Source organism: Roseovarius sp. D0-M9, from assembly GCF_037083805.1.
Classification (GTDB): Bacteria; Pseudomonadota; Alphaproteobacteria; order Rhodobacterales; family Rhodobacteraceae; genus Roseovarius.
In genome coordinates, this window is sequence record NZ_JBAPKZ010000011.1 from 1 (window position 1) to 55,458 (window position 55,458).

Sequence of the window (55,458 nt, forward strand, 5' to 3'; positions counted from 1 at the left end):
ACGCGCCATTTGCGCATCTGTCAGCCAGAAAAGATCAGACATATCACCGCTCCATTTTCGGACGGTGAATCACGCCGCTAGAATGAAATCAATGGGTCCAGAGCCTAGCCGAACGCTCCTTATACTCTTTGACGATTAACTCTTTTTTGCTTGCTGATATGTGAGGTGCGCCGTTTTGCTCACGCCTCCAGTATCCTGTGACAAGCTCTGCAATCAGGTCCAATTCGTTTTGGTCAAGGTCGCCTTTACGAATGTAATCGGCCAACTCCGCCCCAGCTTCTGTTGGGTCTTTCCCCTCAGCAGCAACAAAAGCATGTCCTGCCCTTACAAGCATGTTGCTAAAAAGGTGGCTTGTTGGCTTTGACGAAAAGACTGATTTCACTGCCCAGCCCCCGCCATCCGCACCACGTTGTCAGCAGGTTCTGCACCGGCCAGAAAGTCGCCCCAAGCGGCCATCATGTGCCGCCGTTTTTCGACTTGATCGGCGCGGTTGTAGGCTTGCGCTACCTTGCTGCCCACTCTGTGAAACAAGGCGACCTCGGCCAAGTCGCCATCAAACGTTGTGCGCTCGGCAACCCAAGTGCGGAAAGATGATCGAAGTCCATGCGGCACGGCTTGATCGCCCGTCTTGGCGTCTGTGAAGCCCTTCCCGCCTGATTTCAGATTGGCTTCATGTATCACGCGCATTGTCTTTCCCATTGTCGCGTCAGAAAGTGCACCGCCGCGCGGTGCCCAGAACACTAGGTCGCAACCTTCCAACCTTGGCAGGCTTTCCAGCAACGCCACCATGCCATCGGTCAACGGAATACGCTTTGCGGTATCGCTTGCCGTAATCTTTGAGGATTGCCGCCCCGGCTGGATTGTCCAAAGCCGGGTGGCAAGGTCTATCTCGGACCACGTGGCAAAGCGGATTGCGCCGGATCGTGTCGCGGTCATCGCTTGGAACGCTAGCGCCTTCGCCCCCATGCCATCGCGCGCCTGTAGCGCCTGCCACCAGCGCCCTACATCATCAAGTTGCAATGCGGGGTAGTTCTCAGCCCCGGCAACCTTGGACGGTGCAGGCAACACCATGTCGAGATTGCCACGCCAGCGCGCTGGGTTGTCGCCCTTGCGGTAGCCCTGCACCGTGGCCCATGCCAGAACCTTTTCGACGCGCTCTCGCACCTTCACCGCCGTTACCGTCTTGCCATCCCAGATAGGCCGCAGAACGCGCAGCACGTCCTGCAAGTCGATGTCCTGCACCGCCATCTTGCCAAGTTCGGGCAAAGCGTAGGCTTCCACCGTGGCCCGCCATTGTTTTCGATAGCGTTCGGTCGAGAATTCCTTGACCTTCTCAGCTGCGAATTTCTCCCAAGCCTCTTTGAAGGTCATACCGCGTCGTGCAGCCGCTATGAGCGCCGCCTGTGTGGCCTTGCGCTCCGCTATGGGGTCAACGCCTCGCAACAGCATGTCCTTGGCTTCTCTTGCCCTGTCACGCGCTGCACCGGGCAGAACATCAGGATAAGCCCCCAGCCCAATTTCGCGTTTCTTACGCCCGCGCTGTATCGTGCCATCCTTCAATAGGGTTTCTTGCCAATCGCCGTAGCGCGTTCGCAGAACCCACGACTTCGCACCGCTCGGCCATATCTGGACATAAAGCCCAGAAACGCCGCCCACTGCCACCTTGACGGGCTTTTCCCCGCCCGGATGCTTCAAGCCCTTGATCTGTGTCGGTGTTAGTTCTTTCGCACGTGGTGGCATAATGATACCGCCCTTCAATCTGCCCTTATCTATGTTCTGCAACGTAAGGTTTTGAAAGGTCGTGAACAAGAAAAACATGCAATATATTGATAAAAAAGGCTTGCTATTAAGGCGACTTACGGCGATGAAAGCAGTGGGTGGCTCCCGTTACCCGCTCCAGATTTGAGATGATGCGCAGGCGCGACCCATGCAGCGATCGTTATGACCCGGCGCGCACGCCTTTCCACGACGATTGCAATCTTGGCCTTTGGCGCTATCGCGGCCTTTGCCGCGCGCGCGGTGTCGATCCCCCTGCCCTTCATGCTTGGCCCGTTGATCGCCGTGGGGTTGCTTGTCAGCACGCCAGCGCGAATGGTGCTTTCCGACGCATACACATTTCCGCAGCCGCTCCGGCAGGGATTCATCGCCATCATTGGCTTGATGATCGGCGCGCAGGTGGGGCCGGGACTTTTTGATAGCGCGCCGCGCCTGATGCTGAGCGTCGGAGCGTTGACGGCCTTCGTGGTGATCGCGCTGGCCGGAAACTACCTGCTGTTTCGCCGCATCGGGGGTTTTGACCGCCCCACGGCATTTTTCGCGGCCGCGCCCGGCGGCGTCTACGAAAGCATGGCGCTTGGCGAGGCGGCGGGCGCGGATCTGCAGCGCCTCATGACTCAGCAATTCCTGCGCATCATCGTCGTGATCACCGTGCTGCCTATCGGCATGTCGCTATATCTGGGCGCGCCCGTCGGCAGCGCGGCGGGCGCCTCAATGGCGCATGGCCCCGTCCCGTGGAGCGCGCTGCCCTGGCTGGCGCTGGCCGGATTTGCAGGCTGGTTCCTCGGCCGGGCGGTGCGCCTGCCCGCCGCGCAGCTGACCGGGCCGCTGATGGTGGCGGCGGCGCTGAACCTCGCGGGACTGGTGCATCTCGACGTGCCGCCCTGGCTGGTGAACCTCGCGCAGGTGGTCATCGGCTGCGCGCTCGGCACGCGCTTTGCCGGGATCGGTCCCGGCCTGATCTTGCGCGGCGCGGCGCTGTCGCTGGTCTCCGTCGGCGGGATGTTGGCGCTCGCGTCCCTCATCGCGCTTATGCTGCGGCCCATGCTGGGCCAGGCATTCGATACGCTTTTGCTCAGCTTTGCGCCCGGCGGCGTGACGGAAATGGGGCTGATCGCGCTCAGCATGTCGGCCAACCCGGCCTTCGTGACGATGCACCACATCCTGCGCATCCTGATCACGGTTGCCGCGCTCACGGCGTTCGGCGCGCGGCTTCGGTCCAGCTAACGCGCGACAAGGCGCGTCAGCCCGCTTTTTCCTCCAGCGCCAGCCATTCTTCTTCGGCCGCAGCAAGTGCCTGCTGCCGGGCGGTCAGCGCCTCGGTCGCCTTGCGAAACTTGACCGGCTCGCGCGTGAAAAGCTCGGGGTCGGCCATGAGTCCCTCCAGCTTGCCGATCTCGGCCTCAAGGCGGGCGATCACATCGGGAAGCTCCGAAAGACGGTGTTTCTCGGTAAAGCTCAGCTTGGAGGCGTCGTCTTTTGGCGCCGGTGCGCTTGGCTTGGATTTCGATGACGGCTTGGTGCTCGGGGCGGCAGCCTCTCCTTCGCGCGACTGGCGCTGCGAGCGGTAGTCCGTCCATCCGCCGGCATAGGCCGTAGCGCGCCCATCGCCTTCCATCGCGATGGTGGTGGTCGCGATGCGGTCCAGAAAATCGCGGTCGTGGCTGACCAGGATGATCGTGCCGTCGTAATCGTCCAGCAACTCCTGAAGCAGGTCCAGCGTCTCGATATCCAGATCGTTCGTCGGCTCGTCGAGCACCAGAAGGTTGGATTCGCGCGCCATCAGCTTGGCCAGCAAAAGCCGCGCCTTTTCCCCGCCCGAAAGCGAGCGGACGGGCGCGCGGGCCTGCGATTCGTCAAAGAGGAACTCCTTGAGGTATCCGATGACGTGGCGCGGCGACCCCCGCACCAGAATCTGATCGGCCTTGCCTGAAACGCGCATGTCCGGATCGCCTGTCAGCGAATCCCAAAGGCTCATGTCCGGGTCGAGCTGCGCGCGCGCCTGATCGAAGACGGCGGGCATCAGGTTTGTCCCCAGACTGACGGTGCCGCTATCGGGCGCCTCTGTCCCCAAAAGCATGTTCAGCAGCGTTGTCTTGCCGACGCCATTGGGGCCCACCAATGCGATCCGGTCGCCGCGCAGAACCCGAAGGGAAAAGTCGCTCAGGATGACCTTGCCGTCGTAGGCCTTTGAAATGCCCTCGGCCTCGATCACCTTCTTGCCCGATTTCGGACCAGCCTCCAGCGCCATTGCCGCAGCGCCCTGACGCTTGATCTGGCTTGACCGCTCGGCGCGCAGATCCTGAAGGGCGCGCACGCGGCCCTGATTGCGCTTGCGCCGCGCGCTGATGCCCTCGACGGCCCAGCGGGCCTCGGCCTTGATCTTGCGATTCAGCTTGTGACGGGACTGGTCTTCGTCCTCCCAGACCTTGTCGCGCCATTCCTCGAAATGGGTAAAGCCCTTTTCCTGCCGCCGCACCATTCCCCGGTCAATCCAGAGGGTTGCGCGGGTAAGCTCCCGCAGGAATGCGCGGTCGTGGCTGATCAGCACGAAACCGGTTCGCGTCTCTTTCAAAGTATTTTCCAGCCAGGCAATCGCCTCGATGTCGAGGTGGTTGGTCGGCTCGTCCAGCAGCATCAGCTCGGGCGCCTCGGCCATCAGCTTGGCCAGCGCGGCGCGTCGCCGCTCGCCGCCCGAGGCGGTCTCGACGGGACGGGCGGGATCGAACTTGAGGCCCTCGCCCGCCATCTCGACACGGTAGGTTTCGGCCGGGTCAAGCTGACTGGCCGCAAAATCGCCCAAGGTGGCGAATCCGGCCATGTCGGGATCCTGCTCCATGTAGCCGACCGAGGCTGCGGGCGCGATAACGCGCGTGCCTGCATCGGCCTCGACAAGGCCCGCCATCACCTTCATCAGCGTGGATTTGCCGGACCCGTTGCGCCCGACCAGCGCGACCCGGTCGCCCGGTTGCACCACGAGGGACAGATCGTCAAAGACCGGATCCCCCCCGAAAGTGAGAGAGATGTCGCTGAGTTGCAAAAGGGGGGGACGTGCTGCCATGGCGCCCGCTACCGTGCCGCGCGGCTGCCGTCAAGCGCCCGCTTGCGCGGCGCGCAGACGCGCCTTGCGGGCCTCGGGAATTTTGGCGATCTCGAGCGCGGTAAAAACGTGGATCGTGTTCATCGCAGGGTCGATCACTGCGTGGTCACTGACCCAGCCGCCCATCCCCAGATAACTGCGCAGCAGCGGCGGCAATAGCGCAGGGCACGCATCCGCCTTGGGCGCATCGGCAAGCATAACAGCGTCCGGCCCGCGCTGGCGCGGTGCCCATTCGGGCGGCGCCAGATGCCGCTCGGCAAGCGCCGCGAAGGCGGGCGCATAAGGCGCGGGATCCGCGCCGCGAAAGGATGCGCAGCCAAAGAGGAGTTGCACGTCGCAGGCGTCTACATGCGCGGCGATCGCGCCCCACGCGGCGCGCAGAATATCAGGGTCGCGGGACGAAGGGTGGATGCAGAACCGCCCCAGCTCGGTCACGGGGCCGGGATATGTGCTGAGCGCGCCAAGGTCATAGACCTGCGCCGAATAGCTGGTGCCGATGCTCTCCCCGTCTGCCAGCGGCATCAGGCGAAAGCATCCGGCCAGCCGCCTCTCGCGGCGGTCCTCGATCACGATATGAGTGCAGATGGCATCGAAGCTGTCGACGTCCGGCTGCGTCAGCCCGAAGGCAGCAGCGCGCAAGGCCTGCGCCGCCGCAATGTCCACCTGCCCCGCAGCTTCGCGCGCCACGAAGCGCCGATGCTGCGGATTTGGTGTCATGCGCGTATCCCTAAAAGAAATCGGCCGGGTTGATATTGCCGATATTGCCCAGCATCTGTTGCAAGAAACCTTGTCCCTGAACGGTCGAATCCGTGACCCGGCGCGAGAGCGGCACGACGTTGCCATCGCTCAGATCGAAGCGCTCGATGTTCGCGACGACATCTTGCTGGTCAAAGCTGATTGCGAGAACCTGACGCTCGATCACTTCGGGGCGGAACATGCCATAATGCTTCACCCGGCTGCGTACGTAATAGTAATCGCCCCCCGACAGAACGCCCGACGCGGAGGGCGCACCGATCACATCATCGACGGTCGAACGGGTGTCGACACCCGGTGCGACTTGCATCAGATCCTCATCGGGTGGCACATAGCCGTGATTTTGGTAAGTTGCGCTGCATCCCGCCACGGCCATGAATGAGGCCAGCCCCAATACCCGTATGCCGGCTTTCAGCGAAAAATGGGTCCCGAACATGACTGCCCTCTTGCATCCCGGCCCGCCGGGCCTTTTATCCCGCTTACAACACTACATACCGAAGATTCAAGAAAGGAAGCGTTTCGCGTCATGGCAAAGCTGCTGACAGACCCCGCCGCGCTGCGCGTGGCCGAACTGCCCAAGGGCACGACGCTGAATTTCGATATCGTGCCCGATGCGCAAATGCGTGGTCAGATGGCTGAGGAACTTGGCGTTCTGGGGCTGCGCAAGGTGGCCTTTCGCGGCACGCTGGCGCCGTCAGGGCGCCGTGACTGGCAGCTGAGCGCGCAACTGGGGGCGACCGCCAGTCAGGAGTGCGTCGTCACTCTGGAGCCGGTGACGACCCGAATCGACAACGCGGTTCAGCGCCGGTTTCTCGCCGACATGCCCCGCGCCGCCGAATTGGAGCCTACCCCGGAAGACGGCGTCGAGATGCCCGAGGACGATACCAAGGAGCCTCTTGGCGAAGTGATCGACCTTGCCCGCATCCTGATCGAGGCGCTGGCACTGGCGCTGCCCGATTACCCGCGAAAGGATGGCAGCGGGCCTGCGGGGGCCATCGCCGCACCGCCCGGCCAAGCGCCGCTGGACGACGACGCGATCAAGCCCTTTGCGGGCCTTGCCGCCTTGCGCGACCAGATGAAGGACGACGAATAGACCCGCATCGCCCGCGATGACGCGAGAAATCGCTTGCGGGCGCTGCAATTCGCTGTATTTTCGCGATCTCACAGGATTTGGGGGTTGAACCGGCGCCCCAAGGCGGACTATGTGCCGCACAACCTCATGGAAACAGGGCCAATGCGGCCCATAGGAATCGGGATCGCGACATGGCCGTCCAGCAGAACAAAGTATCGAAATCGCGCCGCAACAATCGTCGCGCGCACGACGCCCTCAGCGGTGCAAACCCCAATGAATGCCCCAACTGCGGCGAGCTGAAGCGCCCGCATCACGTCTGCTCGGCGTGCGGCCACTATGCAGATCGCGAGATCGTCGCCATGGCGGACGAAATCGATCTGGACGAAGACGCGGCCTGAAACGCTTTGGCTCCGGGATCTGGGCCCAAGTGAATTGGGCCCATTCTACTTGGGGCCAGAGCCGCGCGGCGCCAGGTTGCACGTCGACGCCCTGCCTGCCGCGAATGCCAATTATTGAGGACGGACCGCCCGCATGACCGTGCGTCCAGACACATCACCGGCGCAGGCCGGCACGGCTGGCCCGTCACAAGATCCATCGCAAGTCGCGACGGGCGATAGCCAGGTTGAGCCGGGCGATCATCCGAAGCGCCGCGTGGCCAGCTTGCCGGGCAGCTTCAAAGATAAAATCGTCATCTCGGTCGACGCCATGGGCGGCGATCTGGGCCCTGCGACAGTCGTTGCTGGCATTGCCGCCAGCGCGCGCAAGAACTCCGACATAGCCTTCATCCTGCACGGCCCCGCCGCCGAGCTTGAACCGCTGCTAGCAAAGCACGCGGGGCTGGCGGAGTGCTGCGCGCTGCGTGACGCACAGGCGGTGGTCACGATGAATGACAAGCCCGGTCACGTTGCGCGCCACGGCAAGGACACCTCGATGTGGTCGGCGCTGGAATCGGTGCGCGCGGGCGAGGCAACCGTTTGCGTCAGCTGCGGCAACACCGGCGCGCTGATGCTGATGTCGGTCCTGCGCCTGCGCCGCCTGCCCGGCATCTATCGCCCTGCCATCGCCGTGATGTGGCCCTCGCGCAATCCGCAGGGCTTCAACCTCTTGATGGATGGCGGCGCGGATATCAGCGCCGATGCCAAGGATCTGATGCAATATGCGCTCATGGGCGCTTCTTATGCGCACAGCGGCCTTGGCGTGGCACGCCCGCGCATCGGCCTGCTGAACGTCGGCACCGAAGAGCACAAGGGCCGTGCGGAGCTACGCGAGGCCCATGATCTAATCACGGCCCATGCGCGCGGCGCAGATTTCGATTTCGTCGGCTTTGTCGAGGGTCGCGACCTGCCCGGAAATACCTGCGACGTGATCGTGACCGATGGCTTCACCGGCAACGTCGCGTTGAAAACTGGCGAAGGGACGGCAACGTTGATCGCTGACGAGTTGCGCGAGGCGTTCAAATATTCGATCTTCTCGCGTATCGCCTCGGTTCTGGCCTATCCGTCTTTGCGACGGCTGAAAAAGCGGGTCGATCCGCGACGCGTCAATGGAGGCGTGTTCCTCGGGCTGAATGGCACCGTGGTGAAATCTCATGGCGCAGCTGATGCCACGGGCGTATCCGCTGCGGTCAAGCTGGCCTTTGAGTTGGCGCAGACCGGGTTTTCCGAAAAATTGGCTGTGCGCGTTGCATCGGCCACCCTGCCCGCGCAGGATGACGGCCCCGACAGCACGACCGACACCAGCGAGCCAAACAAATGATCCGCCGCGCCATCCCAGTTGGTATCGGGCATTACTTGCCTGATCGCATCGTTCCAAACAGCCATTTCGAGGCTTTGGTCGACACGACGGACGAATGGATCCGCACCCGGTCGGGGATCGAGCGGCGCCACTTTGCCGCCGACGGCCAGACCACATCCGACTTGGCCGTGCGCGCCGCGCGCGCCGCGCTTGAAAATGCCGGGATCTCGGTCGACGACCTGGACGGCATCATCGTTGCCACCTCGACGCCCGACCTCACGTTTCCTTCGGTCGGCACGATGGTGCAGGCCGAGCTTGGCATGACACGCGGGTTTGCCTTTGATGTCCAAGCGGTCTGCGCGGGCTTCATCTATGCGCTGTGCAATGCCAATGCGATGATCGTCTCGGGCCATGCCGAGCGCCTGATGATCATCGGTGCCGAAACGTTCAGCCGCATCATGGACTGGACCGACCGCAGCACATGTGTCCTCTTCGGCGACGGCGCAGGCGCGATGATTCTCGAGGCGGGTGATGGCGCAGGCACGTCGCAAGATCGGGGCATCCTGTCGACCGACCTCAATTCCGACGGGCGTTATCGTGACATGCTCTATGTCGATGGCGGCGTCTCGACCACGGGCACCGCGGGCAAGCTGCGGATGCAAGGAAATCCGCTCTTTCGACAGGCGGTGGACAAGCTGACCTCGACAGCCGAGGCGGCGCTGAGCAAGACGGGCATCGCGCCGGGCGATGTGGACTGGATCGTGCCTCATCAGGCGAACATCCGCATCATTCAGGGCACCGCGAAAAAAATGGGTGTCCCGATGGAGCGCGTGATTCAGACCGTTCAGGATCATGGCAATACATCGGCCGCCTCGATTCCCCTCGCGCTTTCGGTGGGCGCCGCGGATGGCCGGATCAAGCAGGGCGATCTGATTCTCAGCGAGGCGATTGGCGGTGGTTTGGCTTGGGGTGCCGTGGTTCTGCGCTGGTAACGCGCCTTGGCGTGCCCAAATTCCGCTTAAACAGCCCGTGCCAAGCCATTGTAATTGACTCGCAAATTCCGAAGCCACTATTGTCATCCCAAAGCAATCGGGGGATGGCAATGAGTGACAAGACTTTGACGCGTATGGATTTAAGCGAAGCGATTTTTCGCGAAGTGGGTCTGTCACGCAATGATTCATCCCAATTGGTCGAAGCTGTGCTCGAGCATATGTCTGATGCATTGGTCCGCGGCGAGCAGGTCAAGATCTCCTCGTTCGGCACATTTTCGGTGCGCGAGAAATCGGCGCGAGTGGGCCGCAACCCCAAGACCGGCGAAGAGGTGCCCATCAATCCCCGCCGCGTCCTCAGCTTTCGTCCCTCGCATCTGATGAAGGATCGTGTTGCGGCCGGTAACAAGCGCTGACCATGCCCAAATCCGCGGACGCCTTTCGCACCATCAGCGAAGTCGCAGACTGGCTGGGCATCCCTGCCCACGTCCTGCGCTTCTGGGAGAGCAAGTTCACCCAGGTAAAGCCGGTCAAGCGCGCGGGCGGGCGGCGCTATTACCGCCCTGCCGACATGCAACTCTTGGGTGGGATCCGCAAACTGCTGCATGATGAGGGCATGACGATCAAGGGCGTGCAAAAAGTGATGCGCGAACAGGGTGTGCGCCATGTCGCCGCCATGTCGCCTCCCCTCGACGCCGATCTGGAGGCTGCTGTCGCAGATATTGCGCTGAATGTGCCCGAGGCCGAGGAAGAGCCGCGCGGTCAGGTGGTCAGCTTTGACCGGAGCGCTGCGCCTGAACGCTCAGGCAAGGACGAAGACACCGCCGCCTCAGAGACTGCCGCACCAGACCCTGCCACGCCGCCTGCCCCCGCATCCGACAGCGTCGCGCGCGAGGCCGAGACGACCGAGCAAACGCCGAACATCCCGAAAGTGGCCAAGGACGGCGCGGAGGGCCCCCCGCCGGTCGAGGCGGCACCTGTCGAGGCCGTGCAATCCGAGCCGGGCGGCAACCAGGCCCCGGCAGAGGCGAAGAAATCGGACACAGAGTCCCCAATCGTGCAGGCGCCTGCCGATGATGAGGCAAAAGCCCAAGACGCGTCGCCCGAGGATGCGGCCCCGGAGGATGGCGCACCGCGGGAAATCGCCGCAAAAGACGCCGCACCAAAGGACGTCAAGGCCGAGGAGGTTGCACCTGAAGACGTGACGCCCGAAGACGAGGCGCCGCGCTCGGATCCGGCAGCCCCAGCGCCCTCCCTTGAGCGCTTGGAAAGTGCCGAGACGGGCGGGACCGAAGCCGGCAAACCCATCGTGATCGATACGCCGGACGATCCGCCGGACACGGCGCCAGCGCCACCCTCTGTCCTGAAGGCCCTGGCCCGGATTGACCAGCCCAGCCCGCAGGACGCGGCAAAATATGCCGAAATCGCCGCGCGCCTTGCCGATCTGCGGCAGCGTATGGGCGAGCCGCGCAAATCATCCTGACCTCAGGTGCGAAAAGTCGGAATTACCCCTTGTCGCCGCCGTCAAAACAAGTATGAAAGCCGCATAGTCGGGCTATGGCGCAGCCTGGTAGCGCGTCCGTCTGGGGGACGGAAGGTCGCAGGTTCGAGTCCTGCTAGCCCGACCATTACCACCCCTCCCAGCATCCTTTGGACAGCCTGCCAGATCCTCTTTTCCAAACAGTTGAACCCGGCCACCAAGGCGGGTAAACCAGTGCAAGTTTGATAGGGGCGCAGCAATGACCGGGGTTCTCTCCAGCCAGCAACTCGAAGGTCTGATCGCAGAGGGCGCCATCGCGGCCGATCCGCCCGTGCGCGCCGAGCAGATCCAGCCCGCCAGTCTCGATCTTCGCCTCGACCATGTGGCCTACCGGGTGCGCGCCTCGTTCCTCGCAGGTCAGGGGCGCCGCGTCGTGGACCGGCTGGCCGAATTCGAAATGCACCGCATTGACCTGAGCGACGGCGCCGTGCTGGAAAAGGGGTGCGTCTATGTCGTGCCCCTCATGGAATCGCTTGCCCTTCCAGAGGGTGTTCAAGCCACTGCAAACGCCAAATCCTCAACCGGGCGCCTCGATCTGCTGACCCGCGCGATCACCGATGGCGGCGCCGAATTTGACCGCGTTCCGCCGGGCTATCACGGGCCGCTCTATGCCGAGATCTGCCCCCGCTCCTTTTCCGTATTGGTGCGGCCCGGTATGCGGCTGAACCAGATCAGGTTCAGTGGCGGCGGCGCGGCGCTTTGCGATGCGGAGTTGGCCGCGCTCCACGCCTCTGACACGCTGGTGGACTGCGCCCCCGTGATCGACGATGGCCTCGGATTTTCGGTGGATCTGCGTCCAGCCAGCGGCACGCTGGTTGGCTACCGGGCCAAGCCGCATACAGGCGTGATCGACCTTGATAACATCGGCCATTACGCCCCGGCGGAGTTCTGGGAAGAGGTGCATACCGATCGCGGCCAGATCATCCTTGATCCCGGCGCGTTCTATATCCTCGTCAGCCGCGAAGCGGTGCACATCCCGCCCGGCTACGCCGCTGAAATGGCCCCCTATCTTGCCATGGTAGGCGAATTCAGGGTGCATTACGCAGGTTTTTTCGACCCCGGTTTTGGCCACGGCGCGGCGGGTGGCACCGGCTCTCGCGGTGTGCTCGAAGTGCGCTGCCACGAGGCGCCATTCGTGCTGGAACATGGTCAGATCGTTGGACGGCTGATCTACGAGCGCATGAGCGAAGAACCCACCACGCTCTATGGCGCCGGGCTCAGCTCGAACTATCAGGGTCAGGGCCTCAAGTTATCCAAGCACTTCAAGGCAGTATAAGCCAAAGCTAACGCGTGGAGTGGGTTACATCCGCCCCATGCGGCGCGCGATCTTCATAGTGCTGCGCGCGCGCTTTTGTGTCTGCTTGGTGTCAGGCGCGGTCCCCGGCTCCTTGCCCTTGGACATATGTTTGCCCACGGCACCCATGCCGGCATTCATGCCAGAGCGCATGAGGCGGCGCATGATCATGCGCATCGCCATGTTAATCAGATGATTGGCGTTCATTGCGCCCTCCTGCTGGCCTGCTCAATGTCTGTGTAACAGGAAAACATGGAGATTTCAGGGCAAATTATGCCTACTCCTCGAAAAGTTCGCTTTGGTCGCCATTCTCAAGCGGCAATTCGTCCTCATCGTCCTCCGATGATGCGCCCGGCATCGACGTAGGCGGCAGGCGGCTGTCGAGCAACCCTGCCGCACGCAACTCTTTCAAACCCGGCAAATCGCGGGCGCTTTCCAGCCCGAAATGGCCCAGAAACACGTCCGTCACAACGAATGTCACGGGCCTGCCCGGTGTCATGCGGCGGCGGCCAAAGCGGATCCACTCCAGCTCCAGCAATTGATCCACCGTGCCCCGGCTGACGGCAACACCGCGAATTTCCTCAATTTCGGCCCGGGTGACGGGCTGATGATAGGCGATGATCGCAAGCGTTTCGATCGCGGCCCGGCTCAGCTTGCGGGTTTCGACCGTCTCGCGCTGCATCAAGAATCCAAGATCGCCTGCGGTGCGCATGACATAGCCATCACCAACGCGGCACAGCTCGACACCGCGCCCCTCATAGCGCTTGCGCAGGTGGACCAATGCCTCGGCGGGGTCGCACCCATGCGGCAGACGCGCCTCCAGATCGCGCACCCCGATGGGGTCGGTCGCGGCAAAGAGGACCGCCTCGACCATGCGCTCCTGCTCGGCCATGGGCGGCGCGGAAAAAAGGCTTTCGGATGTATTTTCAATATCTTCAGCCACGGTCTTCACCCCTCTTGCGCAGCTCTATCGGCCCGAATATCTCGCCCTGTCGCAGCTCGAGCCGCCCCTCCTTGGCCAACTCGAGAGAGGCGGCAAATGTAGACGCCATGGCCGAGCGGCGGCGCGCCGGATCGGTGCCGAACCCCTCCGGCAGATAGGTCGAAATATCCGTCCAATCCCCACCAAAGCCGATCAGCCCGCGCATCCGGTCAAGCGCTTGTTCAAGCGAGAAGATCGCCTCGCGGTCCATTGCATAGGGGCGAAATTCGTCGCGCGTGCGCGTGCGCGCATAGCCCTGCATCAGATCCAGCAGCGTTGCGGTATAGGTAACGCGCCGCTTTCGCGTGACGGTCTCGGGCGCGCCGCGCGCAAAGAAATCACGCCCCAACTGGCCACGCGCCATAAGGCGGGCGGCCACATCGCGCATGGCCTGAAGCCGCTCAAGCTGAAACGCCAGATGCGCGGCCAGATCCTCGCCCGAGGGGCCCTCTTCTTCGGGGTCGGGCGGCAGAAGGAGGCGCGATTTCAGAAAGGCGAGCCAGGCTGCCATGACAAGGTAATCAGCCGCCAACTCAAGCCGAAGTTGCCGCGCCTTTTCAACGAACTCAAGGTATTGCCGGGCAAGCTGAAGCACGGAGATACGCCGCAGATCGACCTTTTGCGTGCGGCTGAGCGTCAAGAGCAGGTCAAGCGGCCCTTCAAAGCCGTCGACATCGACGATCAGCGCCTCGGCGGCCTGCCGCTCGGCCGCATCCGCGCGCCGATCGTCCCAATCATCATCCGCCATATGCAATGCCGCCGCTCATGGCGGATAGCTTTGCCTCCAGCGCGGAAATGTCAACCTCCGTGGGCGTCCGGCGCGCGGCCAAGGCCGCCTCGGCGCGGGCCTGACCCGCCGCGTCCAGCTGTCCGGCCACCTCGGCCACGGCCCGGCGATCCTCCAATGAGGCATTGCAGAGCAGCGCGATATCGCAGCCTGCCTCAAGCGACGCCCGCGTGATGTCCGTCAGGCTGCCGCTGAGCGCCTTCATCGAAATGTCGTCGGTCATGATGAGGCCGCCAAAGCCGATATCCTCTCGAATGATCTGCATCATCCGCGGCGAGATCGTCGCAGGCAGATCGTCGATGGCCGCATAGACCAGATGTGCCGTCATCCCCATCGGCAAATCGTTGAGCGCCTTGAACGGCGCAAAATCGGACTGGGTGAGCGTCCGCAGGTCCTCTTGCACCACCGGCGAGTCAAGATGGCTGTCAGCCTGCGCGCGCCCGTGGCCGGGGATATGCTTTAGCACCGGCAGAACGCCGCCATCCAGCAGCCCCTCGGCCACGGCGCGGCCCAGATCGGCCACTTGGGCGGGGTCCGTGCCATAGCAGCGATCGCGCAGGAATTCGTGCGTCTGAGGCCCCGCAACGTCAACGAGGGGCGCGCAATTGCTGTCGATGCCAAGCGCGTGAAGCTCATGCGCGATGAGGCGGTAGCGCAGATACATGGCCTCGCCCGCCTGCGCGCCTGCGGCCTCGACATGAGGGAGCGGCGCGGGCCAGTCGCGCCAGAGGGGCGCGCGCAGACGCTGCACGCGCCCGCCCTCCTGATCTATGGTGATCGGGGCATTGCGGCCCACGGCGTCGCGCATATCATCGCAAAGCGCGCGGATCTGATCGGGCGTGTCGATATTGCGCTTGAACAGGATGAAGCCAAACGGGTTCGCCTCGGCAAACAGTCGTTTTTCGTCCCGGCTCAGCCGCGTGCCGGTGGCATCGAGGATGGTCGCACCAAAATGGGTCATACCCTGCTCCGCTAGATGAGGATTACCGCGTAACGACGGGAATACATTCCGCTTTTTCGGCTACAAGCGCCGAACAGAAGCGCCGCGCATCCGCCAGATCCTCAAACCCCAGCGCCCGCAGGCGGTAAAAGGTGCGCCCGCCACTGGTCGCGCGCTGGATGACGCGATCCTTGCCGGCCAGATACTCCTCAAAGCGGGCGCCAAGCTTGCTCCACTCCTCGCGGGCGATCTCTTCGCTGGAAAACGCGCCCAGTTGCGCAAGGCGCGTGCCGACGGCAATGCTGTCGGGGTCGACATCGCGCGCGCCCGCGTCGGGTGCGGTCGCCGCCGTCTGGCGGATGTTGCTCAGCCCTGCCGGACGCGCCTTGGGGCGCAGCGAGGCGTTGGCAGTGCTTGACGCCTCTTGGACGCTCTCCTGAGCGGTCGTTCCCTCGGCGGGCGCAGTGTCATCGTCCAGCGGCTCCAAGGGTTTGATTCCAGCGCTGATGGCCTCGGCAAGGGCGAGCATCGTATCGTTGCCGTTGCTCTCCGGCGCAGGTGCCTCGGCAGTCTGCGTGGTCTCTGGGGCGGTCGCCCCGGCGGTTTCAGGGGCGTCATCATCGGTATTCTCGGGCGCATCCTCCGGCGCAGTGGTCTCGGGGGCGGGCTTCGGCGGCGCCTTCTGAGCCTGCTGCGTAGGGGCATCATCCTCGCTGAGGTCCAGCGCCGCAGGCGCAAGGATCAGCTCGTCCGGGGCGGCGCCTGCGCTGCCGACGGCGGCAATCGCGTTGACCGAAAGGCCCTGGTTCTGCGCCTGTCGCCCGCCCGGATCCTCGGGTTGGACCCGCATGGGGCCCGTCGCGGCGCGCACGACCGGCACGCCGCTGACATCGCGCACAAGAAGTTGATAGCCCCAGACGCCCAAACCGATGACCAGCCCCACCGACACAAGCGACCCCAGCGCATAGGTGACGCGGCTCAGCGGGCTGGCCGGGCGCGTCTCCTCCCATCGGGGGGCGGTCTGCGCATCCGAGTAGGCGCTGCTGGCCTGCTCGCTCGCGTGGCCCCGAGGGGCCTCTGGTGCATGATGATCTGCCATGTCTCGCCTCTTGCACTCCGGCGGGCCATGGCCTGCCGGGGGTGTGAAATCTGCCTCATTGCCCCCGGCGACGCGCGGTTGTTACCGCATCTCTTCAGCCGGAGTGACCCCCAAGATACCCAAACCCGCAGAAATAACAACGCTTGCGGCCTTTGCGAGTGCAATTTTAGCGCGGGACGTGTCCGGATCGCCCTCCTGGATGAATCGCAACTCGGGCACGTCATGGCCGCGATTCCACAAGGCGTGCAATTCGGAGGCCAGATCGTAGAGATAAAAGGCGACGCGGTGCGGCTCGCCGGTGCGGCCCGCGATCTCAATGAGGCGCGGCCATTCGGCGATCTTGCGCGCCAACGCCAGTTCGGCCTCATGCGCGATCAGGTCCAGATCCGCACCGTTCAATGCGGCGTCCGACACGTCGATCCCGGCTGCATCCGCCTTGCGCAGGACCGATCGGACGCGCGCGTGGGCGTATTGCACGTAAAAGACCGGATTGTCCTTGGATTGCTCCAGCACCTTGTCGAAGTCGAAATCGAGCGGCGCATCGTTCTTGCGCGTCAGCATGACAAAGCGGGTCACATCCGCGCCCACCAGATCGACCACATCGCGCAGGGTGACAAAGGTGCCGGCCCGCTTTGACATCTTGAAGGGCTCGCCGTTCTTGTAAAGCTTGACCAGCTGCGTCAGCTTGATGTCCAGAGGCACCTTGCCATCCGAAAGAGCCGAAACCGCCGCCTTCATCCGTTTGACGTAGCCGCCATGGTCGGCGCCAAAGACGTCGATCAGCATGTCGAAGCCGCGTGTGACCTTGTCATAGTGATAGGCGATGTCGGGGGCAAAATACGTCCAGGCGCCGTCCGACTTCCTGACAGGGCGGTCCACGTCGTCGCCATGCGCGGTCGAGCGGAAAAGCGTCTGCTCGCGCGGCTCCCAATCCTCGGGCATCTTGCCCTTGGGCGGCTCGAGCACACCCTCGTAGATGAGGCCCTTGTCGTCCAGCGACGCAATCGCCTTTTCAATCAGCCCCGTGCCGTAGAAGGATTTTTCGGAGGAGAACTTGTCCATCTCGACGCCGAGCGACTTCAAATCGGCGCGGATCAGCTCCAGCATGGCATCCGTCGCAAACGAGCGCAGATCGGTCAGCCAGACTTCTTCGGGTTGATCGACCCAGGCATCACCAACCTTCGCTTTGAGCGCCTCGCCCGTCTCGATCAGGTAGTCGCCGGGATAGGTGCCATCGGGGAAATCGACGGCGCGCCCATGCGCCTCCAGATAGCGCAGGTAGACGGACCGCGCCAGCGTATCGACCTGACCGCCGCCATCGTTGATGTAGTACTCGCGCGTGACCTCATAGCCGTTGAAATCAAGAAGGCTCGCCAGTGCGTCGCCGAAAACCGCGCCGCGCGTGTGGCCGACGTGCAAGGGGCCCGTGGGATTGGCGCTGACATATTCGACGTTCACCCGCACGCCCTGCCCCATGACCGAGCGCCCGAAATCGTCACCTGTCTTCAATACGGCGCGCAGCACACCGCGCCAGCAGTCGGGCGCAAGGCGCAGGTTGATGAAGCCCGGCCCCGCAACCTCGGCGCTTTCGATCCGCGCGTCGCGGGCCAGCTCTGTGGCCAGCACATCGGCGATGTCGCGCGGCTTCAGCCCGGCAGGTTTCGCCAGCACCATCGCGGCATTGGTGGCCATATCGCCATGCAGCGGGTCGCGCGGTGGCTCGACAGTGACGTTCGACAGATCAAGGTCGGCCGGCAGCGTGCCAGCGGTTTCGAGCGCGCCAAGCGCGTCCAGAACGGCGGCGCGGATATCGGTGAAGAGGTTCATTGCATCATTCCTTGAATTCCGCACCGTCTTAGCACCGATGAGGCGCGCGTCAATCGCCGGACGCACCCGGGCCTTTGCCTGTGCTCTTGCCTTCGCCGCTGTCCCTACTCTCGCCTTTGGCTGCCGACTTGGCTTCAGCCTCATCCACATCGCCCTCCTCGGCGCGCTCGCGGGGTGGCGACAGGGCCATCAGACGCATGCCCGGTCCGGCCTTCATCTCGGCATCCACGTCCACGATGCGCAGCGCGCGGCCCGGCGTCACCTCGGCCAGCGGAATGGACGTGGGATTATCCTCGCGCCAAGCCTCCAGCCCGTATTCCTTGGTGAGATTGGTGGCGCGGACTTCCCATCCCTCCTGCATGCACCTGGCCAGTTCGAGATAACGCAGCCCATCGGCTATGCCGCGCCCGCCCAGCGTCGCCGGAAGGGCGTGGCGCGTATATTCCTGCTTGGCACGTTTGAGTTGAAACACGTTTTCGCGGCCGAATTCAGGCGCAAGGTCGGTCGCGACCAGCGTGTTGTAGGCGTCGTTGTCCGATGTGGTGATCACACGGCCAAAGCTGATGAACTCGACACGGTGCTCGGCCCCGTCCGAAAGGATGTCGCCCATGTAGATAGGCAACCCGGCCTCGCGTGCGCTGCGCAGGCGGGCACGGTTGGCGTCGGCGATCAGCACCGGGATCTCTTCTTTTTGAAGCGCGGCGGCGAAGGCCGTGGAAAACTGCGACCCGCCCACGAAGATCACGCCCGGCACATGCGCACTGGCCAGCCCCAGAATGCGCCCCAGCGGTTGCATCGTGAAGCCATGCAGAACCACCGTCGCTGCGACCAGCGCAAAGGCAAGAGGCGTCAGAATTTCGGCATCCTCGATACCTGCGCTGACCAACCGCTCGGAAAAGAGGCCCGCCACGGCAACCAGCACCACGCCGCGCGGCCCTGTGAGGGCGACAAGCACGCGCTCGCGCATCGGCACATTGCTGAAGGCAAGCGAGGCCATGACAGTCACAGGCCGCACGACAAGGATCACGACCAGCACAAAGACGACCGCAGGCCACCCCAAGAGGCTGAGCCGCTCGATGTTCATCGACGCAGCAAGAAGAACGAAAACACCCGAAACCAGAAGGACAGTCGCATGTTCCTTGAAACGGCGCAGCTCGGCATAGCTGGGAAGGCCCGCATTGGCGATGTAAAAGCCCATGATCGTGACCGCCAGAAGTCCGCTTTCATGCAACAGGCCGTCCGACAGGGCAAAGACCAGCAGAAGCGAGGCAAAAAGGACTGGCACCTTCATGAATTCCGGCACCCGGCCTCGGCGAAACGCCTCGGACAGGAACCAGCCCGCGGCGATGCCCAGCACCGTCGCCACCGCGATGCCGATGCCCATGTCCCACATCGCGGCACCGAAGGTCTCGGTGGCATAGACGACCAGCACGACCTCGAAGGCAAAAACCGCCGCCAGAGCGCCGATGGGGTCGTTGACAATCGCCTCCCACTGAAGGAGTTGCGCAGGCCGCTTGCTGAGCCGGGCCGTGCGCAGCAAAGGCGCGATCACGGTGGGGCCGGTGACAATCATGATGCCGCCGAAAACGGCTGCACTGGCCCAGCTGAGCCCTGCAACGTAATGCAGTGCGAGCGCCGATCCTGCCCAACCTACCGGCGCACCGATCAAGATCAGGCGCCGCACACCTACCGCCGCCTCGCGCAGTGAGTGCATGTTGAGCGTCATGCCTCCCTCGAAGAGGATGATGGCAACCGCAATCGAGATCATTGGCCCCATCAGCGGGCCAATATCGCGTTCGGGGTTAAAGAGGCCGAGGCCCGGCCCGATGGCAAGACCGGCCACCAGCATGAGGACAATGGCCGGAAGGCGCAGCTTCCACGCGAGCCACTGCGACCCGACGCCGATGGCCCCCACCAATGCAAAGGCCATGACCGGGCTCATCGCGCCCGCACTTTCAACTGCCATGCGTCTTCTCTCCTGACTGTGGATCCGGCGCATGACTGGGCCAGGAGCCCGCGCCACCAGGACCGCCGAGGTGCTTGGCGTGTTGTGCCAGCGCGTATCGGTCTGTCATCCCCGCTATGTAATCACTGACCAACCGGGCCAGCGCGGTGGTCGTATCGGCCGCCTCGACATCGGCCTGCCAACGGCGCGGCAAATGTTCCGGGGCAGACATGTAGAATGGGAACAATCCGTCCACGACATTGGTTGCCTGCGCTCTTTGAACCATCACCATCGGGGCGCGGTACATGCGCGTGAATAGGAACTTGCGCACCCCTTGCAGATCACGCCACAGCGTCTGCGAGAACTGGATCACGGGGCGGCCCAAGTGGCGCACGTCGGCGCTGCTTCCTAGGCCTGCTTCGGCGATGATGGTGCGCGAAGTATCAATAACATCGCCTACCATCACGCCAAAGACCCGGCGCAGCGCCTCGTGGCGGCGTCTGTAAGGGTCGAGACCCGGATAAAGCCGGTCGACCTCGCCGTAGCATTCGCTCAGAATCGGCAGCTCGGCCACTTCTTCTTCGGTGAAAAGGCCCGCGCGCAGGCCGTCGTGCAGATCGTGATTGTTATAGGCGATATCGTCAGCAAGCGCCGCCACCTGCGCCTCGGCGCTGGCGTGGGTATGCAGCTCAAGATCATGGCAGGCATCGTACTCGGCCAGCGCATAGGGCAGATCGTCGCCGCTTGCTGCTGTGCGCACTGGCCCGTTATGTTTGGCCAGCCCCTCCAGCGTCTCCCACGTCAGGTTCAGCCCGTCGAATTCGGCATAATGTCGCTCCATCCGCGTGACGATGCGGATCGCCTGCGCGTTGTGGTCAAATCCGCCATAGGGCGCCATCAGCCTATGGAGCGCGTCCTCGCCGGTGTGCCCGAAGGGCGTGTGGCCCAGATCATGCGCCAATGCCACCGCCTCGGTCAGTTCGCCGTTGAGGCCAAGCGCGCCGGCGATGGTGCGGGCCACCTGCGCGACCTCGATGGAATGGGACAGCCGGGTGCGAAAATAATCCCCCTCATGCGCGACAAAGACCTGGGTCTTGTGCTTGAGTCTGCGAAAGGCGCTGGAATGGATGATCCTGTCACGATCACGCTGAAAGCAGGAGCGATGTGCGCTTTCCTCCTCGGGGGCGAGACGCCCGCGGGATTGGCCCGGATGGGCGGCGATGCGCGCTGTCATATGGACGGCCTCCTTGCCGGGTCGTGCCGGACCCCATATATTGCAAACAAGAGGGCAGTAAAACTGCTCAAAATCCGCCGCACCCCATAAGATATTGGAGGCCCCATGAATCTGCCCCCCAAAGTGACCCCGCGCGCATTCGAGCGCCTGAATGAAATCGGCGCGGGCAATCAGGGCCAGGCCCTGCGCATCGCTGTCGAGGGCGGCGGATGCTCGGGCTTTCAGTATGAGATCAAGCTGGACACGCCCACCGACGATGATCTGGTGCTGGAAGGACAGGGCCAGAAAGTGGTCGTCGATGCGGTCTCATTGCCATTCCTGACGGGCGCGGTCATCGACTTCAGCGAAGAGCTGATTGGCGCGCGTTTTGTCATCGACAACCCGAACGCCAGCAGCAGTTGCGGATGCGGAACCTCTTTTGCAATGTAAAAACAGTGCATTAGGCGGCGCGGCTTATGCGTCACATCAGCTGTCTCGGCATCACTCTGCCGGGACAACCTTGCGCGCTACCCCGCCCGGATAGGCTTGATCGTAGATCAGCCACGCGCCCGCTGTGATCACAAGCGCCGCGCCGAGGTAGAGCGCCGCGCCCGGCACCTCACCAAAGACTGCCGCACCGATCACGACCATCCAGAGGAACTGAAGGTTCATGAGGGGTGTGATCACATAGCAGGGCAGCATCCTGAACGCGGCGACGAGCACCCAGCGCGCGCCGAAGAGCAACCCCGCATAGATTGCAGCCCAGCCCAGATCCACCAGCGCCATCGGCGCCCAAACGAAGGGAAGCGCGCAGGCGCTGACGAGCGCGAGCGCGAGATTTGGCCAGAAAACCTGCGCCAAGAGGTTGCCATCACGCAACCCGATATAGCGCGAGGCCATCATCGAAACCGTCCCCAGAAGGACGGCGGCCAGCGCCACAGCATGACCCGCGCCAAAGCCATGAAACCCGTTCGGCGCAAGGCAAAGGAGCCCGATCATGCCCAGCACCACCGCGCCCCAGGCCTGAGGGCGAACCGCCTCGCCCAGAATTGGACCCGACAGCAGTGCGGTAAAGAGCGGGATCATCGCGATGAAGAGAAATACCTCGGCAAAGGGCAAGAGGCGAAACGCATAGAAAAACGCACCCGCCCCCAGAACTGTCGCGGCAGATCGCACCGCCATCGCGCGCGGACATGCCGTGCCGACACCGCGCCGGGCGGGGCCCGCGCGGTTCACCACGACGGCCAAGAGCGCGACGATGCCGCCCGACAGCACAAAGAGCTGCGGCGCGGCATAATTGGCGGCGAACATCTTGGTAATGGCATCCGCGCTTGAGATCAGGGCGGTGTAGAGCACTGTCAGACCGACCCCTGCAGCAATGACCGCGCCAGCGGTGCGCGCGGCGCTCACAGCACGGCCCCCAGCGCGGGGCCACCGCGCAGACCGACACGCGCAAACCCCTCGAAGAACGCGCCGAACTGATCGGTCGACGCCTCTGCCGCGATCAGCGCCGCCTGCGCCTCATGCGAGACCTGCGCCGCGACTTCGCCGCGCATGACCTCCCAATCGGACGACCGGCCGCGCCCCATCATGTAAATGCACTGCGACAGCTCGCGCAGCGGCGCCGAGCCGGGCCGTTGACGTGCAAAGGTCACCCGCCCTTCGGGCACATGATCGCCAAAGCCGCCCTGCCCTGCGCGGGTCATGAACCAGTTGAGCATCAGGTATTCGTGATAGTCGTCCTGCAACCCCTCGCCGCATTCGAGCGCAAAAGTGCGGATCTGCTGCGTCAGCCAGATTTCCCACACTTCGGGCGCATCCATTCCCGCAAAGCGCAGGGCAAGGCAGATTTCGGCCAGCAGATCGGCGTTGAAATCGAGAAACGCCAGCGTGCCCGCAAACATCAGGCTGCGGCGCGCGCCCTCGTCCAGATGTGGATCGACGCGACCATATTCCGAAAGGTAAAAGACGATGTGCGTCAGCTCATACGCTGCCTTCTTGTTGGGCATGGCGAATGTCTGCGAGCGGGCGGCAAAACCGCGCAGCCGGTGGTGCAATTCGGCATCGCGGGGCAGCGGATCGACGCCGCGCCGTGCGCAAAGACGCCGTGCCTCGGCGCGCTGCAAATCGGACAGTTCGGCATCGGCGAGTCCCTGGTGGGCGACCCAGCGTGACAGGGCTGCGCCCTTGTCACCTTCCATGCCCAGATCCTCCAGATCGAGGCAGAGCGACAGCAAGAAGCGATAATACTGCGGAAAAAACTCCATCCGCTCTTCTATGCCATCATAAAAGTCTTGGAAAGGCGCCAGCGCGCCCGGTGCGATCTCGGCCCCGGTGCATTCGAGAATGTTCAACATCTCGGCGTTTTCCTTGAGCCAGAAGACATCCTCTTGGGTGCGGCGGGTCTGCGCAAAGGTCTTGAGCAAGGCCGCCTGGCGGGCAGCCTTGCTATGCTGCCGGAACGGGACGTCGAGTTGGACGATGGTGGTCATATCGTGATCTCCATTTCGCAAAAGTCCGGGCCGATCGCCCCGTTCGGGTGGTGGCTTACATGCTCGAGGTGAACATCTCGACTGCATCACCCTCGCGTGCGGCGCGCACGGGTGCCATTGACGAGGTGAAGGCGCCGGTGGCTTCGCCTGCCGCGACGGGTGCCATGGATGAGGTGAACATCTGCACATTGTCGCCGGCGGTCGCATCTGCGGTCACGCTGGGCGCCATGGAGGACGTGAACATCTCGGTCGCATCGCCAGCGGCGGCGTCACTGCGGGCTGCGGGGGACATGGACGAGGTGAACATCTCGGTGGCCGCGCCATCATGCAGGCTGTGTGTGCGAGTGGTCAGAGCGGCGAAGGCGGTTTCAACTTTGCGTTGTGCAGTCATTTTCGTAATCCCCAGATTGTTGTTGCAGACCCCCAAAGGCTTGCAGCTTGATCCGATCCTGCCAAGCAAAAATTCAACCTAAAGGCGAGTTGATCACTGCCCAGCGAAATCAAGAACATCGACTAAGACGCGCGGAATCTTGAAAGAATCCAGAGGTGCAAAAAACTTATCCACAGGGAATTTTTTGGGGTGTTTTGAGGTCTTTCCAGCGCCTGTTTTGATCACTTTCGCGCGCAACCTATGGGTGTGGCGCCTCGGATTGGCGGCAAACTTGGGGCCATCCACCCCATCGGCACGCTAGTGATTCGCCATCGCGCCGGCGCCCTTGGACGTCACTGCATCCGCTGCGGGCAGCGCTTGCGCACCCGCCTTGCGACCCTGCCGCCCTACGCTGCCGCACCGGCCTTGGCACCCCCGTCCCTTGCCCCCGGCGCGCGGCTGCGCGATAGGTGGGGCCTGCACCCTGCCCGCCCTCCGCGAAGGACCGCCCCATGAAGATCGCCACATTCAACATCAACGGCATCAAGGCCCGCATCAACGCCCTGCCCGACTGGCTGGACGAGGCGGAGGCCGACGTCGTCCTGCTGCAAGAGATCAAGTCGGTCGACGAGGCATTCCCGCGCGCGATTTTCGAGGATCGTGGCTATAGCGTCGAAACACATGGTCAAAAGGGCTTCAACGGGGTGGCCATCTTGTCAAAACTGCCGCTGGAGGACGTGATATGCGGCCTGCCCGGCGACGACGGCGACGAACAGGCACGCTGGATCGAGGCCACCGTGATCGGTGAAACCGCCATCCGGGTCTGCGGTCTCTACCTGCCCAACGGCAACCCCGCGCCGGGGCTGAAATACGACTACAAACTCGCCTGGATGGAACGGATGCAGGCCCGCGCCCAGGAGCTGCTGGCACTGGAAGAGCCATTTCTGATGGCCGGAGATTATAACGTCATCCCCCAGGACGAGGATGCCAAGCGCCCGGAAGCATGGCAAAAGGATGCACTGGCCCTCCCTGAGACACGCGCCGCTTTTCGCCGCCTGATGAACCTTGGCTTTACCGAAGCTTTTCGCGCGCGCACGTCCGGCCCCGGTCATTACAGCTTTTGGGATTATCAGGCAGGGGCTTGGAACCGCGATGACGGGATTCGCATCGACCACTTCCTGCTGAGCCCCGCCTGCGCCGACCTGCTTGAGGACTGCCAGATCGACCGCGAAATCCGCGCGCGCGAAAAGCCGTCGGATCACGTTCCCGTCTGGGTGCGCCTGCGCGCCTGACACGCCCTTTGAAAGGACACGACAATGGATAATCTGCGCGGCAGTCTCCTGATGGTGCTGGCGATGGCCGGCTTTGCCGCCGAAGATCTCTTTGTCAAACTTCTGTCGCAGGATCTGCCCGTCGGCCAGATCCTGATGATGCTGGGGGCTGCGGGCTGCGCGGTCTTTGCCGTGGCGACCCGCGCGCAAGGCACACGCTTGATCAGCCCCGTCCTGCTGACGCGCTCGGTCATGCTGCGCAATCTGGGCGAGATCATCGCGGCGGTCAGCTATGTCACAGCACTGGCCCTCGCGGACCTGTCGACAGTATCGGCGATCTTGCAGGCGACGCCGCTGGCTGTCACGCTGGGCGCTGCGCTCTTCATGGGGGCGCAGGTGGGCTGGCGGCGCTGGTCGGCCATTCTGGTGGGTCTCTTGGGCGTTCTGATGATCGTGCGGCCCGGCTTTGAGGCCTTCGACATGTCCTCGATCTTTGCGGTGGTGGCCGTTGGCGGCCTTGCGATCCGCGATCTGGCGACCCGCGCCATACCGACATCGGTCTCGTCGATGCAGCTGTCGTGCTATGCGTTCGGCACGATGGTGCCCACCGGCGCGGTCCTGCTGATGTTCCATGGCCAGGCCGCGATGCCCGAGCCGATTGCATGGGCTTATCTCTTCGGCGCGATGGTCTTTGGCGTCATGGGCTATTACTTCATCGTTGGTGCGATGCGCGTTGGCGAAATTGCCGCCGTGACGCCCTTTCGCTATGCACGCCTGCTCTTTGCGCTGATCCTTGGCATGACCCTGCTGGGCGAGCGGCCCGACCTCTGGACGCTCATAGGGGCCGCGATCATCATCGCCTCGGGCCTTTACACCCTCATCCGTGAGCAGCGTATCGCGCGCCGCACCTACCGCCAGGCCAAGCCAAAGGGGCCCCTCTAGCGCTACCACAATTCCCTTTGCCACGCGCCTTTGCTAAGGGCTGTCGCAAGATCATTTTCATGAGATCAGGACAGCCCAATGAGCAGCATTATCGACATTCACGCCCGCGAAATCCTCGACAGCCGGGGCAACCCCACGATCGAGGTCGACGTCACCCTGGAGGACGGCACGATGGGCCGCGCCGCCGTCCCTTCGGGCGCGTCCACCGGCGCACATGAGGCGGTCGAACGGCGCGACGGCGATAAGGGGCGCTACCTCGGCAAGGGCGTGCTGGATGCTGTCGATGCGGTGAATGGCGAGATCGCCGATGCGCTCGACGGGTTCGACGCGACCGAGCAGGTGGCCGTCGACATGGCGATGATCGAGATGGACGGCACCGACAACAAATCGCGCCTCGGCGCCAATGCGATCCTTGGCGTCTCGCTGGCCGTGGCCAAGGCTGCAGCCGATTACACTGGCCAGCCGCTCTATCGCTATGTCGGGGGCACCTCGGCGCGTGTCCTGCCCGTGCCGATGATGAACATCATCAACGGCGGCGAGCATGCGGACAATCCCATCGACATTCAGGAATTCATGATCATGCCGGTGGCCGCAGAGAATATCCGCGAGGCCGTGCGCATGGGTGCAGAGGTGTTTCACACCCTCAAGAAAGAGCTGTCTGCGGCGGGCCTGTCGACCGGTATCGGCGACGAGGGCGGCTTTGCCCCCAATATCGCCAGCGCGCGCGAGGCGCTCGATTTCATCCTCAAGAGCATCGAGAAAGCGGGCTACAAGCCCGGTGAGGATATTTTTCTCGCGCTCGATTGCGCCGCGACGGAATACTACAAGGACGGCAAATACGAGATGTCGGGCGAGGGCAAATCGCTCAGCTCGGCAGAAAATGCCGACTATCTGGCCGCATTGGTCGCGGACTATCCCATCATCTCCATCGAAGACGGCATGGCGGAGGATGACTGGGACGGCTGGAAGGCCCTGACCGAAACCTTGGGCGACAAGGTGCAACTGGTGGGGGACGACCTCTTCGTGACCAATCCTGAGCGGCTGGCGGATGGCATCGCGCGCGGCTGCGCCAATTCGATGCTGGTCAAGGTCAATCAGATCGGCACGCTGACCGAGACGCTGCGCGCTGTCGATATGGCCCATCGCGCGCGCTACACCAATGTGATGTCCCACCGCTCGGGCGAGACCGAGGATGCGACCATCGCGGACCTCGCCGTTGCCACCAATTGCGGACAGATCAAGACCGGCTCACTCGCGCGATCCGACCGGCTTGCCAAGTATAACCAGCTGATCCGCATCGAGGAGCTGCTGGGTGAGACGGCCGAATACGCCGGACGCAGCATCCTGCGTGGCTGAGGCAGCAGCGACCATCCGAACACGAAAAAAGGCGCGGCAGAAATGCCGCGCCTTTCAGCTTTTTGTAATATCACATTTACGGGCAAGGCGCCTCATAATAGGTGCCATCGCCGCGCGCATAGGCGCAAACCCGATTGTTCTGGTTCTGCGCCACAACCGTACCGGCCGCCGCGCCGCCAAGCGCCGAGATCAGGCGCCAGTCGTCATCGGCTCCAAGGGCTTCGGCGGTCAGCAGACCAGCGGCCGCGCCGCCTGCGACACCAGCGACCGTGCGCTGATTTTCCGTCAGGTTTTCGCAGGCGCCCAAGGTCAGCATCGCCGTGCCGGCAATCGCGGAAATCCAGGTTTTCATGAAACTCTCCTATTTGTATCTTTCGTGTTCCTCGCCAGATGCCTTGCCTTCCGGCAGTGCCCGGCGCTGGTTGGACAACACCCAGACTGCCCCGAAGGTTCCATCGGTGCACGATGATTAACAGCGATCAGCAAAAAGATGCCACTTTCCCGAAACCTTTTGTCAAAGCATTGCGTGTATCGACATGTCCGGTGGCTTGGCGAGCCTTCTCCCCAGATGCAAGCGCCACGCCGCTTCCGGATCACGCCGAACCTGTCGCGGCGTCGAAAGGACGTCGCACGCCGCCCCTCATCTGAAGGGCGGCGTGCGGCCAGAGGGCGGATCAACCCTTTTTCGAGTGAATGTACTTTATCAGTTGCCGGGTTGATCCGTCCTTGCCCACGCCAAATTCATCTTCGCCCCCTTCGGGGCCTTCAAGAACCTGCGCCAATGCGCTGGCAAGCTCCTTTCCCAGTTCGACCCCCCATTGATCAAAGGAATTGAGCCCAAGGATCACCCCCTCGGCAAAGACGCGATGCTCGTAGAGGGCGATGATCTGGCCCAGACGTCGCGGGCTGAGCCGATCATAGAGCAGCGTCGTCGACGGGCGATCGCCGGTAAAGACACGGTGCCGTGCCTGCCGGTCCAGCTCGGCCCCGGTAAAGCCGCGTGCCTTCATCTGGGCACGCGCAGCATCAAGGCTGCGGCCCAGCATCAGCGCCTCGGACTGGGCAAGGCAATTGGCGACCAGCAGGCGGTGCTGATGGGCCAGCTCAGGCTCGTGGCCCTCGGCGGCCAAGAGGAACTCGCACGGCACTGTCTGGGTGCCCTGATGGATCAGCTGGTAGAACGCGTGCTGGCCGTTCGTGCCCGGCTCGCCCCAGACGATGGGGCCGCCGCCGTGAACCAGAAGGCGCCCGTCGATGGCAACGCCCTTGCCGTTCGATTCCATTTCAAGCTGTTGCAGATAGGCCGGCAGGCGCCCAAGGCGCTGGTCATAGGGCAGCACCGCGCGCGTCGGATACCCGCAAGCCTGATGGTGCCATAGGCCCGTCAGCGCCAGCATGAGGGGCATGTTGCCCTCGGGCGGCGCGCTGCGGAAGTGGTCATCCATCGCCTCGGCGCCGCGTAGAAACGCCGTAAAGTCATCGGCCCCGATGGCGATCATCAGCGACAGGCCAATCGGCCCCCAGATCGAATAGCGGCCCCCGACCCAATCCTCGAAGCCAAAGACGCGGCTTTGCGGGATGCCCCATGCGGCCGCCTTATCTTCGGCCGAGGACAGCGCGGCGAATTGCGCGCCCGGATCGGTGACGCGCTCGGCCATCCATCTGCGCGCCGTGCTGGCATTGGTCATCGTCTCGGTGGTGGTAAACGTCTTGGACGCGACCAATACTAGCGTTGTCGCCGGATCGAGCCCCGCCAGCACGTCCATGATATCCGCGCCATCGACGTTCGAGACGAAATGGCAGCGCGGCCCGTCATGATAGGGCGCAAGCGCGCGCACCGCCATTTCAGGTCCGAGATGCGAGCCGCCGATACCGATATTGACCACATCGGTGATGGCACCGCCTGCCCCCTTGAAAACGCCACTGCGCACGGCTCCGGCAAAGCTCTTCATCCGGGTCAGCGTGTCACGCACGCCGGGCATGACGTCTGCGCCGTCCACCATGATCGGCGCGCCGGAGAGGTTGCGCAGCGCGGTGTGCAGCACCGCGCGCCCCTCGGTCTCGTTGATGGGCGCGCCGGTAAACATCGCCTCGCGCCGCTCGGGCAGCCCGCGCGCCTCGGCAAGGGCCAGAAGCGCGGCGCGCGCCTCCTCGTCCATCGACGTCTTGGAATAATCGAACAGCATCCCGTCGAAATGGGCCGAGAACGCCTTGGCACGCCCATCGCCAAAGAGCTGCCGGATGCCGCGCCCGCGCGCGCGCTCTGCCATCATCTTGATGTCACGCCACATGATTATGGCGCCCAGTGCACAGTGGCATCGTCGAGAAGCGCAGCGATCGGCGCATCGGCTGCGTCGAGACTGCGCGCATGCTCGAGCGCGGCGCGCTTTTCGTCTCCGGTGATGACCACATGCAGTTGCATCGCACTGCGCAGCACATGGGCGGCCAGCGTGATGCGCGGCTCCGGCTCCCCTTCCAGCCGGACAGGAACCAGCAAGGGCGCATCATGGGCCAGCGCCGCTTCGACGCCCGGCGCGCGTGGAAAGATCGAGGCCGTGTGCATATCAGTTCCCATGCCCACCAGCGCCACATCGATGGGCAGAAGGGGCGCAAGGTCCGTCGACAGCCCCGGCGCCGCCTCTTCGGGCGATGTACCCTCGACATAGAGCGGCAAAAGCGTGGCGGCCACAGCGCGTTCGCACATCAGGTGCCGCGCGATCATCCCCGCGTTCGAGCGCAGATGCGCTTGCGGGCGCCAGCGTTCGTCGCTGGGCAGGATGTCGACCCTCTCCCACTCGACGCGCGCACCGCACAGCGTCTCGAAGACCGGGCCGGGCGTAGTGCCGCCCGGCACCACCAACAGCGCACGGTCGCGCTGGCGCAGCGCTGCATTCAGCTGCGCCGCGATCACGTCGGCCAGCCCCATGGCCATGAATTCATCATCGGGGTATTCTTCGATTTTCATGTGCGTATCTCCCGCCAGCGGCGCCCGTCCCTATGCATCAGCGCCAGTGCATCGTCTGGCCCGGCGCTGCCGGGGGCATAGGTGCACGGCGCGGTGCCCGACGCCTCCCATGCCTCGATGATGGGGTCTGTCCATTCCCATGCGGCCTCCACCTCGTCGCCGCGCATGAAAAGGGTCTGATCGCCGCGGATCACATCCATGATCAGCCGCTCGTAGGCATCGGGCACATCCGCTGCATCCGGCCCGAGCGCCTCGGAAAAGGTCATGTCGAGAGGCACATCGACCAGTCGCATCCCGCCCGGCCCCGGCTCCTTGATGGTGACGCCCATCTCTATCCCCTCGTTCGGTTGCAACCGGATGGTCAGGATGTTGCGGTGACGGCCCGCATCGGCGCCAAAGATCGAATGGGGTGCATCCTTGAACACGACCGCGATCTCACTGGCCCGCGCGCGCAGCCGCTTGCCCGTGCGCAAGTAGAACGGCGTGCCGGCCCACCGCCAATTGCCGATCCGCGCCTTGAGCGCGACAAAGCTTTCCGTGTCCGTCTCATCGCTGCCCACCTCGCTTTGATAGCTGGGCAGGCTTTCGCTGCCCTCGTATTGACCGCGCACCACGTCGGCAGGCTCGATCGGCCCGAGGGCACGGATCACCTTGAGCTTCTCGTCGCGCACGGCGTGGGGGTCGTATTTCGCGGGCGGCTCCATCGCTGTCAGGCACAAAAGCTGCATGATGTGGTTTTGCACCATGTCCCGCATGGCACCCGATTTATCGTAATACTCACCGCGCGCGCCCACCCCGCCGGATTCGGCGACCGTGATCTGGATATGATCGACATACTGGCTGTTCCAGAGCGGCTCGAACAGCATGTTTCCAAACCGTATTGCCATCAGGTTCTGCACGGTCTCCTTGCCGAGGTAATGATCGATCCGGTAGATCTGCGTCTCGTCAAAATGCCGCGCCAGCGCGCTGTTCAGCGCCCGTGCCGAGGCCAGATCACGGCCAAACGGTTTTTCGACCACCACGCGGGCGTCTGCACCGGCCAGACCATGCGTCTCGATCCGCGCGGCAAGATCGCCAAAAAGGCTCGGCCCGACCGAGAAGTAAAAGGCCCGGATCCGCTCGCCTTCGCCAAGCGTTTTCTTGAGTGCTCCCCAGCCCTCGTCGCCGCCCGCATCGAGCGTGACATAGCCGAGCCGCGCCAGAAAATCGTCCAGATGTGTGTGCGCGTAGGCAGAATCAGCGCTGAATTCAGTGATCGCAGCGCGCGCAAAATCACGGTAGCCCGCATCATCCATATCCGCACGGGCAGCGCCGATCACACGCGCCTCGGCGCCCATCTGCCCCGCGCAATAGCGGCGGAAAAGAGCGGGCAGAATCTTGCGCCGCGCAAGATCACCGGTGCCGCCGAAAATCACCAGATCGAACGGCTGGACGGGAATGACGCGCGATGCCATGGACATGCCTCCTCTTCGCGTCGCACCTTAGCACTCTGGGCTACGTTCACAACTGCGTCAGACCGGGACGCGCAGCTTTCCTCGCTGCCAATGGCAAGGTAGGCGTCATCGCGCAAGGCATTCGGAGAAAATACCATGAAAGACAACGCGCAACTCCCGAACGAGGGCAAGTTCTGCGACCCGGTTCTGACTGCCAAGGGCGAGGCCCGCGCGCATGTTGCCCTGACGCAGGCCGAGACGCTTTGGTTCAACACCGGGACGCTGTGCAACATCGAATGCGAGAACTGCTATATCTTCAGCTCGCCCACCAATGACGCGCTGGTCTATATCACCGAGGCCGAGGTGGCGGGATATCTGGAACAGATCGAGGCGCGCGATTGGCCGGTGCGCGAAATCGCCTTTACCGGCGGCGAGCCCTTCATGAACCCTGAGATGATCGGCATGACGCGCGCGGCGCTGGAGCGCGGGTATGACGTGCTGATCCTGACCAACGCGATGCAGCCCATGATGCGCAAGAAAATACGCGCCGGGATCGAGGCGCTGAACGCCGCCTATCCGGGCAAGATGACATTTCGAATTTCCGTCGATCACTGGTCCGAGGAGTTGCACGACAGGGAACGCGGCAAGGGCGCCTTTGCCCGCACGATCGAGGGCATGGACTGGTTGAGGGACGCAGGCGTGCCCATGGCGGTCGCGGGCCGCACCGTCTGGGGCGAGAGCGAGGCCGAGGGCCGCGAAGGTTATGCGAAGCTTTATGCCGCGCGCAGCTATGCGATCGACGCGCACGATCCGGGTGCCACCGTGCTTTTCCCCGAGATGGACGAAGATGTCGATGTGCCCGAAATCACCACGGCATGCTGGGACATTCTGGGCAAGTCGCCCAAGGATGTGATGTGCGCCTCGTCGCGCATGGTGGTCAAGCGCAAGGGGGCCGCGCGCCCCGCCGTGCTGGCCTGCACGCTGCTGCCCTATGCGCCCGAGTTCGAACTGGGCGAGACCCTGGCCGAGGCTGAGCGCGATGTCGCGTTGAATCACCCCCATTGCGCCAAGTTCTGCGTCTTGGGCGGGGCCAGCTGCTCGGGCTGACCCACCGCAGAGCGCCGTCCAAGGCATGCTGAGTCCACTGGCGCTGCGGGCCTTGCAAAAGGCACACCCCTAAGAGGCTACGGCATGCTTGCCCTGATGGGGGCGCAGCGCCATATGTAGACCATGTTGAAATTCATCCCCATCCTGCTGGCGCTCATCTACGGTTACGTCATGTTCCGGTTTTCGGTCTGGCGCACGTCGCGCGAGTTGAACGAAAAATCGACCGAGCTGGCGGACCCCAAGCTGAAGGCACTGACCGACCGGCTGGCCGCCGCGCTGGACCTCGAGCGCATTCGCGTGCATATTTACGAGATTGATCCGGTAAACGGGTTGGCGGCGCCGGATGGGCGCATCTTCATTACGCGCGGCTTTTACGCCAAGTTTCAATCCGGCGATGTCAGCGGCGAAGAAATGGCATCGGTGATCGCGCATGAACTGGGCCATGTTGCCTTGGGCCACTCGCGGCGCCGCATGATAGATTTCTCCGGCCAGAACGCATTGCGCACGGCGCTGGCGATGGTTCTGTCGCGGTTTCTGCCCGGCATTGGTGTGATGATCGCGGGCGCGCTGACCTCATTGCTGACGGCACGGCTGTCGCGCCGGGACGAATACGAGGCGGATGAATATGCAGCCGCGCTTCTGGTCAAGGCCGGAATCGGGACCGACCCGCAAAAATCGCTTTTTCGCAAGCTGGAGGCGCTGACCAAATCCAACTCGGGCGCGGCGCCCGCGTGGCTGATGAGCCACCCCAAGACGGACGAGCGTATCGCGGCGATTGAAAAGCTGGAGGGGCGCTGGGGCAGCTGATCCGGTGGCTCCTTGGGCCGCTCAGCTCTGCGTGAGGGCCTTGGCAAGGCGCGGAAGACGCGCCTTTTTCAGAAGCGGGCGCATGGTCCAGTCGCCGCCGCCGAGGCGGCGCGCCTCGGCCAGAACACCCTTTGCGACCTCTTGCATCCTCTCGGGATGCGCCTGCCATATGCCATAAAGAAACGCGTCGGGATCACTGCGCGACACACCTTCTTCGGCCAATATCTGGCGGGGAAAATCCTTGGAGTTGAGCGTCACGATCACGTCAGCCGATCCGGCGATGGCCGCCGCCAGCACGTGGATGTCGGCAGGATCGGGCAGCCACAGCCGCGCCTCGAGCCCGGCGGGCCAGCGCACCTCTGCCTTGGGCCAGTGCATCGCCAGAAGTGCGGCCTCGCTGGCCGCCTGTGCCATGCCGTCCGGCCCCAGCTTAATGGCGGCGCGCTGCCACTCCTCGATGATGCGCGCGGACCACAGGGGCGTGAAGGCCCCGGCCCCCGCCGCGCCCAGCAACATCTGGCGCATCACCGTGGGGTAGATCACGCATGTATCCAGCAGCGCCTTCACAGCCGGAAAAAGAGCGCCTTGAGATAGCCGCTTTCGGCCAGCTGCGGGTGCATGGGGTGATCTGGCCCCGCGCCGCCCGTATGGATCAGCTGTGCGCTACGGCCCGTGTCGTGAAGGCCCCGGCCGATCCCGCGCAGCGAGGCGCGGCGAAACGCGTCCATATCGGCGGCATGGCTGCACGAACAAAGGCCGAGGTAGCCACCCGGCCGCACCAGCGGCGCGGCGAGACGTGCCGTGCGCTCATACGCGCGCAGACCCGCCTCGAGCGCTTTTTTTGACGGCGCAAAGGCCGGCGGGTCGCAGATGATCACGTCGAATTGCGCGCCCTCCTGCCCCAGTGCCGTCAGCACCTCGAACGCGTCGCCCCGCCGTGTCTGGAAGGCATCCCCAAGGCCCATCGCCTCCGCGCCGCCCTGTGCAAGGCCAAGCGCCGGCTCGGAGCCGTCGACCGCCAGCGCCGAGGCCGCGCCCGCCGCAATCGCGGCCAGAGAAAAGCCGCCAACATGGCTGAAGACATCGAGCACATGCGCGTCCTTGCAAAGGCGCGCGGCAAAGGCGTGGTTTGGGCGTTGATCGAAAAAGAGGCCGGTCTTCTGGCCGCCTGTGAGGTCCGCCAGATATGTCGCGCCATTCATCGGCACCGGCACGGGCGCATCCGGGGCCGCACCCAACATAACTGCCGAGACGTCATCCAGCCCCTCGAGGCCGCGCGCGCGGCCACTGGCATTCTTGAGAATGTTTTGCGCGCCCGTGACCGATGAAAGGGCGGCGGCCAGATCGTCCAGCATCACATCGGCCCATGCGGCATTGGGCTGAATGACGCATGTATCGCCGAAGCGGTCGATGACGACGCCGGGCAGCCCGTCGGCCTCGGCGTGGATCAGGCGATAGTATGGCGCATCATAAAGCCTCTCGCGCAGCTCGAGCGCGCGCTTGAGACGCGCGGTCAGCCATGCGCGGTCGATGGTGGCGGATGTGTCGAGGTCCATCACGCGCGCCATGATGCGCGAGGCCGGATTGACCGCGACAAGGCCCAGAGGCGCGCGGTCCGCATCCTCCAGAAGGGCGATGGTGCCCGGCGCGATCGCCTTGGTGCGCCGGTCGGTGACCAGTTCGTTGTCATAGACCCAAGGCGCGCCAAAGCGCACGGCCTTGGGCGATGTCTTGGGTTTGAGGCGGATCACGGGAAAAGGGGACGGTGTCATGCCGTCCCCTTAGAGGGTTTCGCGTCTTGCGGAAAGGCTATTTCGAGGCAAACATCGCCATCAGGCCAAGGCTGTCGGGCTGATAGCTGCCCGGCTGGGTCAACTCCTGACGAATGGCACCGGCCAGATGCTCGGTGATGCGCACCTTTGCGGTTTCGCCGCGACTGTCGGCGGCGACCGCCTGACTGCCGCCATATCCCTTGAGGTGGGCGTTGATGCGGCGCGTGGGCGTGATGGCCTCGCCGGTGGCAGGATTGCGCAAGGTGATGGTGAAGGTCATGTCGTGCACGCCCCCCACGGAGTAGTGCACCTTTTCCGTCTGTGCGTGAAAGCGTGTGACCTCGACATCCAGACTAGCGGGAATCCCGTTTTTCATCTGCTCGGTCCCGCGTGTCATGGCCTCCTCGAAGATGGCCGCGACCTGCGCATGGCGGTCGCCCGCAGGATCGCCGCGCCAGACGATGTCGCCGCTGGGATAATAGCTGTTGGCCTCGGAGACTTGCAGCGTTTTGGGCACGGTCACACTTATCTCCTTGATATCCAGCGCCAAGGTCGCCGCGCGCGGCGGCGCATCGACGATGCTGGCGCGCGTGACGGTCTGATCTGGAATGCCGGCGCAGGCCGACGCGCCCAAGGCCAGCGCAAGCGCCACGATGGCGCGGATCGGTGTCCGGAGCGATGTGCGAATTGCAAACATGTCTGTCCTCCTGCGGCCCGAGGGGCCTCGTTCAAGCTGGGGCATTCGCCCTGTCTTGCAGCAGAACATGCAGTCCGATTGCGACCAATTCGCGTCAAATAGCGTGCATTAAGGTGATCAATGCGGGGCAATGTGAAGACTTGGCCGATATCGGCTGGCTTGCTGATACTGACCCCCCATCCGGCCTTGTTCAGTCTCGTGGGCGCGATTTCCAGCCGCCCCTGCGACGCGGGCGCGCGGCTGCCGCCTGGCCTTGCAGCAGAACCTCGGTCATCGGGTGGTCAGGATGATCGGGGCTATAGCGCGCGAGGTAATGCGCGATGGCCTCTTGGGTATCCTGCCCCTCGGGCAACGACAGGGCCCAATCAAGGAAGATCGAACGGCATTCCTCGGGCTTGATACCTTCGATGCGGTAGGCCTCAAGGATCAGGCCCTTCTTGTCCAAAGGATCACTGTATTTCATCATTCTGCCCCTTGGCGCGCCGCGTCACCGCCCTCATCCGCCTCAGCAAGCGCCCGCGTCAGCGCCGCGTCGATCACATCCGCCGCCGCTTGCGCGCGCGCGTCCATTTCATCGACAAGCGACGGAATATCTGTGCATCCCGTCTCGCGCAACAAAAAGGCGCGTGCTCCCGATCCCAGCGTGGCGGCGTCCAGCGGCCCGTCCCCCAAGAGGCGTGCGACCATCTGCACATCGCGGCAGAGCGACTGGGCGCGCGAGAGGGCCCGGCCCCCCTCCTCGTCCCACCATCCCAGCGCCGTGCCCGCGCGCAGCCCGCCTTTCGTGGTTGCAGCCCGCTTGACGGCAACGCCGCCCGAGGCCAGTACCGCGGCCTGCGCGATCAGCTGGACATCCTGCAGGCGCCCCGGCCCCAGCTTGGGGTCGAGCGTGCCTTCTGGTGATTTGGCCGCGGCGATGCGCGCGCGCATGTCGGCCACCTCGCCCGCAAGGCGCAGGACCAACCCCGGCCGGCCCGCGACCTCTGCAATCAGATCGGCGCGAAAGGCGTCCACCTCGGCGCCCAGATCCGCATCGCCCGCGACAGGGCGCGCGCGCGTCAGGGCCAGATGCTCCCACCCCCAGGCTTGGCCGCGCTGGTAGTCCTTGAAGGCCGTCAGCGAGGTGGCAACGGGCCCCTGCTTGCCCGAGGGGCGCAGGCGCATATCTACCTCATACAGCCGCCCCCCCGTCATCTGCACCGTCAGCCCCGAGATCACCGCCTGCGTCAGGCGCGCATAATAGGGCTGCACCGCCAGTGGTCGGCGCCCTTCCGAGGCATCGGCCCCATCCGCGTCGTAGATCACGATCAAGTCCAGATCGGATGAGGAATTCAGCGCGCGCGCGCCCAGCGATCCCATCCCCATCACGCAGGCGCCGCGCCCCGGCGGCGGCCCGTGCTTGGCCGAGAATTCCGTCAGCACCTCGGACCAGAGCGCGTCCAGAACCGCCTCGGCCAGATCGGCATAGTGGCGCGCCGAAGTGGCGGCATCGACCAGCCCGCGCAAGTGATGCACACCGATCCGGAAATGCCATTCGCGCCGCCATCGGCGCAGGCAGATAAGCCGTGCCTCGTAATCGCCCTCGCGCGCCAGCCGCGCGGCCAGATCGGCCCGCAGCGCCCCCAGCGAGGGCCATGGCGCAAAAAAATCCCCCGCAATCACCGCATCGAATACGGCGGCATTGCGCGACAGATATGCCCCCAATGCGGGCGAGGTGCCGACGATATCGACCAAAAGGTCGATCAACTGCGGATTGCTTTCGAAAAGCGAAAAGACCTGCACCCCGGCGGGCAAGCCTGCAAGAAAGCCGTCAAAGGCCAGGAGCGCCTCTTCGGGATGCGAGGTGCGCGACAGGCGGGCGAGGATATCGGGGCGCAGGCGGCGGAATATCTGCTCGGCCCGGTCCGAGCGCAGAGCCGGATAGCCGGGCCAGCGCGCAATCACTTCGGAGTTGAGCCACGCGCCTTCCTCGGCCCCCTCTGCCCGCGCGCCCACCTCATCGCCATCGGGTTTGAAGAAACACTCGATCACCTCGTCCACCGCCGTCAGGCGCGTCAGCAGTTCGGCTTGCAGATCATCCGTGCCGCGATCCATGAAGGCAGCAAGGCGCGCAAATTCGTCCTCTGAGCTTGGCAAATCATGGGTTTGCTGATCGCGCAGCATCTGCAAGCGATGCTCGACCTCGCGGAAAAAGCGGTAGTGCCCGGCCAGATCCACTGCGACGCTCGCCGGGATCCAGTCTTTTTCGGCCAGCGCGGCAAGCCCCGCCAGAGTGCCGCGCATCCTGAGGCCCGGATCCCGCCCGCCCGCGATGATCTGGCGTGTCTGGGTGAAGAACTCGATCTCGCGGATGCCGCCGCGCCCCAGCTTCATGTTGTGGCCCATGAGGTCCAGCGGTCCGCCAAGATCCGCACCGAGGTTCTTGTGGGCCCGGATGCGCAGCCGCATGTTGTGCGCGTCCTCGATGGCCGCAAAATCCAGATGCCGCCGCCAGACGAATGGGGCGAGGGTTTTCAGAAATCGCTCGCCCGCCTCCAGATCGCCCGCAGCAGGGCGCGCCTTGATGTAGGCCGCGCGCTCCCATGTGCGGCCCAAGCTTTCGTAATAGGCCTCGGCAGCGGCCATCGACATGCAGACGGGCGTGACGCCCGGATCAGGCCGCAGGCGCAGATCGGTGCGAAAGACATAGCCCTCGGCGGTATTCTCGCTGAGGATCTGGGCCATGCGGCGGGTCGCGCGCACGAATGCGGCGCGCGCCTCGTGCTGCTGATCGCCGTCAAAGCGCGTGTCGTCATAGAGGCAAATGAGGTCGATGTCCGAACTGTAGTTCAGCTCGCCCGCCCCCATCTTGCCCATGGCCAGCACGACCATTCCGGCGCAGTTCGGCAGATCATCCTCGGTCATGCCCGGCAGCTTGCCCCGGCGCAGCTCGTGCAGGAGCGCGAATTTCAGGGCCACGTCGCAGGCCAGATCCGCCAGATCGCTGAGCGCCTGCGTCACCGTCTCCAGCGGCCAGACGCCCGCAAGGTCCGCAAGCCCGATCAGCAGCGCCGCGCGCCGCTTGGCCTGGCGCAGCGGACCTGACGGATCGCCCTCCTGCTTGCGCAGCGCATCCATCACCGCTTCAAGCGCTGCCTCAGGCGCCTCCAGCGCGCCGGGCAGCCAGTCCGCCTCGGTTTGGAACAACTGCCGCAAATAGGGGCTGCACCCCGCCGCACCATCGATCAGTGCGGCAACATCGCCCTGCACCGTGGGAAAGAGCGCGCGCGCCTCCTCGCCATGTTCTGGGTGATGGGCGCGCGGGATCCGGCGGATGCGTTGGGCAAAGTCCATGCCCTAGTGATAGCCAAGCGACGGGGGTGGTCAATGCCGCATGTGGGCAAGTCTTGGCCCGCTATGTAAATTTCTTTTACATAGTCCCTTGCGAATTCCGTGGCGCATTCCAATCTACCAGATGTAAACCGAATTTACATCCACCCTCGAAAAAGGACACATCCTCGATGAACACTTATGCCCATTCCTCGCCCATCGGCGGCGGACCCCTGCGCTGGCTGGACGGCGCCGCCGCCTGGCTGGACCAGCGCGGCAAGCTGGCCTGGATCGCGGCGCTGGTCATCACCTTCGCCGTTGCCTGGCCCATCGGCCTTGCCGTCCTTGCCTACATGATATGGAGCAAACGCATGTTTTCCAAACGCAGCCCTCGCCAGATGTGCGGATCCGCCATGACCATGTCACGCAGCAGTGGCAACACCGCCTTCGACGCCTATCGCGAAGAGACGCTGCGCCGCTTGCAGGACGAGCAGGCCAGCTTCGAGCAATTCCTGGGCCGCTTGCGCGAAGCCAAGGACAAGGCCGAGTTCGACCAGTTCATGAACGAGCGCGCCCGCGCCCCGCGTGGCCCCGATAACCGCCCTGATGCGGAGTCAGATGGCGACGCTGGCGACGGCGCAAAGGGCACGAAAGAGAGCTGATAGTCTGCGGCACTCCCCCCGTGCAGAGGCCCCGCGTTCCGGCGCGGGGTCTTGATACCCCTCTTCAGGATGCCTTTATAGCCTTGAAGCGGTTGGCGCGGCCACCACCCGACCGCCGCGCAACCAAAGAATAGCGCCGCTTCTGCCCCACCGCGCCCTGACCGGATGCCTACGATCCTGATGCCCACGATAGAGACGGAATGATGCACAGCTCCAACCCCGCATATGACCATCTGCCAGACCCGATCGCGCAGCCCGAATTCTATGCGGGTGTGCCGACCAAGAGATTCCTCGCGTGGCTGGTCGATTCGCTTCTCATTATCGCGTTTTGCGTCCTCGGGGTGATCCTGACACTCGGTATCGGCTTCTTTTTTCTGCCCGCGCTCGTGCTGGTCATCGGGCTGATTTACCGCACCGCCACCCTCGCACACGGCTCGGCGACATGGGGCATGGCATTGATGGCGATCGAGCTGCGCCGACATGATGGCACACGTCTTGATCCGCTCACTGCGGGCTTGCATACATTGGGCTACAGCGCCTCCATGGCCTTCGTTGTTCCGCAGGTCGTATCGGTCCTGATGATGCTTGCCGGGAACCGCGGTCAGGGCCTGAGCGATCTGGTGCTGGGCACGGCCATGATCAACCGACGCGCAGACCCCTGAGGCGTGGTGCCGCACTGCGGCGAAGAGACGGGCTTGGCCCCGATCTGCTTCGTTGCTAGGCTCCGCGAAACGCTGATGAAATCGGGTTCCGATGCGACATACCAATACGATAGCGCCGCAGTTCTACGTCACTGCGCCCCAGCCGTGCCCTTATCTTGAGGGCCGAATGGAGCGTAAGCTCTTTACCGCGCTTCAGGGCGACGGCGCGCAGCGCCTCAATGACAGCCTTAGCCAGCAGGGCTTTCGCCGCTCGCAAAACGTGCTTTACCGGCCCTCTTGCGCCGATTGCGCGGCCTGCATGTCGGCCCGCATCAGCGTTGCCGACTTCACCCCCTCCAAGAGCCAGAAACGCACGATCCGCCGCAACGCGGGCCTTGAGCGGCGCGCCACCTCCCCTTGGGCGACCGAAGAGCAATACGCCCTTTTCCGCCGCTATCTGGAATCGCGCCACGCCGCTGGCGGCATGGCCGACATGGACGCCTTCGAATTCGCCTCGATGGTCGAGGAGACGCCCATACGCACCCGAGTGGTCGAATACATCGACGAAGAGACGGGCGCGCTCGTCGCGGTCTGCCTGACCGATGTGCTCGAAGACGGGGTCAGCATGGTCTATTCCTTCTTCGATCCGGACCGCGAGCGCGCATCGCTGGGAACCTATATCATCCTCGACCATATCGAGATCGCGCGCGAGGCCAAGTTGCCCCATGTCTACTTGGGCTATTGGGTGCCGGGCAGTCCCAAGATGGGCTACAAGGCCGGATTTTCGGGCCTCGAGCTGCATGTGGGCGGGCGTTGGGAAGTCATGGGCGACCCCGAGAATTATTCTGCCAAGGCCCATCCGCTGTCGAATGATCCGATCTCGGAACAGGTTGCCAGCATCACCTTGCCTGACGGTGAACCTTTGCGGCGTTGATCCCGCAGCCTCCCGGCGCATTGCCGGGAAATCTGCAGCCTCGCCGGGGCACGGCACCACAGCACACGAACATGCCGCGCTTGTGACGGTTTTGGACGCTCGCGGCCCTTTCCCTTTGCCGATAAATCCCTAATGTCCCCGGCAACGCCGCGCACGCAACAGATGGACCCCGCACATGAGCTCCGATCCCCTCGTCGTCTTCACCCCCTCCGGCAAGCGTGGCCGCTTTCCCGTGGGCACCCCCGTTCTGACAGCGGCGCGGCAACTGGGCGTCGATCTGGATTCGGTCTGTGGCGGGCGTGGCATCTGCTCGAAATGCCAGATCACGCCGGGCTATGGCGAATTCTCCAAACATGGCGTCAGCGTTGCCAGCGACGCCCTGTCCGAATGGAATTCGGTCGAGCAACGCTATGACGACAAGCGCGGCCTCAAGGCCGGGCGGCGCCTTGGGTGTCAGGCCACGGTGCAGCGCGACGTGGTGATCGACGTCCCCGCCGAAAGCCAGGTGCACCGGCAGGTCGTGCGCAAGGCCGCATCGACCCGCCTGATCGAGATGGACCCGGCGACGCGACTTTATATGGTCGAGGTGGACGAGCCCGACATGCACACACCCACCGGCGACAGGGAGCGTCTGGCCCGTGCCTTGCGCGAGCAATGGGACATCCCGCAAATCACTGCCGATCTGACCCTGCTTTCCAAGCTGCAGCCCGTCCTGCGCAAGGGCAAATGGCAGGTCACCGTCGCGCTGAACAAGGGCCATGACGACGCGCACCACCGCGTCATCGAAATCTGGCCGGGCCTGCATGAGGACGGGCTCTATGGCCTCGCCATCGACCTTGGCTCGACCACCGTGGCCGCGCATCTGACGGACCTCGACACGGGCAGCGTCATCGCCTCCTCGGGGATCATGAACCCGCAGATCCGCTTTGGCGAGGATCTGATGAGCCGCGTCAGCTATGCTATGATGAACCCCGGCGGCGACGCCGAGATGACCCGCGCCGTGCGCGAGGCGATCAACACCCTCGCCGAGGAGATCGCCAAGGAGGCCGGGATTTCGCCGTCGCTGATCGTCGAGACGGTTTTTGTCTGCAATCCGGTCATGCACCACCTGCTGTTGGGCATCGACCCGGTGGAGCTGGGTCAGGCACCCTTTGCGCTCGCCACCTCCGAGAGCATCACGATGAACGCAAGCGAGCTGGACCTGACAATCGTCAACCCGCGCGCGCGCGTCTACATCCTGCCCTGCATCGCGGGCCATGTTGGTGCCGATGCCGCCGCCGTCGCACTGGCCGAGCAGCCGGGCAAATCGGACGATCTGGTCCTCATCATCGACGTGGGCACGAACGCCGAGATCCTGTTGGGCGACACGCATGGCGTCCTTGCCTGCTCGTCACCCACCGGCCCCGCATTTGAGGGGGCGCAGATTTCGTCGGGCCAGCGCGCCGCGCCGGGCGCGATCGACGCGATCCGCATTGACCCCGCCACCAAAGAGCCGCGCTTTCGCGTGATCGGCAGTGACCTTTGGTCGGACGAGGATGGTTTTGACGTGGCCATCGGCGCCTCGGGCATCACCGGGATCTGCGGCTCAGGCATCATCGAGGCGGTCGCCGAATTGCGCATGGCCGGTCTCGTGGACGAGAACGGCCTGATGGGCAGCGCCGCCGCGACAGGCACGGAGCGCATGGTGCCAGAGGGGCGCACGCACAGCTATCTGATCCACGATTCGACCGATGAGGGCGGACCGCGCATCACCGTGACCCAAGGCGATATCCGCGCCATCCAGCTGGCAAAATCCGCGCTCTACGCGGGCGCGCGCCTCTTGATGGACGAACGCGGCGTCGACAAGGTGGACCGCATCGTGCTGGCCGGGGCGTTTGGCGCCCATATCTCGAACCTGCACGCGATGGTGCTGGGCATGATCCCCGACGCGCACCTCAGCAAGGTCACATCGGCTGGCAACGCGGCGGGAACGGGCGCGCGTATCGCGCTTTGCAACGTCACCGCGCGGGCCGAGATCGAGCGCACGGTGCGCCAGATCCACAAGGTCGAAACGGCGATCGAGCCCAAGTTTCAGGAGCATTTCGTTGCCGCCAACGCGATCCCGCACAAGACCGATGCCTTCCCCGAACTGGCGCTGGTCACGTCCCTGCCCAGTCCGAATTTCAACGCAGGGTCGGGCGGTGGCGACGAGGGGCGCAGGCGCAGACGGCGCAGCTAAGTTTCCTGCGTTTGACCTGAGGTATCAGCCAACATCGACGCGCGCGCCCCATGCTGTAATCTCGCGGGTCTGGCGAAACGCTTGAGGCCCCGGGTTCAGTAGTTCCCGGCGACATATTTCGCGATGGCCCCGCCGCGCGAATTCACGTCCAGTTTTTGATAGATCGCCTTGAGATAGTATTTGACCGTGTTCTCTGACAGGCCGAGGCGCGCCGAGATCTGGAAATTGGTCAGCCCCCCGGCCAGTAGGCCAAGGATCTCATGCTCGCGCCGCGATAGCGTGTCGGCAGTGTCATTGGCAAGGCGGCGCAGGATCTCGGTCGGCACGATCGAATGGCCGTCTACCAGCTTGCCAAGGATCTTGGGCAGGCTGGTCAGGATCTGGGCCATCATGCAGACCGAATTGGCCCCGGACTTGAGCGCCGCGCGGATAAAGGCAAATTCAGTTTCATCCGCGACCACCACGACCAGAGCGGCGGGATAGTCGCGGCGCACCATCTCCATCGCGGTCGCCAGATCGCAATCGGCCAGCCGCACCCCGAGGATGACGATCACGCGTCCCCTTTCGGCGGCCAGTCCCGCGCGCAGCGATGGCAGATCGGTGGCGAAACCGCCCAGCTGTGTGCCCGGTATCTGCCCGACAAGCGAGCCGATGCCATGGCACACGATCTGCTGGCGGTCCGCCACGATCACCCGTGCGTCCATGATCGATGTATCCTCCACACCCTGATTGCTACATGACGCGGGCAAGTTGTCACGGCTTTTCTTGCGTGCACGATCAGGTGAAGCCCCTGATTTTGAGAGATTTTCTGGTGTGCCATGGTATGCCAAGCAGGACCGCGCCAAACGCGGGTAGGCGCACGCTACCCGTTTGGTGGCAGGGCTGCGCAAAATCGCGGCCTGCGCCATGCAGACGGGCATTGCACCATGGGCCGCCGCAACCGATACAGGAGGCCAGCAACAGGAGTTTATCATGCACGGCTTTTCCCATCTATTCATCCCCGGCCCCACCAACGTCCCCGAAGAAGTGCGCCGCGCCATGAACATCCCGATGGAGGATATGCGCGCGCCCGACTTCTGCGACTTCGTCTCGCCTCTCCTCGAGGATATCAAGAAGGCGTTTCGCCTGAAGAACGGGCGCGTCTTCATCTACCCGTCCTCGGGCACCGGCGCGTGGGAATCGGCGATTTCCAACACGTTGGCCAAGGGCGACAAGGTGCTGATGTCGCGATTTGGCCAGTTCTCACTTCTTTGGGCCGATATGGCCGAGCGCCTGGGCCTTGACGTGGATCTGATCGAAGTCGAATGGGGCAAGGGCGTGCCGGTCGAGGACTATGCCACCAAGCTGAAGGCAGACACGGACCATGCCATCAAGGCCGTTTTCGTCACCCACAACGAGACGGCAACCGGCGTCACATCGGACGTCGAGGCCGTGCGCGGCGCGCTGGATGCGGCGGGCCACCCCGCGCTTCTCTTTGTCGACGGCGTCAGCGCCATCGGCTCGATCCCGTTCGAGCAGGAGGCGTGGGGCGTTGATCTGGCTGTGGCCGGCTCGCAAAAGGGCTTCATGCTGCCCGCAGGTCTGGGTTTCCTCGGCGTGTCGGACAAGGCGCTGGCGATCAACGCGTCAAACAGCGAAAAGATGCCCCGCAGCTATTTCGCCTTCGACGATATGATCAAGCTGAACGACACCGGTTATTTTCCCTACACGCCGCCCACGCAGCTTTTGCGCGGTCTGCGCGTCTCGCTTGACCTGATGCTGGGCGAGGGGATGGAAGCGATCTGGGCGCGCCACGCCTATCTTGCCGAGGGCGTGCGCCAGGCAGTCGCCCAGTGGGAGGGCTGCGCATTGGTCGCCGCCGCGCCGGAGTGGCAATCGGACACCGTTTCAGCGATCTACACCCCCGAAGGCGTCGACGCCAAGGACGTGATTTCGGGCGCCTACTCCAAATACCGCACATCGCTGGGCAGCGGGCTGAACAAGCTGGCGGGCAAGGCGTTCCGCATCGGGCATCTGGGCTCGCTCAACCCCGTAATGCTCTGCGGGGCGCTTTCGGCCACCGAGATGGCGCTGATGGATGCAGGCGCGCGCATCACGCCCGGCGCGGGCGTCGCTGCCGCGCAGGAGCATTACCGCAAGACGGCCTGAGCCCGCTCGACCTTGAACCAGGCATGCCCCGGCAATTGTCGGGGCATGACCGTGAAACCTCCGATCTCGCTAAAGCCAGATCAATGGATGTAGAGCGTCTTTGGAGCGCACTGCGCCGACCCTGATCAAGCGATCGCCCCTTGTAATAGTGAATATGTGCGCGCAGTGGTTCCCGTCGGAAAACCCATGTTTTCCGCCCTCGGAACGCACGCACATTCCGCATCCCGGCGTATGCCGTTGCGCCCCTCGCGGGTAGCGGCCCCCTACCCGTTCGGCGTGCGGTCCCCTCCCCGTCCTGCCCGAAGCTACCCGTGCGAAAGTATGCGCCCGGCGCGCGATCGGGCAGGCTGAGCCTCATGCCGTGATCTGAGGGAGGACACCGACATGAGCTATACCTTGCACCCGCTGAAAAAGCAGCGCCTGCAACGATCCGAGCTGGCTGTGCCCGGCTCGAATCCGTCGATGATCGAAAAGGCCGCCGACAGCGATGTCGATTACATCTTTCTGGATCTGGAGGATGCGGTCGCGCCCCCCGACAAGGTTCAGGCACGCAAGAACATCATCGCGGCGCTCAACGACATTGACTGGCGGGCCAAGGGCAAGACCATGTCGATCCGCATCAACGGCCTCGACACGCATTACATGTATCGCGACGTGGTCGACATCCTCGAGCAGGCCGGGCAGCATGTGGATACCATCCTCGTGCCCAAGGTCGGCTTGCCCGGTGATCTCTACACCGTCGAGACGATGGTCAGCCAGATCGAGGAGGCGATGGGTCTCACGCACAAGATCGGCCTCGAGGCGCTGATCGAAACGGCCCTTGGCATGGCCAATGTCGAAGCGATTGCCGCCGCCCCCGGACGCCTTGAGGCGATGCACTTCGGCGTGGCCGATTATGCCGCGTCCAATCGCGCGCGCACGGTCGTCATTGGCGGGCTGAACCCCGATTACCCCGGCGATCAGTGGCATTACGCGCTCAGCCGCATGACCGTCGCCTGCCGCGCTTACGGCCTGCGCGCCATTGACGGCCCGTTCGGCGATTTCAGCGATCCCGACGGCTACACCCTGTCGGCCAAGCGCGCCGCCGCGCTGGGAATCGAGGGCAAATGGGCCATTCACCCCAGCCAGATTGCATTGGCCAACGATACATTCTCGCCCCCCGAGGCCGAGGTTACCCGCGCGCGCCGCATCATCGAAGAGCTCCGCAAGGCCGAAGCAGAGGGCAAGGGCGCGGCCAGCCTCGATGGCAAGATGATCGACGCCGCCAGCGAGCGGATGGCCAACAACGTGTTGCAGGTGGCCGATGCCATCGCGGCCAAGGGATGAGGTAGCCCAATGGATATCCATGAGTATCAAGCCAAGGATTTGCTGAAGAAATTCGGCGTCAACGTCCCGCGTGGCGGCATCGCCTACAGCCCCGAACAGGCCGTCTACCGCGCGCAGGAGCTGTCGGGCGAACGTGTCGTCGTCAAGGCGCAGATCCATTCGGGCGCGCGCGGCAAGGTCGGCGGGGTCAAGATCTGCAGCACCGACGACGAAATCGCCGCCGCCGCGACATGGATGCTGGGCCGCAAGCTGGTCACGCATCAGACCGGCCCGCAGGGCAAGCTGGTGGGGCGCCTTTACATCGAGGAAGCGACGGACATCGCGCAAGAACTCTACCTCGGCTTTGTCATGGACCGCACCGAAGAGCGCGTCGTGATCGTGGCCAGCGCGCAGGGCGGGATGGAGATCGAGGATATATCGGCCGACGAGCCTGACAGCATCATCCGTTCGGTCGTCGATCCTGCTGTGGGCATGCAGGCGTTTCAGGCCCGCGAGATCGCCTTTCAGCTGGGCCTTGACGCGGCGCTTATCCCGCAGGCGGTCAAGCAGATCACCGGGGCCTATCACGCCATGGACCAGCTCGACGCCGCCATGCTCGAGATCAACCCCCTTGTCGTCACCAAATCGGGCGAGATCGTCGCACTGGATGCCAAGCTGAGCTTTGACGAGAACGCGCTTTTTCGCCACCCCGAGATTTCCGAGCTGCGCGACAAGAGCCAGGAGGACGCGCGCGAGACCTATGCCAGCGACCGGGGCCTCAGCTATATCGGCCTCGAAGGGCGCATCGGCTGTATCGTCAACGGCGCGGGCCTCGCGATGGCGACGCTCGACATGATCAAGATGTCAGGCGGCGAGCCGGCCAATTTCCTGGATGTTGGCGGCGGTGCCAGCCCGGAACGCGTGCTCATGTCGTTCAAGGCGGTGCTGAATGACCCCAATGTCGAGGCGATTCTGGTCAACATCTTTGCGGGCATCAACCGCTGCGACTGGATCGCCGAGGGCGTCGTGCGCGCGGTCAAGGAACTGAAACTAACCATTCCCCTCGTCGTGCGCCTGTCGGGCACCAATGTCGACGAGGGCCGCGAAGTCATTGCGAAAAGCGGCCTCGACATCACCACCGCCGACACCCTCGCCGAAGCCGCCGACAAGGTGGTCGCAGCCTGGAAATCGGCCTCATCAGACAAGGCGGGGGCAGTATAATGGCGATTCTCATCGACAAGACATCCAAGGTGCTGGTCACCGGGCTCACGGGCCGAATCGGCAGTTTTCATGCGCAGGAGATGCGTGACTACGGCACCAACGTCGTCGGCGGCGTGACGCCCGGCAAGGGCGGCGCGCTGCACAATGGCCTGCCGGTCTTCAACACGGTCAAGGGCGCCGTGGCCGAGACGGGCGCGACGCTGGCGATTTGCTTTGTTCCGCCGCCTTTCGCGGCCGATTCCATCATGGAGGCGGCAGATGCGGGCATCGAGACCTGCGTGTGCATCGCGGATGGCATCCCGACGCAGGACATGATCCGGGTCAAACGCTATATGCGCCGCTACAAGGAGGCGCGCCGCATGCGCCTGATCGGGCCGAACTGCGCCGGGATCATCACCCCCGGCGAGGCATTTGCCGGACTCATGCCACCAGCCATCTACCTGCCCGGCCGCGTCGGCATCATCGGCCGCTCGGGCACGCTGGGCTATGAGGCGGCCAGCCAGATGAAGGCGCGCGGCATCGGCGTGTCATCGTCGATCGGCATTGGCGGCGATCCGATCAACGGCTCGTCCTTCCGCGACATTCTCGAGCTTTTCGAGAAAGATCCAGGCACCGACGCGGTCGTCATGGTGGGCGAGATCGGCGGCCCGCAGGAGGCGGAAGCGGCCGAATACATCCGCGATCACATGACCAAGCCCGTCGCGGCCTATATCGCCGGCCTATCGGCGCCCAAGGGCCGGCGCATGGGTCACGCAGGGGCAATCGTGTCAGCCTTCGGCGAGTCGGCACAAGAGAAGGTCGAGATTCTATCGGGCGCGGGTGTGACAATCGTGCCCACCCCCTCGGCCTTTGGCGAAACTGTGGAAAAAATGCTGGCCTGACAAGGGCTTGAAGGGAGAACGGCGGGGCTTCGGAACAGTCCCGCCTACGACTTTCAAAGGATATTGTCTTTGTCTTGATTTTGCCGCAATTGCTCCATATTCACGCCCCGGTTCGAGGCGAGCATGAAGTTTATCGCCAGCTGCCAGCTGGATATAAATCCGGCGCGTGAACCTTTATACAGGAGCACCCCGATGCCAGATTCGACCCCCGCGCCCAAGCCGCAATCGGCCAAAGCCGACCCTGACGCCCAATCTCAGATCAAACGCACAAGCCCGCGCAAGTCAGGATCCAAACCGCAGGTTATCTCGCGGCAGGTGTTCAGCGATTTCGCCAGCATCTGATCCCGGCAACTGCTGTCAGTATCTGTTTCTTTCGCGTGTATAAGATCAGGCCCGGCGCATATGGGCGCCGCGCCTGACACCGCCTAGTTACTTGAGACCCGCGCGGCCATCGGCCACGGCGATCCCTCCCACGTGGGTCGCACTGTAAGAACGCCGCGCAAACACCTCCACGACAACGAAAAAGGTCGCATCCTGATGGATGCGACCCTTTATCAGATCGAGGTGGTCCGGCAGCCCGAGGGCCACACGGAGCCAATGTCTTTAGCCGACCAGTTCGAGACCAGAGAAGAAATACGCGATTTCCTCTTTTGCGGTCTCCGGCGCATCCGAGCCGTGGACCGAATTTTCGCCGACGCTCTCGGCGAATTCGGCGCGGATCGTGCCAGCAGCGGCATCGGCGGGGTTGGTCGCGCCCATGACTTCGCGGTTCTTGGCGATGGCGCCCTCACCTTCGAGAACCTGCACGACGACGGGGCCGGAGGCCATGAAATCACGCAGCTCGCCAAAGAACGGGCGCTCGGCGTGGACCTTGTAGAACTCGCCCGCTTGCGCCGGTGTCAGGTGGATACGCTTTTGCGCGATGATGCGCAGACCTGCATCCTCGAACTTGGCATTGATCTTGCCAGTCAGATTGCGCTTGGTCGCGTCGGGTTTGATGATGCTCAGCGTGCGTTCGGTTGCCATGTCAGCCTCTTTATTTGTCATGCAGGCTAGGCCCAATGCCCTGCCCCAGTTAGATCGCCGCCCCGATAGCATGGGGCCGCGGGCATGAAAAGGCGCGATTGACGCGGGCGCGCGGACAAGGCATGGCATGCCGCATGCTGCGCATTGATGACATATCCTATTCCATCGCGGGTCGCCCGCTGATCGAAAACGCCTCGGCCACCATCCCTGACGGGCACAAGGTGGGTATCGTGGGCCGCAACGGCACGGGCAAGACGACGCTGTTTCGCATTATCCGGGGCGAGCTTGCACTGGAAGGCGGGGCCATCACCCTGCCCCAGCGCGCCCGCATCGGCGGCGTCAGCCAGGAGGTGCCCGGCAACGAGGTGTCGCTGATCGACACCGTGCTGGCCGCTGATACCGAGCGCGCCGATCTGCTGGCAGAGGCCGAAACCGCGAGCGATCCGGCGCGGATTTCCGAAGTGCAGACACGCCTCACCGATATCGACGCGTGGGGCGCCGAGGCGCGCGCCGCCTCGATCCTCAAGGGCCTTGGCTTTGACGATGACGCGCAGCGACAGCCCTGTTCGGCATTTTCGGGCGGTTGGCGGATGCGCGTTGCGCTGGCCGCTGTCCTTTTCTCGACGCCCGACCTTCTGCTGCTGGACGAGCCGACGAACTATCTCGATCTCGAAGGCGCGCTTTGGCTTGAAACCTATCTGGCGCGCTATCCCCATACCGTGCTGATCGTCAGCCACGACCGGGGCCTCCTGAACCGTGCCGTCGGCTCGATCCTGCATCTTGAGGACAAGAAACTGACGCTCTACCAAGGCGCCTACGACACCTTTGCCGAAACGCGCGCCGCGCGGCTGGCGGCCGCCGAATCCGAGGCCAAGAAGCAGGAAGCGCGCCGTGCGCATCTGCAGAGCTTTGTCGACCGTTTCCGTGCCAAGGCGTCCAAGGCCGTGCAGGCGCAGTCGCGCCTCAAGATGATCGCCAAGATGAAGCCGATCACAACCCCGCAGGAGGCCGCCCTCAAGCGGTTTACCTTCCCCTTGCCCGAAGAGCTGTCGCCCCCCATCATCCATATCGAAGGCGGGTCGGTGGGTTACGACGGAAAGGCGATCCTGCAACGGCTCAACCTGCGCATCGATCAGGATGACCGCATCGCCCTCTTGGGCAAGAACGGCGAAGGGAAATCCACCCTTTCCAAGATGTTGGCCGGCAAACTTGAGATGATGGGTGGCAAGATGACCACCTCGTCCAAGCTGCGTGTCGGTTTTTTCGCGCAGCACCAAGTTGAAGAGCTGCATGTCGATGAAACACCCATCGATCACATTCGCCGTCTGCGCCCCGGCGAGACGCCATCGCGCCTGCGCGCGCGGTTGGGCGGCTTTGGCATCGGGGCCGAGCAGGCCGAGACGCTTGTGGGCAAGCTCTCGGGCGGGCAGAAGGCCCGGCTGTCGCTGATGCTGGCCACGATCGACGCGCCCCATATGCTGATCCTCGACGAGCCGACCAACCACCTCGACATCGAATCGCGCGAGGCGCTGGTCGAGGCGCTGACCGCCTATACCGGCGCCGTGATCCTCGTCAGCCACGACATGCACCTGCTCAGCCTCGTGGCCGACCGTCTGTGGCTGGTCAAGGACGGCGCCGTCGCCGCCTATGACGGCGACCTTGAGAGCTATCGCAACATGCTTCTGGCCGGTGACAAGCCCGCCGCCAAGGAAAAGCCCAAGGAAGCAAAGCCGAAGCGCCCGTCGAAAGACGCGATCACGGCCCTCAAGCAGGACGTGAGGAAATGCGAAGAACGCGTCGAAAAGCTGGGTACAATGGCCGAGAAGTTGGCAAAGAAACTGGCCGACCCCGCGATGTATGACGAGGACAACAAGGACGAGGCGACCGTCTGGCAAAAGAAGTATTCCGAGGTGATGGACGCGCAAGAACGCGCCGAGGCGCTCTGGATGCGCGCGCTGGAAAAGCTGGAGCGCGCGCAGGCCTAAACCGCCGCTAGCGGATCAATCAAAGGGACTTGGCATGGAAAGCGCTGCGCTGATCACGACCTTCGTCACGCTCTTCATCGTGCTCGATCCGATCGCCTTGGCCCCCCTCTTTCTTGCGCTGACGCGGGGCATGAGCGCGCGGACGCGGCGAGTGATCGCAATCCGCGCCTGCGTGGTTAGCGGGGCGCTCTTGTGCGTTTTCGGCGCATTTGGTGAGGCGGTCCTCAACTTCATCGGCATCTCCATGCCCGCCTTCCGCATCGCGGGTGGCATCCTATTGTTTCTCACCGCGCTCGACATGCTATTCGAGCGGCGCACCGCCCGGCGCGAGGATACCGCCGAGCAGGACGATCACGACGACCCTTCGATCTTTCCGCTGGCCATTCCGCTGATCGCGGGGCCCGGCGCCATCGCGACGATCATCCTTCTGACGGGCGAGCATCAGGGCCTCTCGGGCCTTGCCTGGGTGCTGGGCACGATGCTTGTCGTGCTGACCATGGTGTTCATTTCCTTCCTCGGCGCGGGCCTGCTCGAGCGGGTGCTGGGCAAGACGGGAATCAATGTTGTCACCCGCGTGCTTGGTATGCTGCTGGCGGCCTTGGCGGTGCAATTCGTGCTCGACGGGCTGCGCGGATTTGGCATGGCGTTATAGATCCCGCGTGATCTGGCGAAACCGGGCGATGCACCTTATCTTGACGTCATGAACACGAATTTTGATACCGCGCATCTTGTCTATCTGATCGTGCTGGGCTGCGCGGTCATGATGTGGTTTTTCGCCGCCAATCGCGACTCGCTGGGCAAGACATTGCAGCAGGCGGCCGTCTGGGGCGCTATCTTTATCGGTGTGATCGCCGCCATCGGCCTTTGGGACGATGTGCGCAGCACCGTTGCCCCGCGCCAATCGGTCAGCACCGAGGCAGGCCGGATCGAGCTGCCGCGCGCGGCCAACGGGCATTACTATCTGTCCGCAGAGGTGAATGGTGCGCCCATCCGCTTTGTCGTCGATACCGGCGCCAGCGACATCGTCCTGAGCCGCGATGATGCCGTCGCGGCAGGTCTGAACCCCGAAGACCTGAATTTCACCGGGCAGGCCAGCACGGCCAACGGCATCGTTCGCACCGCGCCTGTACGCCTTGCCACCCTCTCGGTCGAGGGGATCATGGACCGGGACGTGCGCGCGGTCGTCAACTCGGGCGAGCTGCGCGAGTCGCTTCTGGGCATGGGCTATCTCGAGCGGTTCACGAACATGCAGATCACGGGCGGCACGCTGGTGCTGGAGCGCTGAGGCCGCCCCTGCGTCACCGCACCGCAGGCCTGATTGACCCAAATCAAACGCGCCGCACCGTTTGTGCGTAGCGTGTCCCTTGAGAAATTGCACCTCAAGGAGATTTTCCATGCGCTTTCCCTTCATATCGGCCCTCTGCGCTGCCGGATTTGGCCTCGCGGCCCTGCCTGCCGCTGCTGCCGACGCGCCGACCAGTGTTGTAACCGTCATCACCAGCGCGGATGCGCAAACGCAGCTGATGGGGATGGTCCTTACCATGCAATCCATCAAGGCCGGCGCCACTGGGCATATGCTGCTCTGCGGTCCGGGCGGTGACATCGCACTCAAGGATGCGCCCGAGAGCGCGACCGCAGGCCAGCCGCCCATGGACATGAGCCCGCAGGGCCTGATGCAGAAGATCCGCGAGGCGGGCGCGACCGTCGAGGTCTGCGCGATCTACCTGCCGGGCAAGGGCGCCGAAACCGATGTGCTGCTGGACGGCATCACCGTGGCCTCGCCCCCGGAAATGGCCGAGCGGATGATGATGCCGAACGCTCGCGTCCTGACCTTCTGACCCCTGCGGAGGATATGGATATGATGATGAAATGGTTTGGAGCGGCCCTTGTCGCCGCAACCCTCGGAGGGGTCGGCCATGCGGCGGAGACACCCGAAGACCCCGCCAATCAGACCCGATGGGGCCTCTACCTGACGGCCAGCGAAGCCTATGACATGAAGCAGGCGCAGGGCGACGAGGTGCTCTTTGTCGATGTGCGTGAGCCGATCGAGATCATGTTCACCGGCTGGACGGATGTTGTGGATGTGAACGTGCCTTTCTTGCAGGTCGATCCGACCGCGTGGAATCCTGACAAGCCGGTGTTTCAGATGCGCAAGAACCCGGATTTTGCCGCAGGTATCGCAACAGAGATGGAGGCGCGCGGCATGGACAAGGACACGCCCGTGATCCTGATGTGCCGCTCGGGCGGCGCGCGCGGCGCACCCTCGGCAGAGGCGCTGGCCGCGCTGGACCTCGAAGCGGTCTATGTCGTGGTCGACGGGTTCGAGGGGGGATCGCTCAAGGACGACCCGCGCGGGCCAGTGCGCCTCAAGGACGGCTGGAAAAACAGCGAGCTGCCGTGGAGCTACAAGTTGAACAAGGACAAGATCCCGCTGCGTAGCGAGTAGGCCCGCAAGACCGCCCCTCGGACCCGCCCGCCTGCGTCACCGTGATGCGGCGGGCTCTTTCTCGGCCTTCTTTTCCCACCGGCCCGATTCCTCTGACCAGTATTGCGCGGCGCATCCCGCATCGGTCAGCGCCTTCCATTGGGTGCGTGCATGGGCAACCGAGGCCTCATCATTGCCATCAAATAGCACGCAGACCCGGTCAAGGCTCTGCACCTCGTCCGGGGCCACGTCGGCGCCATCCACCGTCATGAGGCAGGTGGCCCCGTTGGGCATGTCGGCGGCGGTGGTCAACAGGATCGGCTGATCCGCCGCATGCGGCTGCCCCGCGCGTCCATGGGGCAGGAACGCGTCGTCCCCGCCCGCGGCCCATAGTGCCTCGTCGAGGCGGTCCATCTGCGCCCCATCACGCCCCCGGACCG

The 55,458-nt window shown here is 63.9% G+C and carries 56 protein-coding genes and 1 tRNA gene (1 of these 57 only partly in view); 29 read left to right on the forward strand and 28 right to left on the reverse strand.

From position 1 onward, the window contains the following. Positions 1-88 precede the first annotated feature (88 nt). Both V8352_RS09050 and V8352_RS09055 read right to left on the reverse strand, forming a co-directional pair. Positions 89-382, reverse strand: a complete 294-nt coding sequence (locus tag V8352_RS09050) for a hypothetical protein (RefSeq protein WP_336423960.1) — start codon at positions 380-382, stop codon at positions 89-91. After that, positions 379-1,740: a tyrosine-type recombinase/integrase gene (locus V8352_RS09055; RefSeq protein WP_336423961.1), complete on the reverse strand. Its 1,362-nt coding sequence runs from the start codon at positions 1,738-1,740 to the stop codon at positions 379-381. The genes V8352_RS09050 and V8352_RS09055 overlap by 4 nt, the downstream gene beginning before the upstream one ends. 201 nt (positions 1,741-1,941) lie before the next feature. Between V8352_RS09055 and V8352_RS09060 the strand changes: the two genes are divergently transcribed. After that, complete coding sequence (locus V8352_RS09060; RefSeq protein ID WP_336423962.1) at positions 1,942-3,003, forward strand: AbrB family transcriptional regulator; 1,062 nt, start codon at positions 1,942-1,944, stop codon at positions 3,001-3,003. 16 nt (positions 3,004-3,019) lie between these two features. Here the strand turns inward: V8352_RS09060 and V8352_RS09065 are convergent, their stop codons facing one another. The 3 genes from V8352_RS09065 to V8352_RS09075 are packed head-to-tail and all read right to left on the reverse strand — an operon-like array spanning position 3,020 to position 6,065. Beyond that, positions 3,020-4,837 carry an ABC-F family ATP-binding cassette domain-containing protein gene (locus V8352_RS09065; protein ID WP_336423963.1) on the reverse strand — a complete coding sequence of 606 codons (1,818 nt, stop codon included), beginning with the start codon at positions 4,835-4,837 and terminating at the stop codon, positions 3,020-3,022. Positions 4,838-4,867: 30 nt separating this feature from the next. Further along, entirely contained in the window at positions 4,868-5,593 is a 726-nt protein-coding gene (locus V8352_RS09070) for a GNAT family N-acetyltransferase (protein WP_336423964.1), read from the reverse strand. Between the two features lie 10 nt (positions 5,594-5,603). Next, positions 5,604-6,065 carry an outer membrane protein assembly factor BamE gene (locus tag V8352_RS09075; RefSeq protein WP_336423965.1) on the reverse strand — a complete coding sequence of 154 codons (462 nt, stop codon included), beginning with the start codon at positions 6,063-6,065 and terminating at the stop codon, positions 5,604-5,606. Between the two features lie 90 nt (positions 6,066-6,155). Here V8352_RS09075 and V8352_RS09080 point away from each other — a divergent pair, with 90 nt between their 5' ends. From V8352_RS09080 to V8352_RS09115, 8 genes are all read left to right on the forward strand, one after another. Then, entirely contained in the window at positions 6,156-6,722 is a 567-nt protein-coding gene (locus tag V8352_RS09080; RefSeq protein ID WP_336423966.1) for a YceD family protein, read from the forward strand. Positions 6,723-6,892: 170 nt separating this feature from the next. Further along, positions 6,893-7,099 (forward strand): 50S ribosomal protein L32, encoded by a 207-nt coding sequence (gene rpmF / locus V8352_RS09085; RefSeq protein WP_336423967.1) that lies wholly within the window; start codon positions 6,893-6,895, stop codon positions 7,097-7,099. Positions 7,100-7,232: 133 nt separating this feature from the next. Beyond that, positions 7,233-8,456 carry a phosphate acyltransferase PlsX gene (gene plsX / locus V8352_RS09090; protein ID WP_336423968.1) on the forward strand — a complete coding sequence of 408 codons (1,224 nt, stop codon included), beginning with the start codon at positions 7,233-7,235 and terminating at the stop codon, positions 8,454-8,456. Next, positions 8,453-9,427, forward strand: coding sequence for a beta-ketoacyl-ACP synthase III (locus tag V8352_RS09095; protein ID WP_336423969.1), 975 nt, complete (start codon positions 8,453-8,455; stop codon positions 9,425-9,427). The genes plsX and V8352_RS09095 overlap by 4 nt, the downstream gene beginning before the upstream one ends. A 110-nt stretch (positions 9,428-9,537) precedes the next feature. Then, on the forward strand, positions 9,538-9,840 hold the full coding sequence (gene ihfA / locus V8352_RS09100) for an integration host factor subunit alpha (RefSeq protein WP_336423970.1): 303 nt from the start codon (positions 9,538-9,540) through the stop codon (positions 9,838-9,840). Positions 9,841-9,842: 2 nt separating this feature from the next. After that, complete coding sequence (locus tag V8352_RS09105) at positions 9,843-10,907, forward strand: MerR family transcriptional regulator (RefSeq protein WP_336423971.1); 1,065 nt, start codon at positions 9,843-9,845, stop codon at positions 10,905-10,907. Positions 10,908-10,975: 68 nt separating this feature from the next. Next, a tRNA-Pro gene (locus V8352_RS09110) sits at positions 10,976-11,052 on the forward strand. Positions 11,053-11,163: 111 nt separating this feature from the next. Continuing rightward, positions 11,164-12,240 carry a 2'-deoxycytidine 5'-triphosphate deaminase gene (locus V8352_RS09115; protein WP_336423972.1) on the forward strand — a complete coding sequence of 359 codons (1,077 nt, stop codon included), beginning with the start codon at positions 11,164-11,166 and terminating at the stop codon, positions 12,238-12,240. Between the two features lie 24 nt (positions 12,241-12,264). Here the strand turns inward: V8352_RS09115 and V8352_RS09120 are convergent, their stop codons facing one another. The 8 genes from V8352_RS09120 to V8352_RS09155 form a co-directional block, all read right to left on the reverse strand. After that, positions 12,265-12,465, reverse strand: coding sequence for a hypothetical protein (locus V8352_RS09120; protein WP_336423973.1), 201 nt, complete (start codon positions 12,463-12,465; stop codon positions 12,265-12,267). Positions 12,466-12,535: 70 nt separating this feature from the next. Further along, the gene (gene scpB, locus V8352_RS09125; protein ID WP_336423974.1) at positions 12,536-13,201 is read right to left on the reverse strand and encodes an SMC-Scp complex subunit ScpB; all 666 of its coding nucleotides are present in this window, start codon (positions 13,199-13,201) and stop codon (positions 12,536-12,538) included. After that, entirely contained in the window at positions 13,194-13,988 is a 795-nt protein-coding gene (locus V8352_RS09130; RefSeq protein ID WP_336423975.1) for a segregation and condensation protein A, read from the reverse strand. The genes scpB and V8352_RS09130 overlap by 8 nt, the downstream gene beginning before the upstream one ends. After that, positions 13,978-14,988, reverse strand: coding sequence for a beta-N-acetylhexosaminidase (gene nagZ / locus V8352_RS09135; protein WP_336423976.1), 1,011 nt, complete (start codon positions 14,986-14,988; stop codon positions 13,978-13,980). The genes V8352_RS09130 and nagZ overlap by 11 nt, the downstream gene beginning before the upstream one ends. A 22-nt stretch (positions 14,989-15,010) precedes the next feature. Further along, positions 15,011-16,066 carry an SPOR domain-containing protein gene (locus tag V8352_RS09140; RefSeq protein WP_336423977.1) on the reverse strand — a complete coding sequence of 352 codons (1,056 nt, stop codon included), beginning with the start codon at positions 16,064-16,066 and terminating at the stop codon, positions 15,011-15,013. Between the two features lie 81 nt (positions 16,067-16,147). Next, positions 16,148-17,893, reverse strand: a complete 1,746-nt coding sequence (gene argS / locus V8352_RS09145; protein WP_336423978.1) for an arginine--tRNA ligase — start codon at positions 17,891-17,893, stop codon at positions 16,148-16,150. Between the two features lie 49 nt (positions 17,894-17,942). Continuing rightward, on the reverse strand, positions 17,943-19,859 hold the full coding sequence (locus tag V8352_RS09150; protein ID WP_336423979.1) for a cation:proton antiporter: 1,917 nt from the start codon (positions 19,857-19,859) through the stop codon (positions 17,943-17,945). Further along, positions 19,849-21,072, reverse strand: a complete 1,224-nt coding sequence (locus tag V8352_RS09155) for a deoxyguanosinetriphosphate triphosphohydrolase (RefSeq protein ID WP_336423980.1) — start codon at positions 21,070-21,072, stop codon at positions 19,849-19,851. Before V8352_RS09155 ends, V8352_RS09150 begins: the two co-directional genes overlap by 11 nt. Positions 21,073-21,177: 105 nt before the next feature. Between V8352_RS09155 and V8352_RS09160 the strand changes: the two genes are divergently transcribed. After that, positions 21,178-21,501, forward strand: a complete 324-nt coding sequence (locus V8352_RS09160) for a HesB/IscA family protein (protein WP_336423981.1) — start codon at positions 21,178-21,180, stop codon at positions 21,499-21,501. Between the two features lie 51 nt (positions 21,502-21,552). Here V8352_RS09160 and V8352_RS09165 read toward each other — a convergent pair whose 3' ends face one another. Genes V8352_RS09165 through V8352_RS09175 form a run of 3 tightly spaced genes read right to left on the reverse strand, consistent with a single transcriptional unit; the run spans position 21,553 to position 23,934 of the window. Beyond that, entirely contained in the window at positions 21,553-22,461 is a 909-nt protein-coding gene (locus V8352_RS09165) for a DMT family transporter (protein WP_336423982.1), read from the reverse strand. Continuing rightward, the gene (locus V8352_RS09170; RefSeq protein WP_336423983.1) at positions 22,458-23,543 is read right to left on the reverse strand and encodes a DUF6902 family protein; all 1,086 of its coding nucleotides are present in this window, start codon (positions 23,541-23,543) and stop codon (positions 22,458-22,460) included. Before V8352_RS09170 ends, V8352_RS09165 begins: the two co-directional genes overlap by 4 nt. Before the next feature lie 55 nt (positions 23,544-23,598). Then, the gene (locus tag V8352_RS09175) at positions 23,599-23,934 is read right to left on the reverse strand and encodes a hypothetical protein (protein WP_336423984.1); all 336 of its coding nucleotides are present in this window, start codon (positions 23,932-23,934) and stop codon (positions 23,599-23,601) included. A 491-nt stretch (positions 23,935-24,425) separates the two neighbouring features. Between V8352_RS09175 and xth the strand changes: the two genes are divergently transcribed. The 3 genes from xth to eno all read left to right on the forward strand — a co-directional run bounded on the left by xth (position 24,426) and on the right by eno (position 27,482). Continuing rightward, positions 24,426-25,205: an exodeoxyribonuclease III gene (gene xth / locus V8352_RS09180; RefSeq protein WP_336423985.1), complete on the forward strand. Its 780-nt coding sequence runs from the start codon at positions 24,426-24,428 to the stop codon at positions 25,203-25,205. Between the two features lie 24 nt (positions 25,206-25,229). Beyond that, on the forward strand, positions 25,230-26,126 hold the full coding sequence (locus V8352_RS09185; protein ID WP_336423986.1) for a DMT family transporter: 897 nt from the start codon (positions 25,230-25,232) through the stop codon (positions 26,124-26,126). A 78-nt stretch (positions 26,127-26,204) separates the two neighbouring features. Continuing rightward, entirely contained in the window at positions 26,205-27,482 is a 1,278-nt protein-coding gene (gene eno / locus V8352_RS09190; protein WP_336423987.1) for a phosphopyruvate hydratase, read from the forward strand. 76 nt (positions 27,483-27,558) lie between these two features. Here eno and V8352_RS09195 read toward each other — a convergent pair whose 3' ends face one another. From V8352_RS09195 to zwf, 4 genes are all read right to left on the reverse strand, one after another. Next, positions 27,559-27,834 carry a glycine zipper 2TM domain-containing protein gene (locus tag V8352_RS09195; protein WP_336423988.1) on the reverse strand — a complete coding sequence of 92 codons (276 nt, stop codon included), beginning with the start codon at positions 27,832-27,834 and terminating at the stop codon, positions 27,559-27,561. A 322-nt stretch (positions 27,835-28,156) separates the two neighbouring features. After that, the gene (gene pgi, locus V8352_RS09200) at positions 28,157-29,773 is read right to left on the reverse strand and encodes a glucose-6-phosphate isomerase (protein WP_336423989.1); all 1,617 of its coding nucleotides are present in this window, start codon (positions 29,771-29,773) and stop codon (positions 28,157-28,159) included. A 2-nt stretch (positions 29,774-29,775) separates the two neighbouring features. After that, positions 29,776-30,447: a 6-phosphogluconolactonase gene (gene pgl / locus V8352_RS09205; RefSeq protein WP_336423990.1), complete on the reverse strand. Its 672-nt coding sequence runs from the start codon at positions 30,445-30,447 to the stop codon at positions 29,776-29,778. Beyond that, entirely contained in the window at positions 30,444-31,901 is a 1,458-nt protein-coding gene (gene zwf / locus V8352_RS09210; RefSeq protein ID WP_336423991.1) for a glucose-6-phosphate dehydrogenase, read from the reverse strand. Before zwf ends, pgl begins: the two co-directional genes overlap by 4 nt. A gap of 135 nt (positions 31,902-32,036) precedes the next feature. Between zwf and V8352_RS09215 the strand changes: the two genes are divergently transcribed. Together V8352_RS09215 and V8352_RS09220 are read left to right on the forward strand one after the other, a co-directional pair. Next, positions 32,037-32,987, forward strand: a complete 951-nt coding sequence (locus tag V8352_RS09215; RefSeq protein ID WP_336423992.1) for a radical SAM protein — start codon at positions 32,037-32,039, stop codon at positions 32,985-32,987. 123 nt (positions 32,988-33,110) lie between these two features. Beyond that, on the forward strand, positions 33,111-33,794 hold the full coding sequence (locus V8352_RS09220; protein WP_336423993.1) for a M48 family metallopeptidase: 684 nt from the start codon (positions 33,111-33,113) through the stop codon (positions 33,792-33,794). A gap of 21 nt (positions 33,795-33,815) precedes the next feature. Here the strand turns inward: V8352_RS09220 and V8352_RS09225 are convergent, their stop codons facing one another. From V8352_RS09225 to V8352_RS09245, 5 genes are all read right to left on the reverse strand, one after another. Further along, positions 33,816-34,361, reverse strand: a complete 546-nt coding sequence (locus tag V8352_RS09225; protein WP_336423994.1) for an RSP_2648 family PIN domain-containing protein — start codon at positions 34,359-34,361, stop codon at positions 33,816-33,818. Next, a complete protein-coding gene (locus V8352_RS09230) occupies positions 34,358-35,566 on the reverse strand; it encodes an RSP_2647 family RNA methyltransferase (protein ID WP_336423995.1) in 1,209 nt (402 codons plus the stop codon). The genes V8352_RS09225 and V8352_RS09230 overlap by 4 nt, the downstream gene beginning before the upstream one ends. A gap of 37 nt (positions 35,567-35,603) precedes the next feature. Then, complete coding sequence (locus tag V8352_RS09235) at positions 35,604-36,263, reverse strand: DUF6778 family protein (RefSeq protein WP_336423996.1); 660 nt, start codon at positions 36,261-36,263, stop codon at positions 35,604-35,606. 190 nt (positions 36,264-36,453) lie between these two features. Then, on the reverse strand, positions 36,454-36,729 hold the full coding sequence (locus V8352_RS09240; RefSeq protein WP_442970999.1) for a hypothetical protein: 276 nt from the start codon (positions 36,727-36,729) through the stop codon (positions 36,454-36,456). Continuing rightward, positions 36,726-39,596: a glutamine-synthetase adenylyltransferase gene (locus tag V8352_RS09245; protein WP_336423998.1), complete on the reverse strand. Its 2,871-nt coding sequence runs from the start codon at positions 39,594-39,596 to the stop codon at positions 36,726-36,728. The genes V8352_RS09240 and V8352_RS09245 overlap by 4 nt, the downstream gene beginning before the upstream one ends. A gap of 167 nt (positions 39,597-39,763) precedes the next feature. On the opposite strand from V8352_RS09245, the gene V8352_RS09250 reads away from it, so the two are divergent. The 4 genes from V8352_RS09250 to V8352_RS09265 all read left to right on the forward strand — a co-directional run bounded on the left by V8352_RS09250 (position 39,764) and on the right by V8352_RS09265 (position 44,027). Further along, on the forward strand, positions 39,764-40,234 hold the full coding sequence (locus V8352_RS09250; protein WP_336423999.1) for a DUF2852 domain-containing protein: 471 nt from the start codon (positions 39,764-39,766) through the stop codon (positions 40,232-40,234). A gap of 200 nt (positions 40,235-40,434) precedes the next feature. Beyond that, positions 40,435-40,896 carry an RDD family protein gene (locus V8352_RS09255; protein WP_336424000.1) on the forward strand — a complete coding sequence of 154 codons (462 nt, stop codon included), beginning with the start codon at positions 40,435-40,437 and terminating at the stop codon, positions 40,894-40,896. A 91-nt stretch (positions 40,897-40,987) separates the two neighbouring features. Then, positions 40,988-41,809 (forward strand): arginyltransferase, encoded by an 822-nt coding sequence (locus tag V8352_RS09260; protein WP_336424001.1) that lies wholly within the window; start codon positions 40,988-40,990, stop codon positions 41,807-41,809. Between the two features lie 175 nt (positions 41,810-41,984). Next, entirely contained in the window at positions 41,985-44,027 is a 2,043-nt protein-coding gene (locus V8352_RS09265; RefSeq protein ID WP_336424002.1) for an ASKHA domain-containing protein, read from the forward strand. Positions 44,028-44,122: 95 nt separating this feature from the next. Here V8352_RS09265 and V8352_RS09270 read toward each other — a convergent pair whose 3' ends face one another. After that, entirely contained in the window at positions 44,123-44,731 is a 609-nt protein-coding gene (locus tag V8352_RS09270) for a helix-turn-helix transcriptional regulator (protein ID WP_336424003.1), read from the reverse strand. 268 nt (positions 44,732-44,999) lie between these two features. Here V8352_RS09270 and V8352_RS09275 point away from each other — a divergent pair, with 268 nt between their 5' ends. The 5 genes from V8352_RS09275 (at position 45,000) to V8352_RS09295 (ending at position 49,924) form a co-directional block, all read left to right on the forward strand. Beyond that, positions 45,000-46,175: a pyridoxal-phosphate-dependent aminotransferase family protein gene (locus tag V8352_RS09275; RefSeq protein WP_336424068.1), complete on the forward strand. Its 1,176-nt coding sequence runs from the start codon at positions 45,000-45,002 to the stop codon at positions 46,173-46,175. Between the two features lie 384 nt (positions 46,176-46,559). After that, positions 46,560-47,501 (forward strand): HpcH/HpaI aldolase/citrate lyase family protein, encoded by a 942-nt coding sequence (locus tag V8352_RS09280; protein WP_336424004.1) that lies wholly within the window; start codon positions 46,560-46,562, stop codon positions 47,499-47,501. Positions 47,502-47,510: 9 nt separating this feature from the next. Further along, a complete protein-coding gene (locus V8352_RS09285) occupies positions 47,511-48,701 on the forward strand; it encodes a malate--CoA ligase subunit beta (protein WP_336424005.1) in 1,191 nt (396 codons plus the stop codon). After that, positions 48,701-49,582 (forward strand): succinate--CoA ligase subunit alpha, encoded by an 882-nt coding sequence (sucD, locus tag V8352_RS09290; RefSeq protein WP_336424006.1) that lies wholly within the window; start codon positions 48,701-48,703, stop codon positions 49,580-49,582. The genes V8352_RS09285 and sucD overlap by 1 nt, the downstream gene beginning before the upstream one ends. 192 nt (positions 49,583-49,774) lie before the next feature. Continuing rightward, positions 49,775-49,924 (forward strand): hypothetical protein, encoded by a 150-nt coding sequence (locus tag V8352_RS09295; RefSeq protein ID WP_336424007.1) that lies wholly within the window; start codon positions 49,775-49,777, stop codon positions 49,922-49,924. Between the two features lie 261 nt (positions 49,925-50,185). On the opposite strand, the gene ndk is transcribed toward V8352_RS09295, so the two are convergent. Further along, the gene (gene ndk, locus V8352_RS09300) at positions 50,186-50,608 is read right to left on the reverse strand and encodes a nucleoside-diphosphate kinase (protein WP_336424008.1); all 423 of its coding nucleotides are present in this window, start codon (positions 50,606-50,608) and stop codon (positions 50,186-50,188) included. 134 nt (positions 50,609-50,742) lie between these two features. Between ndk and V8352_RS09305 the strand changes: the two genes are divergently transcribed. The 5 genes from V8352_RS09305 to V8352_RS09325 all read left to right on the forward strand — a co-directional run bounded on the left by V8352_RS09305 (position 50,743) and on the right by V8352_RS09325 (position 55,039). Continuing rightward, positions 50,743-52,593: an ABC-F family ATP-binding cassette domain-containing protein gene (locus V8352_RS09305; RefSeq protein WP_336424009.1), complete on the forward strand. Its 1,851-nt coding sequence runs from the start codon at positions 50,743-50,745 to the stop codon at positions 52,591-52,593. A 34-nt stretch (positions 52,594-52,627) separates the two neighbouring features. Then, positions 52,628-53,245: a MarC family protein gene (locus V8352_RS09310; RefSeq protein ID WP_336424010.1), complete on the forward strand. Its 618-nt coding sequence runs from the start codon at positions 52,628-52,630 to the stop codon at positions 53,243-53,245. A 48-nt stretch (positions 53,246-53,293) separates the two neighbouring features. Further along, on the forward strand, positions 53,294-53,878 hold the full coding sequence (locus V8352_RS09315) for a retropepsin-like aspartic protease family protein (protein WP_336424011.1): 585 nt from the start codon (positions 53,294-53,296) through the stop codon (positions 53,876-53,878). Between the two features lie 109 nt (positions 53,879-53,987). After that, positions 53,988-54,431: a hypothetical protein gene (locus V8352_RS09320; RefSeq protein WP_336424012.1), complete on the forward strand. Its 444-nt coding sequence runs from the start codon at positions 53,988-53,990 to the stop codon at positions 54,429-54,431. 26 nt (positions 54,432-54,457) lie between these two features. Next, positions 54,458-55,039 carry a rhodanese-like domain-containing protein gene (locus V8352_RS09325; protein ID WP_336424013.1) on the forward strand — a complete coding sequence of 194 codons (582 nt, stop codon included), beginning with the start codon at positions 54,458-54,460 and terminating at the stop codon, positions 55,037-55,039. A 36-nt stretch (positions 55,040-55,075) separates the two neighbouring features. Here V8352_RS09325 and V8352_RS09330 read toward each other — a convergent pair whose 3' ends face one another. Further along, positions 55,076-55,458, reverse strand: partial view of a DNA polymerase III subunit chi gene (locus V8352_RS09330; RefSeq protein WP_336424014.1) — the 3' portion only. Its footprint extends 97 nt past the window's final position; the window shows 383 of its 480 coding nt (coding positions 98-480); its start codon lies off the right edge, out of view; its stop codon occupies positions 55,076-55,078.

Excerpts from the sequence above, each read along its gene's own strand:
- pgl (WP_336423990.1), bottom strand. The coding sequence starts at position 30,447 with ATGAAAATCGAAGAATACCCCGATGATGAATTCATGGCCATGGGGCTG.
- plsX (WP_336423968.1), top strand. The coding sequence starts at position 7,233 with ATGACCGTGCGTCCAGACACATCACCGGCGCAGGCCGGCACGGCTGGC.
- V8352_RS09120 (WP_336423973.1), bottom strand. The coding sequence starts at position 12,465 with ATGAACGCCAATCATCTGATTAACATGGCGATGCGCATGATCATGCGC.
- V8352_RS09280 (WP_336424004.1), top strand. The coding sequence starts at position 46,560 with ATGAGCTATACCTTGCACCCGCTGAAAAAGCAGCGCCTGCAACGATCC.
- V8352_RS09285 (WP_336424005.1), top strand. The coding sequence starts at position 47,511 with ATGGATATCCATGAGTATCAAGCCAAGGATTTGCTGAAGAAATTCGGC.
- V8352_RS09305 (WP_336424009.1), top strand. The coding sequence starts at position 50,743 with ATGCTGCGCATTGATGACATATCCTATTCCATCGCGGGTCGCCCGCTG.
- V8352_RS09170 (WP_336423983.1), bottom strand. The coding sequence starts at position 23,543 with ATGACCACCATCGTCCAACTCGACGTCCCGTTCCGGCAGCATAGCAAG.
- V8352_RS09240 (WP_442970999.1), bottom strand. The coding sequence starts at position 36,729 with ATGATGAAATACAGTGATCCTTTGGACAAGAAGGGCCTGATCCTTGAG.
- ihfA (WP_336423970.1), top strand. The coding sequence starts at position 9,538 with ATGAGTGACAAGACTTTGACGCGTATGGATTTAAGCGAAGCGATTTTT.
- V8352_RS09140 (WP_336423977.1), bottom strand. The coding sequence starts at position 16,066 with ATGGCAGATCATCATGCACCAGAGGCCCCTCGGGGCCACGCGAGCGAG.
- nagZ (WP_336423976.1), bottom strand. The coding sequence starts at position 14,988 with ATGACCCATTTTGGTGCGACCATCCTCGATGCCACCGGCACGCGGCTG.
- V8352_RS09150 (WP_336423979.1), bottom strand. The coding sequence starts at position 19,859 with ATGGCAGTTGAAAGTGCGGGCGCGATGAGCCCGGTCATGGCCTTTGCA.
- V8352_RS09070 (WP_336423964.1), bottom strand. The coding sequence starts at position 5,593 with ATGACACCAAATCCGCAGCATCGGCGCTTCGTGGCGCGCGAAGCTGCG.
- V8352_RS09235 (WP_336423996.1), bottom strand. The coding sequence starts at position 36,263 with ATGTTTGCAATTCGCACATCGCTCCGGACACCGATCCGCGCCATCGTG.
- V8352_RS09315 (WP_336424011.1), top strand. The coding sequence starts at position 53,294 with ATGAACACGAATTTTGATACCGCGCATCTTGTCTATCTGATCGTGCTG.
- V8352_RS09275 (WP_336424068.1), top strand. The coding sequence starts at position 45,000 with ATGCACGGCTTTTCCCATCTATTCATCCCCGGCCCCACCAACGTCCCC.
- eno (WP_336423987.1), top strand. The coding sequence starts at position 26,205 with ATGAGCAGCATTATCGACATTCACGCCCGCGAAATCCTCGACAGCCGG.
- V8352_RS09095 (WP_336423969.1), top strand. The coding sequence starts at position 8,453 with ATGATCCGCCGCGCCATCCCAGTTGGTATCGGGCATTACTTGCCTGAT.
- V8352_RS09325 (WP_336424013.1), top strand. The coding sequence starts at position 54,458 with ATGAAATGGTTTGGAGCGGCCCTTGTCGCCGCAACCCTCGGAGGGGTC.
- V8352_RS09220 (WP_336423993.1), top strand. The coding sequence starts at position 33,111 with ATGTTGAAATTCATCCCCATCCTGCTGGCGCTCATCTACGGTTACGTC.
- rpmF (WP_336423967.1), top strand. The coding sequence starts at position 6,893 with ATGGCCGTCCAGCAGAACAAAGTATCGAAATCGCGCCGCAACAATCGT.
- ndk (WP_336424008.1), bottom strand. The coding sequence starts at position 50,608 with ATGGCAACCGAACGCACGCTGAGCATCATCAAACCCGACGCGACCAAG.
- argS (WP_336423978.1), bottom strand. The coding sequence starts at position 17,893 with ATGAACCTCTTCACCGATATCCGCGCCGCCGTTCTGGACGCGCTTGGC.
- V8352_RS09255 (WP_336424000.1), top strand. The coding sequence starts at position 40,435 with ATGATGCACAGCTCCAACCCCGCATATGACCATCTGCCAGACCCGATC.
- V8352_RS09320 (WP_336424012.1), top strand. The coding sequence starts at position 53,988 with ATGCGCTTTCCCTTCATATCGGCCCTCTGCGCTGCCGGATTTGGCCTC.
- V8352_RS09060 (WP_336423962.1), top strand. The coding sequence starts at position 1,942 with ATGACCCGGCGCGCACGCCTTTCCACGACGATTGCAATCTTGGCCTTT.
- V8352_RS09195 (WP_336423988.1), bottom strand. The coding sequence starts at position 27,834 with ATGAAAACCTGGATTTCCGCGATTGCCGGCACGGCGATGCTGACCTTG.
- V8352_RS09230 (WP_336423995.1), bottom strand. The coding sequence starts at position 35,566 with ATGACACCGTCCCCTTTTCCCGTGATCCGCCTCAAACCCAAGACATCG.
- V8352_RS09270 (WP_336424003.1), bottom strand. The coding sequence starts at position 44,731 with ATGGACGCACGGGTGATCGTGGCGGACCGCCAGCAGATCGTGTGCCAT.
- V8352_RS09075 (WP_336423965.1), bottom strand. The coding sequence starts at position 6,065 with ATGTTCGGGACCCATTTTTCGCTGAAAGCCGGCATACGGGTATTGGGG.
- V8352_RS09055 (WP_336423961.1), bottom strand. The coding sequence starts at position 1,740 with ATGCCACCACGTGCGAAAGAACTAACACCGACACAGATCAAGGGCTTG.
- V8352_RS09105 (WP_336423971.1), top strand. The coding sequence starts at position 9,843 with ATGCCCAAATCCGCGGACGCCTTTCGCACCATCAGCGAAGTCGCAGAC.
- V8352_RS09185 (WP_336423986.1), top strand. The coding sequence starts at position 25,230 with ATGGATAATCTGCGCGGCAGTCTCCTGATGGTGCTGGCGATGGCCGGC.
- V8352_RS09175 (WP_336423984.1), bottom strand. The coding sequence starts at position 23,934 with ATGACTGCACAACGCAAAGTTGAAACCGCCTTCGCCGCTCTGACCACT.
- V8352_RS09260 (WP_336424001.1), top strand. The coding sequence starts at position 40,988 with ATGCGACATACCAATACGATAGCGCCGCAGTTCTACGTCACTGCGCCC.
- xth (WP_336423985.1), top strand. The coding sequence starts at position 24,426 with ATGAAGATCGCCACATTCAACATCAACGGCATCAAGGCCCGCATCAAC.
- V8352_RS09250 (WP_336423999.1), top strand. The coding sequence starts at position 39,764 with ATGAACACTTATGCCCATTCCTCGCCCATCGGCGGCGGACCCCTGCGC.
- pgi (WP_336423989.1), bottom strand. The coding sequence starts at position 29,773 with ATGTGGCGTGACATCAAGATGATGGCAGAGCGCGCGCGCGGGCGCGGC.
- V8352_RS09065 (WP_336423963.1), bottom strand. The coding sequence starts at position 4,837 with ATGGCAGCACGTCCCCCCCTTTTGCAACTCAGCGACATCTCTCTCACT.
- V8352_RS09130 (WP_336423975.1), bottom strand. The coding sequence starts at position 13,988 with ATGGCGGATGATGATTGGGACGATCGGCGCGCGGATGCGGCCGAGCGG.
- zwf (WP_336423991.1), bottom strand. The coding sequence starts at position 31,901 with ATGGCATCGCGCGTCATTCCCGTCCAGCCGTTCGATCTGGTGATTTTC.
- V8352_RS09265 (WP_336424002.1), top strand. The coding sequence starts at position 41,985 with ATGAGCTCCGATCCCCTCGTCGTCTTCACCCCCTCCGGCAAGCGTGGC.
- V8352_RS09245 (WP_336423998.1), bottom strand. The coding sequence starts at position 39,596 with ATGGACTTTGCCCAACGCATCCGCCGGATCCCGCGCGCCCATCACCCA.
- V8352_RS09115 (WP_336423972.1), top strand. The coding sequence starts at position 11,164 with ATGACCGGGGTTCTCTCCAGCCAGCAACTCGAAGGTCTGATCGCAGAG.
- V8352_RS09310 (WP_336424010.1), top strand. The coding sequence starts at position 52,628 with ATGGAAAGCGCTGCGCTGATCACGACCTTCGTCACGCTCTTCATCGTG.
- V8352_RS09160 (WP_336423981.1), top strand. The coding sequence starts at position 21,178 with ATGAATCTGCCCCCCAAAGTGACCCCGCGCGCATTCGAGCGCCTGAAT.
- V8352_RS09215 (WP_336423992.1), top strand. The coding sequence starts at position 32,037 with ATGAAAGACAACGCGCAACTCCCGAACGAGGGCAAGTTCTGCGACCCG.
- V8352_RS09295 (WP_336424007.1), top strand. The coding sequence starts at position 49,775 with ATGCCAGATTCGACCCCCGCGCCCAAGCCGCAATCGGCCAAAGCCGAC.
- V8352_RS09080 (WP_336423966.1), top strand. The coding sequence starts at position 6,156 with ATGGCAAAGCTGCTGACAGACCCCGCCGCGCTGCGCGTGGCCGAACTG.
- sucD (WP_336424006.1), top strand. The coding sequence starts at position 48,701 with ATGGCGATTCTCATCGACAAGACATCCAAGGTGCTGGTCACCGGGCTC.
- V8352_RS09155 (WP_336423980.1), bottom strand. The coding sequence starts at position 21,072 with ATGACAGCGCGCATCGCCGCCCATCCGGGCCAATCCCGCGGGCGTCTC.